Genomic DNA, 56,432 nt, shown 5'->3' on the forward strand with positions numbered 1-56,432 from the left:
CTTTCGAAGATTTCTTCAACAACTTCAACCACTTGCGCTTCCGATCTCTCGTTAGCGGGAGGCGAATTCTACAGCGTTACACGCTGCTGTCAACACCTCTTTTTCTCCGCTTTCGACCGAGAAGATCGAAACGTTAATAGAGCCAAACAACTCTGCTCTACCAACTCCTTCTGGGCTTCGATGAACTGAAGCAAGTCGCTGTCGAATCTAGCGTAACTCTTTGTTTACCAAGGAGTTTTCCGTTTCGACTGCGCCGGAAGTGGGGCGAATTATAGACTTCCAGAATCTGCCGTCAACCCTTAATTTTGCTTTTCTATCAATTAGTTATGATTGGTTAAAAAACCATCAATAAAGCAACACTCGGCCTCTATTATAGAAGGCAAGACCCTAGATAACGCCTGCCTCCTTCAACGCCGCGATATTCACCACCCCCAATCCCAATACATCCCTCAACACCTGCGCCGTATGCTCTCCTAATAGAGGGGGCGCGCTTCGGTACTCGACAGGCGTCTTGGATAACCGGATTGGGCTGGCAACCTGAGGCACCATCCCCGCCAAGGCATGGGGCAGGGCAATCGCCAATCCACGCGCCTGGACCTGAGGGTCGGCAAACACCTGGGCCAAATCATTGATAGGCCCACAAGGCACACCTACCTGTTCTAACAATGACACCCACTCGGCCGTGGTCTTGAAGACCGTAACCTGGCGAATCAACGGAATCAGCTCTGCGCGATTGGCCACTCGCATCGTGTTAGTCGCGAAACGCGGATCGTCCGCCCACTGCGGCTGCCCTGCCACGTCCGCAAACTTACGAAACTGGCCGTCATTACCTACCGTCAGGATGAAGTCCCCATCAGCCGTAGGAAAATCCTGGTAAGGCACGATATTCGGATGAGCATTGCCAAGGCGCTTGGGCGACACACCCGTCGCCAGGTAATTCATGGCCTGGTTAGCCAGGCAAGCCACCTGCACATCCAGCAACGCCATATCGATATGCTGGCCGCCGCCGTCATGATCCCGGTGAGCCAGCGCTGCGAGGATCGCCACCGTGGAGTAGAGCCCCGTGAGAATGTCGGTCAACGCCACACCCACCTTCACCGGCCCAGCGCCTTCATCACCTTCAGGCCGACCCGTCAGGCTCATCAGCCCACCCAGGCCCTGGATCATGAAGTCATAACCGGCGCGAGACGCATAGGGGCCCGTCTGGCCAAAGCCCGTAATCGAGCAATAGATCAGCTCCGGATTGATCTCCTTGAGCGACGCATAGTCCAGCCCGTACGCCGCCAGCCCGCCGACCTTGAAATTCTCGATCAGGATGTCGGACTTGGCAGCCAGGTCACGCACCAGCTTCTGCCCGTCCGGCTGCGTGAAGTCGATGGTCACCGACTCCTTGTTGCGATTGGCAGCCAGGTAGTACGCCGCCTCACTGGTGTTTTCACCATAGGCATCCTTAAGGAAGGGCGGCCCCCACGCGCGCGTGTCGTCCCCATTACCCGGCCGCTCGACCTTGATCACCTCGGCCCCAAGGTCCGCAAGAATCTGACCGGCCCAGGGGCCTGCCAGTACTCGTGATAAATCCAGTACCCGCAAATGCGAAAGCGCGCCCATGCCCATGCTCCTATTAATAGAAAGCCTGGAGACCGGTTTGCGCGCGCCCCAGAATCAAGGCGTGCACATCATGGGTACCTTCGTAGGTGTTCACCACCTCCAGGTTGACCAGGTGCCGCGCCACACCAAATTCATCGGAGATGCCGTTACCGCCCAACATGTCCCGCGCCATGCGGGCGATGTCCAGGGACTTGCCGCACGAATTGCGCTTCATGATCGAAGTGATCTCGACCGCCGCAGTGCCTTCATCCTTCATCCGCCCCAGCCGCAGGCACCCTTGCAGGGCCAGCGTGATTTCGGTCTGCATGTCGGCCAGCTTCTTCTGGATCAATTGCGTGGCCGCCAACGGACGGCCGAACTGCTGACGATCCAGGGTGTATTGGCGCGCGGTGTGCCAGCAGAACTCGGCAGCCCCCAGCGCGCCCCACGAGATGCCATAGCGTGCAGAGTTCAGGCACGTGAAAGGCCCCTTCAATCCGCGCACATCCGGGAAGATGTTCTCTTCCGGCACAAACACGTTGTCCATGACGATCTCGCCGGTGATGGATGCCCGCAGCCCGACCTTGCCGTGAATCGCAGGAGCGCTGAGACCTTTCCAGCCCTTCTCCAGGACGAACCCACGAATATCGCCGGCGTCGTCCTTGCCCCACACCACAAACACATCGGCGATCGGGCTATTGGTGATCCACATCTTGGCGCCGGTCACGCTGTAGCCGCCGTCCACTTTGCGTGCACGGGTAATCATCGCGCCCGGGTCAGAACCGTGGTTAGGCTCTGTCAGACCAAAGCAGCCGATCCATTCGCCGGAGGCCAGCTTCGGCAGATACTTCTGTTTTTGTGCCTCGGTACCGAACTCATTGATCGGCACCATGACCAGGGAGGATTGCACACTCATCATCGAGCGATACCCGGAGTCGACCCGCTCGACTTCGCGAGCAATCAACCCGTAGCTGACGTAGTTCAAGCCACTGCCACCGTACTGCTCGGGAATCATCGCGCCCAACAGGCCGGTTTCGCCCATCTCGCGGAAGATCGCAGGGTCGGTCTTTTCATGGCGGAAGGCTTCGAGTACGCGGGGCGCCAACTTGTCCTGGGCGAATTGTTCAGCACTGTCACGCACCATGCGCTCTTCTTCGGTGAGCTGTTGATCCAGCAGCAGTGGATCGATCCAGTTGAAGCTTGCCTTACCAGCCATGAATGAGTCCTCGCAGGGAAAAACAGAAGTCGTGCATGGAGCCTAGGCCGAGCGAACGCTTAGGGCAAACGAGGTTTCCGCATAGGGTTGTGCTAATTTCTCACTCCGAAGCAGCCGAGAAGGGCGCAGACGCGCTTTATAAGTGAGGACTAGGTACATGCGCAGAAAAATACCCAGCACTACCGCACTGGTCAGCTTTGAGGCCGCAGCCCGCCACGAGAGCTTCACCAAGGCAGCGCACGAACTTTCCATCACCCAAGGCGCCATCTGCCGACAGATCGCCAGCCTTGAGGAGTTTTTAAGTGTCGAGCTGTTTCGACGCTCTCGACGCGGGGTCAAACTGACGGAGGCAGGGCTTTCGTACAGCCGCCGCGTCGCCACGCAGCTGGATGCCGTGGAGCGCGACACCTTGTCCGTGATGGGCCAGCAGGGCGCCAATGTCATCGAGCTGGCCGTGGTGCCCACCTTTGGCACTCAGTGGCTGATACCGCGCCTCAAGGATTTCCAACGCCAACACCCGGAAGTCACGGTTAACCTGACCAACCGCACGCGCCCCTTTCTGTTTGCCGACACCGAATTCGACGCTGCGATCTACTTTGGAGATGCTGACTGGTCGGGTACCGAATCCCACAGACTGATGGGAGAAAACCCTGTCCCCGTGTGCAGCCCGCGCCTGATGGGCCATCGCACACATTTCAGCCCCCAGGAGATCGCAGAACTGCCATTGCTGCAGCAGACCACTAGACCCTATGCCTGGCGGCAGTGGTTCAACGCGCAACAACTGAACATACCCCGCGACATGACAGGACCGCGTTACGAGCTATTCTCGATGTTGTCGCAGGCAGCCATGCATGACATGGGTATCGCGCTGATCCCGCCTTTCCTTATCCAGCGCGAGCTGAAAGAGCAGCATCTAGTGATTGCGAGTCCTGAGGCCCTGAGTAGCTCGAAGGCTTATTACTTGATGATTCCGGAGAGAAAAGTCGAATCCGCATCGTTGCATGCATTCAGGGACTGGTTAGTCGATCAGTCACAACGCTACAGCCCAAGCCTTTAAAGGCCTAAAGCCCATAGCTGACTTTGTAGTCAATTAATTTAAAGACCTACAGATATACGTATATGTCGCTTTTAAGCAGACTGTACGGTTCTGCCAAAAACAAGGCTCAAAGCCATGATTTTCATGGCTTGTGGCGACTATCGCGGGCTCATACCTGACTATTCACACCGGCCATCGAAAAAGTCCCAACAAATGCCTGCACCCCTTTAAACACCTGTATTTAAAGAGGTTATTCAGGCGCATTGCGACAATCAGTCACAGGGTGACTTGTAGTTAATTTTTCGTCACCCGTCATAATCCCTTGAAGGCCGTAAAGTTCGCCTGCAAAATGCCGCGCCCCGCTGTCATTTCAGCGGGATCGTGCTGATCGGCCGCCCCAGTTGCGCCACTCACGGTGCACTGGCCTTTTTACAAAAAGATCAAAAGCAAAAAGATCATGCAGGAGATTTGACGTGCACATTGGTGTTCCTCTCGAAACCCAGACCGGTGAAACGCGGGTGGCTGCCACCCCGGAAACCATCAAGAAGCTGATCGGCCAGGGCCATAAGGTCACTGTTCAAAGCGGTGCAGGCCTCAACGCCAGCATCGTCGACAGTGCCTATGAAACGGCAGGCGCAACCATTGGCAGCGTCGGCGATGCGTTTGGCGCCGAGCTGATTCTCAAGGTGGTGGCTCCCAGCGATAGCGAACTGGCGCTGATCAAAAGCGGCACCGTGTTGGTGGGCATGCTCAATCCGTTCAGCAACGAAACCATCGCCAAGCTGGCCGGGCAGGGCATCACTGCCTTTGCACTGGAAGCCGCGCCGCGTACCTCACGGGCTCAGAGCCTCGACGTGCTGTCGTCCCAGGCCAACATTGCCGGTTACAAGGCCGTCTTGCTCGCCGCCCATCACTACCCGCGCTTCATGCCAATGCTGATGACGGCCGCCGGTACGGTAAAAGCCGCACGCGTGTTGATCCTCGGCGCTGGTGTCGCAGGCCTGCAGGCCATTGCCACGGCGAAACGCCTGGGTGCGGTGATCGAAGCATCCGACGTACGCCCGGCGGTGAAAGAGCAGATCGAATCCCTCGGCGCCAAGTTCGTCGACGTGCCTTACGAAACCGATGAAGAACGCGAATGCGCCGTCGGCGTCGGCGGTTACGCCCGCCCCATGCCCACCAGCTGGATGCAGCGCCAAGCCTTGGCCGTGCATGAGCGCGCCAAGCAGGCCGACATCGTCATTACCACCGCGCTGATCCCCGGCCGCAAGGCACCGACCTTGCTCAGCGCCGAAACCGTCGCGCAGATGAAACCCGGCTCAGTGGTCATCGACCTCGCGGCGGCACAGGGCGGCAACTGCCCGCTGACGGTCGCCGATCAGGTCGTGGTCGAAAACGGCGTGATCATCTGTGGCCCGACCAACCTCGCCGGTGCCGTCGCCGCCGACGCGTCTGCCTTGTACGCACGCAACCTGCTGGACTTCCTGAAGCTGGTCTTCACTAAGGAAGGGCAGTTTGAAATCAACCTCGAAGACGACATCGTCGCCGCGTGCCTGATGTGCCGCGACGGCCAAGTCATCCGCAAAAACGCCTAACAGGGATTCAGACGATGGAAGAGCTTATCTCCCCCGGTATCTACAACCTGATCATCTTTGTGCTGGCGATTTATGTCGGTTACCACGTGGTCTGGAACGTCACGCCCGCGCTGCACACGCCGTTGATGGCGGTGACCAACGCGATTTCGGCGATCGTGATCGTCGGCGCCATGCTTGCTGCCGCGCTGACCGTAACCCCGCTGGGCAAGACCATGGGCACATTGGCCGTGGCCTTGGCAGCCGTTAACGTGTTCGGCGGTTTCCTGGTGACGCGCAGGATGCTGGAGATGTTCAAGAAGAAAGCCCCGAAAGTAAAAGAAGAGGCGCCGAAGTAATGAGCATGAATCTGGTCACGACGCTCTACCTGATCGCGTCGATCTGCTTTATCCAGGCCCTCAAGGGCTTGTCACACCCAACCACCTCTCGGCGGGGCAACCTGTTCGGCATGCTTGGCATGGCGCTGGCGGTACTCACCACCGTGGGCCTCATCTATAAGCTCGGTGCCGAGCTGGCCACTGCCGGTATCGGCTACGTGATCGTTGGCCTGCTGGTCGGCGGCACCGCTGGCTCGATCATGGCCAAGCGCGTGGAAATGACCAAGATGCCGGAGCTGGTGGCGTTCATGCACAGCATGATCGGCCTGGCCGCGGTGTTTATCGCGATTGCTGCCGTGGTCGAACCGCAATCCCTGGGCATCGTCAAACACCTGGGCGACTCGATCCCGGCGGGTAACCGTCTGGAGCTGTTCCTCGGCGCAGCCATCGGTGCGATTACCTTCTCCGGTTCGGTGATTGCGTTCGGCAAGCTCTCCGGCAAGTACAAGTTCCGCCTGTTCCAGGGCGCACCGGTACAGTTTGGTGGCCAGCACAAGCTGAACCTGGTGCTCGGCCTGATGACCCTCGGCCTGGGCCTGGCGTTCATGTTCACCGGCAACCTCACGGCCTTCGCGTTGATGCTGGCCCTGGCCTTTGTGCTCGGCGTGCTGATCATCATCCCGATCGGCGGCGCGGACATGCCGGTCGTGGTGTCGATGCTCAACAGCTATTCCGGCTGGGCAGCAGCGGGGATCGGCTTCTCGCTGAACAACTCGATGCTGATCATCGCCGGCTCGCTGGTAGGTTCGTCCGGCGCGATCCTGTCGTACATCATGTGCAAGGCGATGAACCGCTCCTTCTTTAATGTACTGCTCGGAGGTTTCGGCAATGCGCCGGATGCCGGTGCTGCAGCCGGTACTAAAGAAGCGCGCCCAGTTAAGTCCGGCTCGGCTGATGACGCGACTTTCCTGCTGACCAACGCCGACACGGTGATCATCGTTCCAGGCTACGGCCTGGCGGTGGCCCGGGCACAACACGCGCTCAAGGAGCTGACCGAGAAGCTCACCCACCATGGCGTGACCGTGAAGTACGCGATCCACCCGGTGGCAGGCCGCATGCCTGGCCACATGAACGTACTGCTCGCCGAGGCCGAAGTGCCTTACGACCAGGTGTTCGAAATGGAAGACATCAACTCCGAGTTCGGCCAGGCCGACGTGGTGCTGGTGCTCGGCGCGAACGACGTGGTCAACCCGGCCGCCAAGAACGATCCGAACTCGCCGATTGCTGGCATGCCGATCCTGGAAGCGTTCAAGGCCAAGACCATCATCGTCAACAAGCGCTCGATGGCCAGTGGTTACGCCGGCCTGGACAACGAGTTGTTCTATCTGGACAAGACCATGATGGTCTTTGGTGATGCCAAGAAGGTCATCGAAGACATGGTCAAAGCCGTCGAATAACACTGCGCCAGCGCAATACCCGAAACCCTGGCCTCCCGTAGGCTGGGGTTTTTTCGTTCCAATGCCCTGCGTGGGAATGCAGCCAGGGATGCTCTGCGTCCCGCTTTGCGCACTCACATGAAACCCGACCAAAGGCTCTAAATCGCCGCCTGGCATTCGACCATGGTAGCGGGCCGAAATTTTTTGAAATCACTACACTGCCCACCTTGCTTCCGTAGCCTGAGATAACAATTCATGTACCGTGATCGTATCCGCTTGCCTTCGTTGTTGAACAAGGTCATGAGCGCGGCAGACGCCGCCGCACTGATCGAGGACGGCATGACCGTCGGCATGAGCGGCTTCACCCGCGCCGGTGAAGCCAAGGCCGTCCCCCACGCCCTGGCCGAACGCGCCAAGACTTCGCCGCTGAAAATCACCCTGATGACCGGCGCCAGCCTGGGCAATGACCTGGACAAGCAACTGACCGAGGCCGGTGTGCTGTCGCGACGCATGCCGTTCCAGGTCGACAGCACCCTGCGCAAGGCGATCAACGCCGGCCAGGTGATGTTTATCGACCAGCATCTGTCAGAAACCGTCGAGCAACTGCGCAACAACCAGCTCAAGCTGCCGGACATCGCCGTGATCGAAGCCGTCGCGATCACCGAACAAGGGCATATCGTGCCCACCACGTCGGTCGGCAACTCGGCCAGCTTCGCGATTTTCGCCAAGCAAGTGATCGTCGAGATCAACCTGGCACACAACCCGAACCTGGAAGGGTTGCACGACATTTATATCCCGACGTACCGGCCTACCCGCACCCCGATTCCATTGGTCAAGGTCGACGACCGTATCGGCAGCACGGCGATCCCGATCCCGCCGGAAAAGATCGTCGCGATTGTGATCACCAACCAGGCCGACTCCGCCTCAACGGTAACGCCGCCTGATGCCGACACCCAGGGTATCGCCAATCACCTGATCAACTTCCTGAAGCAGGAAGTGGACGCCGGTCGCATGACCAACAAGCTTGGCCCGCTGCAGGCCGGGATCGGCAACATCGCCAACGCGGTGATGTGCGGCCTGATCGAGTCGCCATTCGAAGACCTGACCATGTATTCGGAAGTGTTGCAGGACTCGACGTTCGACCTGATCGACGCCGGCAAGCTGAGTTTCGCCTCGGGCAGTTCGATCACGCTGTCGGAGCGGCGCAATGCCGATGTGTTCGGCAACCTGGAACACTACAAGGACAAACTGGTGCTGCGCCCGCAGGAAATCTCCAACCACCCGGAAGTGGTACGGCGCCTGGGCATCATCGGCATCAACACGGCGCTGGAGTTCGATATCTACGGCAACGTCAACTCCACCCACGTCTGCGGCACGCGGATGATGAACGGCATTGGCGGCTCCGGGGATTTCGCGCGCAACGCGCACCTGGCGATTTTCGTCACCAAGTCGATTGCCAAGGGCGGCGCGATTTCCAGCGTGGTGCCGATGGTCAGTCACGTGGACCACACCGAGCACGACGTCGATATCCTGGTAACCGAGGTCGGGCTCGCCGACCTGCGTGGCCTCGCGCCCCGCGAGCGCGCGCGGGTGATCATCGACAATTGCGTGCACCCGGCCTATCGCGATGCGCTGAACAGTTACTTCGAATCCGCGTGCGCCATCGGTGGCCACACTCCGCACATCCTGCGCGAAGCACTGAGTTGGCACATCAACCTCGAAGAAACCGGACATATGCTCAAGGCTTGATTGATACAGATTCGAGCTGATGCAAACACAGTTTCATCAGCTCGATGAACCGACCGACCTTTTTTGAAAAAACTGTACTGCTGTACCGGTCATTTCCTACCGAAATCTCCTACGATTATCGACAAAACTGCCAATTTCGCACCATTTCAGTGCGGACAGGTACAGTTGCCCCATTTCCGTACAGTACAGCACCCTTAAACAGTTAACTGGCCCCTCACAATACAGGTGAACTGTATCTAGAGAGTCTTGCGCCGGAGGAGGATCATTGGCATCAGTTAAACCACTACCTAATCCCGCCACAAGCGGAAGGATGTCATCATGGAACGTACACTCAGTTCCGAACTGTTCTTCGAAGAAAAAGCTGTAAACACCCAGGCCTCCCTGCCTTTGCGCGTTCTCGCCAACCTGATGTTGTGGCAGCGCCGCATCTCCAGCCGCCACCAACTGGCTCGTCTGGATTCGCGTCTGCTGGCTGACGCCGGTATCAGCGAAGCTCAACGCTACGAAGAGCTGAGCAAGCCGTTCTGGCGCTGATTGGCGCCCGCTGGCCCTGACCCCACGGGTCCACTGTCAGCACTCTGATTTGTCAAAACAAAGCCCGCCCCGGGTAACCGGAGGCGGGCTTTGTTGTTTCCGGGATTCCCGTTTTGAGGCGCTAAAACAGAAGGCCTTTGCAGGGACAGGTACAGTTTAATAATTATAACAATTAAGCAGTACAATTTAGTCTGGGTGTATCTGTATCGGTCACAGCCTCTCGCCCAACATGGTGTTCCAGGACCTCATCAAAGGCACCCACCATGGCTACGCGCACCTCTCTTTGTAAGCATCTATTACGCCGTACCGCCTGTGTACTGACCAAGTGGGCGCGTCACGCATACGAAAGACGCCAACTGGCCCAACTCGATCCTCGTGAACTGTCCGACTCCGGCATCAGCCATGGAGACCGAATGGCCGAGCTCTCCAAGCCGTTCTGGCGTGACTAGGCAGTCAAGACGCTACCCGAACGGATAAACGGCGGCTTAATATCCGCTCACCACGTGGCGAACACTTTAGGACGGGCGTCTGATCCCAACAGCTGTCCTGCGCCACTTTATTCGTTCATCTACAGGAGTCACCCCATGTCCCGTCTTCGCCTGCTGAGTGCTGCTGCCGTGTTGGCCCTGGCTGCCAACGCCCACGCGACCAGCTTCATCGTGACCACCGACTCCATCGTCGGTGCACTGAAGGCCACCTCGGATGCCAGCTCCGATGCCACTTCGTCCCTGCGCGACAACAAGGTCGTGCGCGCCGCCCGCGACGACGCCGCCAGCTTTGTTGCCAGTGAAGGCGCCATCCGTGGCGTGAAGCTGGAGAGCGCCCTGGCCCAGATCCGCCAACAGGCCCCGCAATTGAATTCCGCGACTGACGCACAACTGGCCCAGGCCATCCTGGCTATCTGATTAAGCTGACACAGGGAGCGCCCGCCGCTCCTTGGTGCCGCCGTACTGGCTCTCGCCCGGGCATTGCGCTAGCCTTGGCGCTCGTTTTCAGTTGTCGAGTCCCATGGCTTTTTCATACCGCCTGTTAATAGTCCCTGTGTTGTTTTCCATCGGTTGGTCGCCAATGGTCTCGGCCTTTGACCTGACCACCCAGAGCACCGTCGCGAGCGCCTACGCCACCAGCAAGGTGACCTCTGCGCCCTTCGACAGAAAAGTAGTCATGGCCGCCCAGGATGATGCAGCCGCTTTCATCGCCACTGACGGCCAATGGCGGGGGGCACGCCTGGAATCAGCGCTGAATTATCTGCGCCGCGCCCAACCAAAACTTAACGCCAGCGACCTTGAACTGGCGCAAGCAATTCTCGTCCAATAATCATCTTTGTATTTCGGAGTCATTCCATGCGTAGCCCGCTGATCGCCGCCACCCTTGGCCTGCTGTTGTTGGCCGACGTTGCCCAGGCGCATACCCTGGTGGCCACCAGTAACATCATTGTTCGCGCCTCTGGCCGCACCATTGATTTCACGTCGGACACCACCACTTCCATCCGCGACTCCAAAGTCGTGCGTGAAGCCCACGATGACGCGGCAAGTTTCGTCGCCACCAACGGCGAGATTCGCGGCGCGCAGCTGGAAGCGGCGTTCGACACCCTGCGAACCCGCGTGCCGGAAGCCCGCGATGCCAGTGACCAGACCCTCGCCGAAGCTATCCTCGCACTGTGAGGCGACTCGTCGCCTGGCTCCTGGCCGGGGCTGTGCTGCTGTGTGCCAGCGCAGCCCAGGCCAGCCTGCAACTGCAGCTCAAGACCGATGGCTTGAGCCCAGCCGAACAGCAGGCCAGCCAGGCATTGCTCGATGAAGCGATGCGCTCCTTGCCGCCACGTTTTATCGAGCAGCTGGACCGGCGCATCGATGTCGGCTGGACCGACAAGATGCCCGAAAACGCCTACGGCCAGGCCTCCCTGGTGTCCGAGCTGGACCTCAACCGCAACCTGCTCGCCAGCCTGACCGACGGCAGCGCCGCCACCCAGAAAACCAACCGCCCCCACGGCACTGTGCGCCGGGAAATGCTCGCCACCGTGCTGCATGAACTCACCCACATCTATGACCGTGCGCGCCTGTGGTCCAAGGACGAGCGCGCGCTGATCCAGCGTTGCAGCCGCCAGAACAACATCACCGGCCTGATCGGCCTGCCGGATCAATGCCGGGGCCAGAATGACCGGCGCTTCACCCTCAGCGATGACCCGCGCCTGCTGGATCTCGCCGGCTGGCCGCAATACGTCGGCCGTCGCGGCGAACGCGAACAGCACAACCGCCAGGTCGCGCGCAGCCCGGACATCTACGAAACCACCAGCCCGCTGGAATTCGTCGCGGTCAACATGGAGTACTTCCTCCTCGACCCAAGCTACGCCTGCCGGCGCCCCGCGCTGTTCCGCTATTACAAGGAACACTTCGGCTGGGCGCCACCCGAACAGGACACCTGCGCCAAGACCTACGCATTCCTCAACGCCGGCAACGATTTTGCCAAGACCCCACTGGGCCAGGTTGATCCGGAACGGGTCTACGAAATCGACTACCTGCTGGCCGAAGCCAACCAGAACCTGGTGAGCCGCTGGGGGCACAGCATGCTGCGCCTGGTGATCTGCGCGCCCGGCCGCCCGCGTGGCCCGGATTGCCGGCTCGACCTGGATCAGCATTTGGTGTTGTCCTACCGGGCCTTCGTGGGTGACGTACAGCTGTCGAGCTGGGACGGCCTGGTGGGCAAGTATCCGTCTCGCCTGTTTGTGTTGCCGCTGGCCCAGGTGATTGACGAATACACCAAGACCGAGCTGCGTGGCCTGGCCTCCGTGCCGTTGAAACTCAGCCGCCAAGAGATCAACGACACCGTCGAGCATGCCGCTGAAATGCACTGGAGTTATGACGGCAACTACTATTTCCTGTCCAACAACTGCGCGGTCGAAAGCCTGAAACTGTTGCGCAGTGGCAGTGCCAACCCGCAGCTGACCGGCCTGGACAACATCACTCCCAACGGCCTGCTGGAAGTGCTGCAGGCGCGTGGCCTGGCCGATACCAGCGTGTTGAATGACAAACGCGAGGCCATGCGCCTTGGGTATCACTTCGACTCCTTCCGCGAACGCTACCAGGCGATGTTCGACGTGTTGCGCAAGCACCTGCCGATCAAGCAGACCCAGGTCGAAGACTGGCTGTCCCTGAGTGCCGAGGAGCGCCGCCAGTGGTTTGCCCAGGCTGACCTGCGTACCAGCGCCGCCCTGTTGCTGCTGGAGCAAGCGAGCTTTCGCAAACAGTTGATGCTGGCCCAGGACGAAGTCAAACAACGTTATCTCGGCGCCCGCGAACTCAAGAATGGCGGCATGGAGAAAGCCAACGCCACGCTGCAACAGATTCTCGCCAACAGTGGCTTCCTCAGCCGCCCGGCAGAACTGCTCGGCACTGGCGGCTACGGCCTGCCGCAACCGTCGGAGTCCAAGCGCCTGGAGTCGGAAAGCGCCGAGCGCCAGAAACAGCTGCAATCACTCACCGGCGAGCTGGATAAAGAGGTGAGGGCGCTGCTGGAGCCTTCCCGCGCAGCTGAAATTGCCGCCTGTGAAGCCAACCTCAAGCAGGTCGGCGAACATTTGCGAGCGCTGCATAAAGCAGCGGGCGGCCTGGAACTGCCCTGACAGCTTCACGGCAAACACCCTTCAAATGTGGGATCTGGCTTGCCAGCTCCCACATTGGCGCTGTGTAAATCTGACGACCGTGTATCTACCCTCCATCAACTGTTTGCCCAGCGAAAGCTGGCTGAAAGCTTCCCCGTCTAGGATCGCCCCCACTGCCGGCAACAGACCGGCTGTTAACAACAACAATGGTGATTCCCGATGTCCGCTCGTACCCGCCTGTTCGCCCCGACTCCACCCGTAAGCCACGTGCCTTTCGTTCTGCGCTGACCCACCCGGTTCGCCATTCCCTAGCCGCGCTACGCCTGGAGTATTCCTATGCTGACTTTCCTTGGCTTTGCCATGGTCATCACGTTCATGTTCCTGATCATGACCAAGCGCCTGTCCGCGCTGATCGCCTTGATCATCGTGCCTATCCTGTTCGCGCTGTTCGGCGGCTTTGCGCCGGAGATCGGCCCGATGATGCTCGCGGGCATCACCAAACTCGCGCCGACCGGCGTGATGCTGATGTTCGCCATCCTCTACTTTGCCCTGATGATCGACTCCGGCCTGTTCGACCCGGCCGTGCGCAAGATCCTCCAGATGGTCAAGGGCGACCCGCTGAAAGTCTCCGTGGGCACCGCCGTGCTGGCCCTGGTCGTGTCGCTGGACGGTGACGGCGCCACCACTTACATGATCTGCGTGGCCGCCATGCTGCCGCTGTACCAGCGCATCGGCATGAGCCCGCGGATCATGGCAGGCCTGATCATCCTCGCCGGTGGCGTGATGAACATGACGCCCTGGGGTGGCCCGACCGCCCGCGCCGCCAGTGCGCTGCATGTGGACCCTTCGGATATTTTCGTTCCGATGATCCCGGCCATGGCCGCCGGTGTGATCGCGATCCTGGTGATCGCCTACATGTACGGCAAGCGCGAGCGTGCACGCCTGGGCGAACTGCACCTGCAAGGGGACGAGATCGACCACAGCGAAATCAGCGTGTCGCAATACCCTGACGCCCGCCGTCCGAAGCTGATCTGGTTCAACGGCGCGCTGACTTTTGCCCTGATGTGCACCCTGATCGCCGGCCTGCTGCCATTGCCGGTCCTGTTCATGGTGGCGTTCAGTATCGCGATGATCGTCAACTATCCGTGCCTGCAAATGCAGAAAGACCGCGTCGCCGCCCACGCCGGCAGCGTATTGGCAGTGGTCGGGCTGATCTTCGCCGCGGGTATCTTCACCGGCATCCTCTCCGGCACCGGCATGGTCGATGCGATGTCCAAGAGCCTGCTGGCCGTCATCCCCGATGCCATGGGCCCTTACCTGGCGGTGATCACCGCACTGGTGAGCATGCCGTTTACCTTCTTCATGTCCAACGATGCGTTCTACTACGGCGTACTGCCGGTGCTGGCCGAAGCCGCCAGTCATTACGGCATCACCGCCGTGGAGATGGCGCGTGCCTCTATCGTTGGCCAACCCGTGCACTTGCTCAGTCCGCTCGTACCGTCGACCTACCTGTTGGTGGCGTTGGCCGGTATCGAATTTGGCGATCACCAGCGCTTCACCCTCAAGTGGGCAGTACTGGTATGCCTGTGCATAATGTTCGCCGCGTTGCTGATGGGGATTTTTCCGCTGTTCAGCACTCTATAATCGTACCGACTCACCGCGCGGCGCTGCAGCTTGCGCGGTTTAACACTTGCTCAAAGGAATACACATGGAATGGCTGACCAATCCGGAAATCTGGATTGCCTTCTTCACCCTGACGGCCCTCGAGATCGTCCTGGGCATCGATAACATCATCATGATTTCGATCCTGGTCAGCCGCATGCCCAAGCATATGCAAGCGCGCACCCGGATCTTCGGCCTGGCCCTGGCCATGGTCACGCGCATCCTGCTGTTGCTGTCGATCACCTGGGTCATGCAACTTACCGCCGACCTGTTCGTGGTATTCGGCCAGGGCATTTCCGGGCGCGACCTGATCCTGTTCTTCGGTGGCCTGTTCCTGCTGTGGAAAAGCTCCCAGGAGATGTACCACGCCCTGGAAGGTGAAGATGAAACCCACGACGAGCCGAAGGGCGCCGGTGGTAAGTTCATCTACACCATCATCCAGATCGCCATCATCGACATCGTGTTCTCCCTGGACTCGGTGATCACCGCCGTCGGCATGGTCTCGCACGTGCCGGTGATGGTGGCGGCGATCGTGGTCGCGGTGCTGGTGATGATGCTGGCGGCCGGCACCATCAGCGAATTCATCGACAAGCACCCGTCGCTGAAAATGCTCGCGCTGTCGTTCCTGCTGGTAGTGGGTACCGTGCTGATCGCCGAATCCTTCGACGTGCACGTGCCAAAAGGCTACGTCTACTTCGCCATGGCGTTCTCGCTGGCGGTGGAAGCGGTGAACATCAAGATGCGCACTGCCATCGCGAAAAAGAAGAAACAGCAGGATCCTGTGAAACTGCGCAAGGACATTCCGGGTCAATAAACCTGACCCGCTGCTGAAAAGGGGCTTTCGAGCCCCTTTTTTCCCTCTGCAAAAAGCTGATTTCATGACAGTTTTATTTCAATCACGACTTTAGCTATGCGATGCTGGCGCACAGCCCATTCGCCAACTACAGCTTAAGTACAAGACGTAGAGCGGCACGCGGCAATTCTCATTTGCTCTTTTTGAGCTAACCCACACGGGGGGCCGAGCATGCTGACCTTGCTCAATCTGCTTTCCGCCGTGACCCTGCTTATCTGGGGCACGCATATCGTCCGTACCGGCATCCTGCGGGTCTACGGCTCTAACTTGCGCCAAGTCATCGGGCAGAACATGTCCAAGCGCTGGCTGGCGTTTGTCGCTGGCATCCTGGTGACCGCCATGGTGCAGAGCAGCAACGCCACCGCGATGCTGGTGACTTCTTTCGTGGGCCAGGGCCTGATGGGCTTGATGCCCGCGCTCGCGACCATGCTCGGCGCCGATGTCGGTACCGCGCTGATGGCGCGGGTGCTGACGTTTGACCTGTCATGGCTGTCGCCGCTGCTGATCTTTCTCGGGGTGATCTTCTTCCTGTCACGCAAACAGACGCGGGCAGGGCAGTTGGGCCGTGTAGGCATTGGCCTCGGGCTGATCATTCTCGCGCTGCAGCTGATCGTTGAGGCCGCCGGGCCGATTACGCATGCCCAGGGTGTGAAAGTGCTGTTCGCCTCGCTGACCGGCGACATCCTGCTCGATGCCCTGGTCGGCGCTTTGTTCGCGATGATTTCCTACTCCAGCCTGGCGGCCGTGTTGCTGACCGCGACTCTCGCCGGCGCCGGCGTGATCGGCCTGCACGTGGCCATCGGCCTGGTGATCGGCGCCAACATCGGCAGTGGTGTGCTGGCCTTCCTCAGTACCAGCATGCAGAACGCCGCCGGTCGCCAGGTAGCGCTGGGCAGCCTGTTGTACAAATTGATCGGCCTGCTGCTGATCATCCCGGTACTCGACCCGCTCGTACTGTGGATGGACGGCCTGGACTACAGCGCCCAGGGCATGGTCATCACCTTCCACCTGCTCTACAACGTCAGCCGCTGCCTGATCCTGCTGCCGAGCATCGGCCCGATGTCGCGCTTGTGCGCCTGGCTGCTGCCGGAGCGCGAGGAGGTCAATGGCACGGCCAAGCCGCGTCACCTCGACCTCGCCGCGCTCACCACCCCCAGCCTGGCACTGGCCAACGCCGCACGCGAAACCCTGCGCCTGGGCGACCTGATCGACAACATGCTCACCGCCATGCAGGAAGTGCTGCGCGGCAAGCAGACCGCCATTACCCAGGAGATGCGCAGCCTCAGCGACGACGTCGAGTCGCTCTACAGCGCGATCAAGCTCTACCTGGCGCAAATGCCGCGCGAGGATCTCAGTGAGCAGGACAGCCGCCGCTGGGCCGAGATCATCGAGCTGTCGATCAACCTGAAACTGGCCGGCGACCTGATCGAACGCATGCTGCGCAAAGTCCAGCAGCAGAAAACCTCGCAACGCCGGCAGTTTTCGGAGGTCGGCCTGGAAGAACTCAGCGGCCTGCACAGCCAGTTGATCGCCAACCTGCGCCTGGGCCTGTCGGTGTTCCTCAGCGCCGACCCGGAAAGCGCTCGCCAACTGCTGCGCGAAAAGCGCCGTTTCCGCGCCCAGGAACGACGCCTGGCCCACGCCCATGTCAGCCGCCTGCAACGCAAAGTCGTACAAAGCCTGGAGACCAGTTCCCTGCACCTGGAGCTGATTGCTGACATGAAGCGTCTGAACTCGTTGTTTTGCAGCAGTGCTTATGTAGTGTTGGAAACGTCCGACACCGGCGCGCTCTCCGCCGAAGATATTGCCGACATCACGCATTCACCCTGAACGGATGATGGCGCGTGAAGTCAGTTAAAACTGACCTCACACGCCAGGAAGCTTGTTATGCGTCGCCTGTTATTCGCTTGCCTGCTCATGGGTTCCGCCCATGCCTTTGCCTTTGACCGCCTGCAAGTCGAGGGCTACACCTTGCCCAATGGCCTGCAATTGCTGCTCAAGCCGGGCACCGAGCGCGGGCACGTGGCGATCCGACTGGTGGTCGGTGTAGGCCTGGATGACTTCAGTTGCGAAGACAAGGAACTGCCGCACCTGCTCGAACACTTGCTGTTCAGCGGCCTCGACGGCGGCGGTGAAGGCGAACTGGAAGACCGCATGCAGGCCCTGGGCGGCGAGTGGAACGCCTACACCAGCAATGCCGACACCACCTTCGTGATCGAAGCCCCCGCGCAAAACCAGCGCAAGGTGCTCGACCTGCTGCTGGCGATCATCACCCGCACCGAACTGACCGACGCCAACATCCAGGCAGCCAAGCAGGTGGTGGAGCGCGAGGACGGTGGTCATTACTCACACCTGCAACGCCTGCTCGACCGCCAGGACCTGGGCCACACCGCCAGCAATCAACTGGCCGTCGAACTGGGGCTCAAATGTGCCGAACGCGCCGAGGTCAATCAGCTGACTCGCGACCAGTTGGAGAACCTGCGCAAAAACTGGTACGCGCCCAACAACATGACGCTGATCATCGTCGGCGACCTCGACAAACTGCTGCCCGCCTACCTGGAGCGCACTTACGGCCAACTTGAGCCGGTGGAGCCCAGCGAGCATCTGGCGCTGCCGGACATCCAGCACGCCGCCGCCAGCCATCGCGAGCTGATCCACGGTTGGGTCGGCGACAGCGCCAAGCTGCACTGGCTGTTCCCCGAGCCGGTGCTGGATGACCAGCATGATGAAACCTATGACCTGCTCAAGGACTACCTCGACTGGGCGCTGTACCGCCAACTACGGCTCAAGCACGCCTTGTCCTACGGCCCATGGAGCGAGCGCGAAGTGCTCGGCGGCGTCGGTTTCCTCAGCCTGAATGCCGACCTCGAGCGAGAAAATCTCCCCGAAGCTGAACACGTGCTGCAAGCGCTCAAGGCGCAACTGCTCAAGGACGGCCTCGACCCCGCCGTGTTCAGTCGCCTCCAGCAGGCCGCCGTCGCCCGCCAGGCCTGGGCCGTGCAGGGCAACAGCGCCTTGGCCGATTATTACTGGAGCGCCTCGGGCGATTACCACAATGGGCACTTCAGCGACCCGGTCAAACGGATCAAGGCCGTGAGCCTGGACCAGACCAACCAGGCGATGCGCGAGGTCTTCAAGCAACCGGGCTACTGGCGCATCGAGAAGCCGCTGCTGAGCTACGACATGCTCAGCTGGATCGGTGCCGGCCTGCTCGGGCTGATCGCCATTGTGTTGATCGGCGTGCGGGTTTATCGCAAACGAGTCGCGTAATGAGGCACCGAACCCAGGGCTAAGACGTTATTCTGTCTGGGATTTTTTCCTACAAAGACTGCGAACTGCCGAATGCCAAACCTGACCCGTCTTATCCAGCGCGTCCTCGAACTGATGAAGCGCTACCCAGGGGTGATTGCACTCGGCGGGTTTATCTCGGGTGTGTGCAGCTTCATCCTGGTGGATCGCCAGCAGGGCATGGCCAGCTGGATCGCAGTGATCATGCTGGTGAGCTGGCTGTGGTTGATGCTCGAAAACAGCTTTACCCAGCTGTTCACCAAAGTCTTCAAGCGCGAAATCCCCGAACCCCTGCTGCGCTACGCGACCCAGATGATCCACCAGGAAAGTCTGTTTTTTGTGCTGCCGTTCTTTTTCGTCACCACCGCCTGGAACAGCGGACAGTCGGTGTTCACTGGCCTGCTCGGCGCTGCAGCGCTGGTGTCGATCACCGACCCGCTCTACTACAAGTGGCTGGCGCCCAAGCGCTCGCTGTTCCTGGCATTGCACACCCTGACCTTGTTCGCCGCGCTGCTCACCGCGCTGCCGATCATCCTGCACCTGACCACCGCCGAAAGTTACAAGCTCGCCCTCGGCGTGGCCATGGCGTTGTCGATTCCAAGCCTGGCGGTAAGCCTGCCGCTGCGTAGCCTCAAGGGCTGGGCGATGCTGCTGGGGGTCACCGCCGCTATCGGCTGCGCCGGTTGGTTCCTGCGCAGTTGGGTGCCGCCGGCCACCCTGTGGATGACCGAAGTCGCCATCAGCACACAGTTGCAAGACCGCACGCCGGGTGACGATCTCAAACAAGTCACCGCCGCCCAGCTGCGCAGCGGCGGGCTGTACGCCTACACGGCGATCAATGCGCCGCGCGGGCTGGATGAGCGCATCTACCATGTGTGGAAATTCAATGGCAAAGAAGTCGACCGCATCGCCCTGGATATCCACGGCGGGCGCAAGGAAGGCTATCGCGCCTGGACCCATAAGCAGAATTTCCCGGCTGACGCGGTAGGCCGCTGGCAAGTGCAGGTGCTGACCGAGGACGGGCAAGTGATCGGCGTCCTGCGCTTCAAAGTGGCGGACGCAGCACAAACGGACAACCCAAAGTAGGCCGGATCGTGCTATTACGTAGCAATTGTGGATAGCCAGACAAGCTCGGAGCTTATGACCAGCAGCACAACGGCCGGCGCCGCCCATCTCGATACGTCTACCGCCCCTCCGTTACTCAGGATTACGGGGGACTGGACGCTTGCCCACTACGCCAGCCTGAAAAAGCTTTCCGACAAACTCGACGGCCAATACGACGCCGGCGCGCGCATTGACCTCAACGGCCTCGGCGCCCTGGATACTGCCGGTGCCTCGCTTCTGGTGGAGCTGCTGGGGCCCGACCGCATCGAGCAATCCGCCGAACAGACCGACTGCAGCCTCAGCGCTGCCGACCGCGCGCTGCTCAAGACCGTCTACCGCTCCCTCAATGACTTTTGTGTGCCAGACAAAGCCCCGGAAGAAACCGCCGGCATCCAGGTGCTGGCGCGTATCGGGCGCGCGGTGGACACGGTCTGGCAGGACAGCAAGAAACTACTGGGCTTCATCGGCCTGATCCTCGAAACCTTCGCCCGCGGCATCTTCCGGCCCAAGCGCTGGCGCCTGACGCCGATGGTTGCGCACCTCGAACAGGTCGGCCTCGACGCCGCCCCCATCGTCGCCTTGCTCACCTTTCTGGTCGGCGCCGTGGTGGCGTTCCTTGGGGCCACGGTCCTCAAGAGTTTTGGCGCGACGATTTTCACCGTAGACTTGGTGGCGTTCTCGTTCCTGCGCGAATTCGGCGTGCTGCTCACCGCGATCCTGATTGCCGGCCGCACCGCCAGTGCCTTTACCGCACAAATCGGCTCGATGAAGGCCAACGAGGAAATCGATGCGATCCGCACCCTCGGCCTCGACCCAATGGAGCTGCTGGTGTTGCCACGGGTACTGGCGCTGCTGGTGGCACTGCCGATGCTGACGTTCCTGGCAATGCTCTCGGGCATCGTCGGCGGCGGCGTGGTGTGCGCGGTGGCCCTGGATATTTCGCCGGCGATGTTCCTCTCGCTGCTGCAATCGGACATTGGCGTGCAGCACTTCCTGGTGGGTATGGTCAAGGCGCCGATCTTCGCCTTCCTGATTGCCGCCATCGGTTGCCTGGAAGGCTTCAAGGTCAGCGGCAGCGCCGAATCGGTCGGCGCCCACACCACCTCCAGCGTGGTGCAATCGATCTTCGTGGTGATCGTGCTGGATGCGGTCGCCGCGCTGTTCTTCATGGAGATGGGCTGGTGAGTCGTCTACACCGTGCGCCCGCCGAGGCGGTGATTGAGGTGCGTGGCCTGTGCAATCGCTTTGGCAAACAGAGCGTGCACGAGAACCTCGACCTGGACTTGTACAAGGGCGAGATCCTCGCGGTGGTCGGCGGCTCCGGCAGCGGCAAGTCGGTGCTCTTGCGCAGCATCGTCGGCCTGCGGCGCCCCAGCGCGGGCGAGGTGCGGGTATTCGGCAAGAACCTGCCGAGCTTGTCGGAACACGAGCGCTCGCAGGTGGAACGGCGCTTCGGTGTGCTGTTCCAGAAAGGCGCGCTGTTTTCCTCGCTGACCGTGACCGAGAACGTCGCGCTGCCGTTGATCGAACACGCCGGCCTCAGCCGCGCCGATGCCGAGCACCTGGCTGCCGTCAAGCTGGCCCTGGCCGGGCTGCCGCTGTCGGCGGCCGACAAATACCCGGCGTCGCTGTCCGGCGGCATGATCAAGCGCGCCGCCCTGGCCCGCGCGCTGGCGCTGGACCCGGACATCCTGTTTCTCGACGAACCCACCGCCGGCCTCGATCCGATCGGCGCGGCGCAATTCGACCAACTGATCCTGACCCTGCGCGATGCGCTGGGCCTGAGCGTGTTCCTGGTCACCCATGACCTCGACACGCTGTACACCATCACCGACCGCGTGGCGGTGCTGGCGCAGAAGAAAGTGCTGGTGGCCGATGCCATCGATGTCGTCTCGGAAACGGACGACGCCTGGATTCACGAATACTTCCACGGCCCCCGGGGCCGCGCGGCATTGGATGCCGCTCAACCGCTCAACGAGGTATGACATGGAAACCCGAGCCCATCATGTGATGATCGGTCTGTTCAGCGTGATCGTGGTGGTCGGCGCGATGCTGTTTGGCCTGTGGCTGGCCAAGTCCAGCGTCGATACGGCCTTCCAGGATTACGAAGTGATCTTCAACGAGGCGGTCAGCGGCCTGTCCCAGGGCAGTTCGGTGCAATACAGCGGGATCAAGGTCGGCGATGTGATCAGCCTGCGCCTGGACCCCAACGACCCGCGCCGGGTGCTGGCGCGCATCCGCCTGGCCGGCCAGACGCCGATCAAGGAAGACACGCAGGCGAAGCTCGCCCTGACCGGCATCACCGGCACCTCGATCATCCAGCTCAGCGGGGGCACGCCACAAAGCCCGGAACTCAAGGGCAAGGACGGCAACCTGCCGGAGATTATCGCTTCGCCATCGCCGATTGCCCGCCTGCTGAATAACAGCAACGACCTGATGACCAGCATCAATCTCCTGCTGCACAACGCCAATCACATGTTCTCGCGGGAGAACGTCGAACGCCTGAGCAACACCCTGGACAATCTGCAGCAAACCACCGGCGCCATCGCCGACCAGCGCGGCGATATCAAGGTGGTGATGCAGCAACTGATGCAGGTGAGCAAGCAGGCCAGCGCCGCGCTCGAGCAAACCACCACGCTGATGCGCAACGCCAACGGCCTGCTCAACGACCAAGGCAAACAGGCCTTCGGCAGCGCCGAGCAGGCGATGAAATCCCTGGAGCAAAGCACCGCGACCATCAACACCTTGCTGACCAACAACAAGGACTCGGTGAACAGCGGCATGCAGGGCCTCAACGAACTGGCGCCGGCCGTGCGCGAACTGCGTGAGACCCTCGGCTCGCTGCGTGCCATCTCTCGCCGCCTGGAAGCCAACCCCAGCGGCTACCTGCTGGGCAGCGACAAGAACAAGGAGTTCACGCCATGAAGCGTGCTTACCAACTGATCATTCCCGTGGCCCTGGCGCTGGTCAGCGCATGCTCGATATTGCCCAAGGCCGACCCTTCGGACGTGTACCGCCTGGCCTCGAGCCAGACCGCGAGCCAGGGCACCCCGGTGAGCTGGTCGCTGCGCGTGAACAAGCCGCAGACCAGCGAATTCCTCGACAGCCCGCGCATTGCCGTGGTGCCCAATGGCGACCTGATCAGCAGCTACGCCAACTCACGCTGGAGCGATCCGTCGCCGGTGCTGCTGCGCAATCGCTTCATGGATGGTTTCCAGCGGGATGGCCGAGTGACGCTGCTGAGTACCGACGACACCAACTTGCAGTCCGACTATGAGTTGGGCGGGCAATTGCTGGCGTTCCAGAGTGAATATCGCGGCAATGCGGTGGAGGTGGTGATACGCCTCGACGCACGCCTGGTACGCGGCAGTGACCAGCGCATTATTGCCAGCCGCCGCTTTGAGATTCACCAGCCGGTAAGCGACACCAAGGTGTCGGCGGTGGTGGCCGGGTTTGGGCAGGCGGGGGATCAGTTGAACAAGCAGGTGGTGGATTGGGTGGTGCAGCAGGGCAATGCAGCTCCTAAACGCTGAGAGCCTCTTCGCGGGCAAGCCCGCTCCCACCATTTGAACGGTGAATACATTCTGAGTGGGAGCCGGCCTGCGATAGCGGTATCAGCCAAAGAACCAGTAGCACACCGCAATCGCCGCCACCACGCCGGCCAACTCCGCCAGCAACGCACACCCCACCGCATGCCGCGCGCGCTGGATGCCGACCGAGCCGAAGTACACCGCCAGCACATAGAAGGTGGTCTCGGTACTGCCCTGAATCGTCGCCGCCACCAACGCCGGGAAGCTGTCCACGCCCTGTGTCTGCATGGTCTCGATCAGCATCGCCCGTGCGGCGCTGCCTGAGAACGGCTTGACCATCGCCGTCGGCAACGCGTCGACAAAGCGTGTGTCCATACCGGTCCAGGCGACCAGATGACGAATGCCTTCCAGGCCGAAATCCAACGCCCCGGAAGCGCGCAGCACGCCCACGGCGCACAGCATCGCCACCAGATACGGCAGCAGGTTCTTGGCGACGTCGAAGCCTTCTTTGGCGCCTTCGACAAACGCCTCGTACACCTTGACCTTGCGCAACGCGCCGATCACCAGGAACAGCATGATCAGGCCGAACAGCGTGAGGTTACCGAGGATCGACGACAACCCCGCCAACGCGGTGGCAGACAATGTCGCCAGCAATGCCATGAAACCGCCCAGCACCAGCGCGCCCGGAATCAGGTACGCCAGCACCACCGGGTCCCACAGCCGCAGCCGCTGCATCACCGCCACCGACAGCAGGCCCACCAGGGTCGACGCGCTGGTCGCCAGCAGGATCGGCAGGAACACCAGCGTCGGGTCCGCGGCGCCTTGCTGGGCGCGGTACATGAAGATCGTCACCGGCAACAGCGTCAGCGAGGACGCGTTGAGCACCAGGAACAGGATCTGCGCGTTGCTCGCGGTGTTGGGGATGGGGTTGAGTTCCTGCAGCGCCTTCATGGCCTTGAGGCCGATGGGCGTCGCAGCGTTGTCCAGGCCCAGGCCATTGGCGGCGAAGTTGAGCGTGATCAGGCCGATGGCAGGGTGACCGGCGGGCACCTCCGGCATCAGGCGACGAAACAGTGGGCCGAGGGCCTTGGCCAGCCAGTCGACGATCCCGGCTTTTTCGGCGATGCGCAGAAAGCCCAGCCACAACGTGAGCGTGCCGAACAGCAGCACCATCACTTCCACCGACAATTTGGCCATGGCGAAAATACTTTCCACCATCGCGGCAAAAATCCCGGCGTTACCGCCGACCAGCCATTGCGCCAGTGCTGACACCATTGCCACGACAAAGAAGCCAAGCCACAGGCCATTGAGCATCAGTTGAATCCCCCGAAAGATGGGGCGAATGATAGCGGGGCTGGCAGAAACGACAAACCCCGGATTTCCCGGGGTTTGTTCAGATCACGCCAGCATCAGCCGCGGCTGGTCTCGCCGGCCGGCAGCGCCTGCTTGCTGCGCCAGTGCGGCAGGGAGTTCCAGTAGCGCTCGCCCTTGGCGTCGTCGTACATGCCTTCCCAACGCGAGATCACCAGCACGGCCAGCGCGTTGCCGATCACGTTGAGCGCGGTGCGCGCCATGTCCATGATGCGGTCGACACCGGCGATGAACGCCAAGCCTTCCAGCGGAATACCCACGCTGCCCAGAGTGGCCAGCAGCACCACGAAGGACACGCCCGGCACGCCGGCGATGCCTTTGGAAGTGACCATCAGGGTCAGCACCAGCATCAGTTGCTGGCCGATCGACAGGTCGATGCCATACAGCTGGGCGATAAAGATCGCCGCGATGCTCTGGTACAGGGTCGAGCCATCCAGGTTGAACGAGTAGCCGGTCGGCACCACGAAGCTGCAGATAGCCTTCGGCGCGCCGTAGGCTTCCATCTTCTCGATCACCCGTGGCAGCACGGTTTCGGAACTGGCGGTGGAGTAGGCCAGCACCAGCTCATCCTTGAAGATGCGCATCAGCTTGAGGATCGAGAAGCCGAACAGGCGTGCGATCAAGCCCAGCACCGCGAAGGCGAAGAACAGGATGGCCACGTAAACCAGGATCACCAGCTTGGCCAGCGGCAGCAGCGAGGCGAAGCCGAAGTTGGCGACAGTCACCGCGATCAGCGCGAATACACCGATAGGGGCGTATTTCATGATCATGTGGGTGACTTTGAACATGCTCTCGGACACGCCCTGGAACATGGTCACCAGCGGCTCGCGCAGCTCCGGCTTGAGGCTCGACAAACCGAGGCCGAACAGCACGGAGAAGAAGATGATCGGCAGCATTTCGCCACGGGCGACGGCGGCGAAGATGTTCGACGGGATCAGGTTGAGGATGGTCTGGATAAACGCATGCTCATGCTGCACTTCGGCAGCGGTGGCGGTGTACTTGGAGATATCGACGGTGCCCAGGGTACTCATGTCGATACCGGCACCGGGGTGGAACAGGTTGGCCAGCAACAGGCCGACCACGATGGCGATGGTGGTGACCACTTCAAAGTAAAGGATGGTTTTGACACCGATACGCCCGAGCTTTTTCGCGTCACCGACCCCGGCAATGCCGACGATCAGCGAAGAAATCACAATCGGGATCACGATCATCTTGATCAGGCGGATAAAGATATCGCCCGCTGGCTGCAACACATTGCTGATCCACCAGGCCTTTTCAGCACTGAAATGGTTGAGCACTGCACCGATTGCAATCCCCAGCACCAAACCGATGAGGATCTGCCAGGCGAGGCTTAGCTTTGCCTTCTTCATGTCATTACCCTTACTTCAAGTGGACTTAAGGCAAATGCGCCAGCTGGAACGCTCGAGAGCGAAAAAGTGTGTGCATCTGCCTCCATGGAAGGTCACCGCAGCGTGGCCGAAATGGCTTACTGGCAGGCGAAAAAAGGCGCAACTATTCCGATGCAAGGGGGCGACGTCTAATGCCGTAAACGCCTACCCTATGCCGAATCGGCATGGCTTTTTTTCATAATAACTGTCTGATCGGTCAGTTCAAATGCGACATTTTGGCAGGTGAACATGCCGTGAACCGGCCAATTCAGGCTCGCTCAGAGATTCAGGACGACTTTAGGTCATTGGCAAAAATGCCTGGAAATTCATAGGCGTCGTGTCAGAAATGTCCTATAGCGAGGGCAAAACTTTCTCGATAGATGGTCGCTCGTACACACCAAGTAATGGTTAAGTGCAGGCAGAAAGGAAATTCTCGGCTATGAGCGGTATGAGGAGGGAAGTCAGCAGCGTAAGCCCGCCGCAAGTTCAGCAAGCTTGAGGACTTGTGAACCTGCGTCGCAGCTTTTCGCCTGACCCGGCCCTTGCGCAGGCACTCCCTGTACCCGTAGGTCACGCCGATCTCGATTGATCAGAGCAACCCGGCCCCCTGGTCATGCCTCACCCGTGGCGAGTGGGGCAGACAGAAAGAAGCGAGGGGCTTCTTTCTATGGACGCTGATCCCGCAGACGACAAGCGCGTCAGACGGAACCTAGTACCAATTCGGATCTTTCTTCAGCTGTTCCATCAGCAGCTTCTGCATGCCTTCATCCGGCTTACCGATAAACCGGTAATCGGCGTGCCGAGTCGGCGACTTGTCCGCCGGCAAGCCGGCAGGGACTTCGACCAACATGGCGTAGGCATCATCCTTGTCGAAGCTGAAGGCAACGATCAGGCGCTTGTTCAGGCATGTGTCTGCGGTTTCACAGAGCGGCCCGACCAAGTACTTGTCGCCATCTTCTTCCACGGCATTCATTTGTTCGGCCGTGCCTGACAGGTTCATCACCCATTCAGGCAGGCGCTCTTCTTTCTTCACCACGCTTTGCCAGGTCTCACGGTATTGCGGGTCCGCGCTGAGCAGTTCGTTGGCCCGGGATTGACCGTCATTGGCGGCCATCGCCAGGCCGCTGCCGCCCAGGAGCAGGGCGGCAGCCATGGCTTTAAAGGAAGTGGTCATGTTCAGCCTCGGCCGCGACGACCAAAGAAGAACGAAGCGATGAACATCACCAGGAAGACGACAAAGAGAATCTTGGCGATACCCGTGGCGGTGCCCGCGATACCACCGAAGCCCAGGACTGCAGCCACAATGGCGATGATCAGAAATGTGATTGCCCAACTCAACATGGTGATTCTCCTTAAGCTTCTTTTAGAGGTAACAACGGTAGTGCGGTACGGACGCTCAAAACGAGCCCCCGACGTTCTTGCCTAGAACACCCAACGCTCTTGGGTTGGCAGCTCGCCCAGGGTTGAATCCTGGTCGGCTACGCGCAATTGCGGGGCTGTCACATCGGCAGTCACGCTACCGACGGATCGAAAATGCGTCTGGGTCATCACCGGACGTTCGAATTGCGGGGTCTGCTGCTGACTCTGCTGCCAATGCTGAAACTGCTGGCCTGCAATCAGCGTGACCATCAAGGCCAGGCTGGCAAACAGACCTTGTTGCAAGCGCAGTGGCGATACACGCAGTTGGTTGAGGCTTTGGCGAGTCATGCTGCATTTCTCCCGCATTCTGATTATTCGTTGGGATAGCTATTGCAGAGCGCATGCCAGCTTTTTTGCAAAATAAAACTCAATAAAATCAACAGGTTAAATATATGCGTTAGGGCAATCGCCTAGCATCCTGCACGATGCCCCCCTGTACGCCGTGCGAAATGCACGATGGTCAGTGGTCGGGTCGAGGGATAGAAAGCAGAGGGAATGTTGCCGAAGGGGCAAGACGGCATGAAAACGCCATCAGGCAGGGCTTTGTAGGACACCGCGCAGATAGCTGCACGATGCTGCCTATTATCGATCAGAATAGACCATGCAACTTGCCCGATTATTCCGGGACTAAACACCATCATTCATAGTTAAGGAGCGCGGGACAGATGGAATCAGCCAAGGAACTTCAAGGCCGCATTCTTTTAGTGGATGACGAATCCGCGATCCTCCGCACCTTCCGTTATTGCCTGGAAGATGAAGGCTACACCGTGGCCACCGCCAACAGCGCCGCCCAAGCCGACACCTTGATGCAGCGCCAGGTATTTGACCTGTGCTTCCTCGACCTGCGCCTGGGCGAAGACAACGGCCTGGATGTCTTGGCCCAAATGCGCATACAAGCACCGTGGATGCGCGTGGTCATCGTGACCGCCCATTCGGCAGTGGATACCGCCGTGGACGCGATCCAGGCGGGTGCGGCCGATTACCTGGTCAAGCCCTGCAGCCCCGACCAATTGCGCCTGGCCACCGCCAAGCAACTGGAAGTGCGCCAACTCTCTGCACGCCTGGAAGCATTGGAAGGCGCAGTGCGCCAGCCCAAAGACGGCCTCGATTCCCACAGCCCCTCGATGATGGTGGTACTGGAAACCGCGCGCCAAGTGGCCGGCACAGATGCCAACATCCTGATTCTCGGCGAGTCGGGTACCGGTAAAGGCGAGCTGGCCCGGGCCATTCACGGCTGGAGCAAGCGGTCGAAGAAGTCCTGCGTGACCATCAACTGCCCTTCGCTGACGGCAGAGTTGATGGAGAGCGAGCTGTTCGGCCATAGCCGGGGTGCGTTTACCGGTGCCAGTGAAAGCACCTTGGGCCGCGTCAACCAGGCAGACGGCGGCACGCTGTTTCTCGACGAGATCGGCGATTTCCCCCTCACCTTGCAACCCAAGTTGCTGCGTTTTATCCAGGACAAGGAATACGAGCGCGTGGGCGACCCGGTCACCCGCCGTGCTGACGTGCGGATCCTGGCGGCTACCAACCTGAACCTGGAAGACATGGTGCGCGACGGCCGCTTCCGTGAAGACTTGCTCTACCGCCTCAATGTGATCACCTTGCACCTGCCGCCGCTGCGCGAGCGCAGCGAGGACATCCTGACCCTGGCCGACCGTTTCCTGGCACGCTTCGTCAAGGAATACGCACGGCCGGCGCGCGGTTTCAGCGATGAAGCGCGTGAGGCGCTGTTGAACTATCGCTGGCCAGGCAATATCCGTGAGCTGCGCAACGTGGTCGAGCGCGCCAGCATTATCTGCCCACAGGAAAAAGTCGAAATCAGCCACCTCGGCATGGCCGAGCAGCCGACCAACAATGCGCCGCGTATCGGCGCGGCACTGAGCCTGGACGAGCTGGAGAAGGCCCACATCGGCGCCGTCCTCGCCACCAGCGACACCCTGGACCAGGCCGCGCGCACCCTGGGTATCGACGCCTCGACCCTGTACCGCAAACGCAAACAGTACAACCTGTGAGCACTCTATGAAGCTAGCGATGAAACTGCGCACTCGTTTGTTCCTGAGTATTTCTGCGCTGATTACCGTCGCCCTGCTGGGTTTGATCCTGGGTCTGGTGAGCGTCATGCAAATGGCCAAGACCCAGGAGTCGTTGATTCGCAGCAATTTCATCACCCTGGACCTGGGCCTCAAGCTGCGCCAGAGCCTGGGCGACCAGTTGATCATGATGCTCGAAGAGCCGCCGGACCCGGAGGCCCTGCAAGCCTCCAAACAGCGCTATTTCGACTTGCTGGACCAAGGTATCGCCCATGAACAGCGCGACGGCCACGGGACCGGATTCAGCCAGGCGCGAGGCCAGTACCAGGCATTGCTGGAGGCATTTGACCAATCCCAGCAAGCAGAACCACCGCCGGGTACCAAGGAAAAGCTCACCGAAACCTTCAATGTGCTGCGCAACGGGCTGATCAACGAGCACAAGCAAGCGCTGGAAAACATCAGCAACAGCGAGCACAAGTCCCGCGAGCGGGCGCTATTGATCGCAGGTCTACTGGGGCTGGTGGGGCTTGCGGTATTGATCATCGGATTTGTGACCGCGCATGGCATTGCCCGGCGATTTGGCGGGCCGATCGAAGCGCTGGCCAAGGCGGCGGACAAGATCGGGCAGGGCGATTTCGAAGTGACGCTGCCGATCTCATCGGCGGCAGAGATGAACCAGCTGACCCGTCGCTTCGGCATCATGGCCGAAGCCCTGCGCCAGCATCAGGCAACCAACGTCGATGAACTGCTGGCCGGCCAGCAACGCCTGCAAGCCGTGCTCGACAGCATCGACGATGGCCTGCTGATGATCGATCGCCAGGGCCGCCTGGAGCACCTCAACCCCGTCGCCCAGCGCCAATTGGGCTGGGATGAAGAACGCCTCGGCCAAGGCCTGGGTGAAGCACTGGTGCGCCCGGAACTGGATGAACAACTGCAATTGGTGCTGCGCGGCGGCAACCTGGAGCGCGCTCCGGACGACCTGGAAGTGGAAGTCGAAGGCGAGCTGCGCCTGCTGACCTATAGCCTGACGCCCGTCAGCCATACTCAGGGGCATATCCTCGGTGCCGTGATGGTGTTGCATGACGTCACCGAACAACGCGCCTTCGAACGCGTGCGCAGCGAGTTCGTGCTGCGCGCCTCCCATGAGCTGCGCACGCCGGTGACCGGCATGCACATGGCGTTCGGCCTGTTCCGCGAGCGCGCGAAATTTCCGGCGGATTCGCGCGAAGCGGACCTGCTGGATACGGTCAATGAAGAAATGCAGCGCCTGATGCAGCTGATCAACGACTTGCTCAACTTTTCGCGCTACCAGAACGGCCTGCAAAAACTCACACTGGGCGCGTGCGATGTCACCGACTTGCTTGAACATGCGCGTGCGCGCTTCGTCGAACCGGCCAACGCGCAACGCATCGAACTGCTGGTAGAAGCCCAGTCCGACCTGCCGCGCTTGTATGCCGACCAGGCACAACTGGAGCGCGTACTCGACAACCTGCTCGGCAACGCCCTGCGCCACACCGCCGAAGGCGGGCAGATCCGCCTGCAGGCACGTCGCCACGGTGAGCGGATAATAATCAGTGTCGAGGACAACGGCGAAGGCATCGCCTACGGGCAGCAAGGGCGGATCTTCGAACCGTTCGTACAGGTGGGCCGCAAGAAAGGCGGCGCCGGCCTGGGGTTGGCGCTGTGCAAAGAAATCGTGCAACTGCACGGTGGCCGCATGGGCGTGTACTCGCGGCCAGGGCAGGGCACACAGTTCTACATGGCGTTGCCGCTGTAACCTGTCCGGTCACGGCAAAAAAGTGGGAGCGGGCTTGCCCGCGAAGGCGGTGGATCAGTCCATGCATTTAATGACTGACACACTGCCTTCGCGAACAAGCCCGCTCCCACATTTTTGAATCGGTTAACACCTTAACTGCGGTTCAAGGCCCGCAGGATCGCAGCACTTTCGGCGTCCGGTGTGCCATCAAACAGCGATGGCCTGAAGTGCATCTGGAATGCCGCGATCACATGCCGCGTGGCGACATCCAGCTCGCCGGTCTGCGGTGTCTGGTAGCCCAGGCGCGCCAGCTCTTCCTGGAACCACGTGATACTCGGTAGATCCGCGGCGTACTGCACCTGGAATCGGGCAACAGCCTGCGCGTCCGGCCAGACCCCCAACCCTTCAGCGGCGAGTCGCTTCCACGGGAACAGCGGACCCGGATCCAGCTTGCGCAGCGGCGCGATGTCGCTGTGGCCAATGATGTTCTTGGGATCGATGCCATTGCGCTTGCTGATGTCCTTGAGCAACACCACCAGCGATTTCACCTGGGCTTCGGAGTAGGGGTACCACAGGCGACCGGTCGGTGTGTCCTTGTAGCCGGGGTTCACTATTTCAATACCGATTGAACTGGAATTGAGCCAGGTCCGGCCCATCCACTCGCTTTCCCCGGCATGCCAGGCGCGCTGGCTCTCGTCGACCAGCTTGTAGATGGTGGCAGAGGCGTCATCGCCGATCAGGTAATGGCTGCTGACCTGGCCGTGGGTGAGCAGTGCCAGGGAGCGTTCAAGGTTGGTCGAGGTGTAGTGGACAACCACGAACTGCACGCGGTTATCGTGGTTCACCGAGGGGTGAGTGGTGTCCAGGCGCGGGCCACTGGCGCAGCCCGCGAGTAAAAGGAACAAAAAGGCGAAGTACAGGGATTTCATGGCAGAAGGCATTACGCTGAAGACGATAATGCAACAGTGTAACGTACCGTTTGTGGCTCGGCGGTCAAATTACAAAATGGAACATCTTTTACGCCGCCTGCACCTGGTTGCGTCCCGCAGCCTTGGCCCGGTACAACGCCGCATCCGCACGCTTGAGGGCCAGGTCACTGCGCTCGCCCGCCTGGAACTGCGCGACGCCCATGGACACGGTGATCGTTACCGGCTCGCCCTTGAAGTGAAACGGGCACGCCTCAATCGCTGCGCGCAACGCATCACCTGCCGCCACGGCCTCTGCCAATGAGGAGTCCGGCATCAGCAACACAAACTCTTCTCCGCCAAAGCGTGCGATAAAATCGTTCGGCCGCAGGCGCTTGCGCAGCACGTTGGCGATGATCTTCAGCACCTTGTCGCCGGCCAGATGGCCGTAGCCATCGTTGATGCGCTTGAAGTGATCCAGGTCGAGCATCGCCAACGACAGGTTGTTGCCGCGCTGGTGCCAGAGGTTGACCTCCAGATCGAGGCGCTCGCTCCAGGCTGCGCGATTAGGCAGGCCGGTGAGTGGATCGATCAAGGCCTTCTGGCGTTGCACCTCCAGGTGTTCGCGATAGCCCTGGGCCTCCTGCTCCATATTGGCGACCCGCTCGGCCAGCCCTTTCAAGCGCGCGGCCACTTCCTGCTCGCGCTGGTCGCGTTGCTGCTGGTGCTCGTCCATGGTGCCGAGCAAGCCTTCGAGGTGGCTTTCCAGCACGTGCTTGAGGCTGTCGAGGTCGGCGGCGTCCTGCACACTGCTTTGCAAGCCGTCGACCTGTTCGCGAATCTGCGTGTCCAGCTCGCGGGCAGCGGATCGGCTGTCCGCATGCCCGTCGCTGGCGACCTGCAAATGCCCCTGGAAGGCTTCGAGACGCTCGTTGAGCTGCTTGAGGTACGCCTCGAACTCATGCTGGCCGCTGTCGGTGATCGCCAGCATCAGCACGGCCAGATCATCGAGAATCGGTAGCAGTTCGTACCAGTTCAGGCCGTGGGCCAGGCGCTCACGCATGGCTTCGGCCTGGGGCCTGTGGCGCTCGGGCAAGGACAGGTCTTCGAGCAGGCCGAGCAGCGTGTCTTCAATATGTTTGGCGACAGAGCTGTAGGACGGCTCCGGCGAGTCCGGCAGGGAATAGGTGGCATCCGCTCGCAACTCGTCGGGATCGGGCTCGTCGGGCTCCAGCACAGGCGGCAGCGACAGACTGCCGATAGTGGTTTCGTCCGGCGCCTCGACCTCATCCGATGGCACGTCGATAAAAGCCGCGAGGGCGCTTTCGGGAGCGGGTTCTTCGCTCTGCGACTCGGGCACCCTGGATACTGCGGGCACGTCAACGGGCGCCACCGCAGGCGGGGCCTCGAAGGCCAACGTCTCACTGGGCGCCTCGACAACGCTGGCCGGCGCGACGGGTTCAGGGGGCGGGGCAACCGCCTCTTGCGGCTGTGGCGCAAAGGCCCGCAAGGCCTGGGTGAGTTCCTCGGATTGCTCGGGCTCCTGAGCCACGGCAACCGGCTTGGCTGCGACAGGCGGCGGGGCCGGCTCGCTGGCCACCGCTTCGTTCGCCGTCTCCTTGGCGCCGAACAGGCGCTGCAACAACCCGGGACCTGGGCGCGTGGTCTCGCCGTCCGGTTCCAGATTATCCAGCGCCTGCCCTTGCAAGTTGCTCAGCTCGCTGAGCAGCAAGGGGATCTCACGGGCCTGGCTGACACGCCCGTCCAACTGCTTGGCGAAGGTCTTCAGCGGGCGTGCGACCTCACGCGGCAGTGGCAGCTTTTGCAACTGCGCGACCAGGGAGGTCAGCGCAGTGCTCATCTGGTCCACCCGGGTTTCGCGGCGCTGCTCGGAATCCAGCACGGCTTTTTCCAGGCGCGGCAGCAAGGCCGCGAGGGCCGCGTCCATATCATCGCTACGGACAACGTCGCGCATTTCCTTCATGCATTGATCGACCGCACGGTCGGTACCTTCAGCGGCCAGCGTGCTGCGCACCAATCCACGGCGCAACAGGTCGAGGCGCGCAGCCCAGCGGCGTTCGAGCTTTTCTTGTTGCTCGATACTCTTCAGGTATTTTTCTTTCCAGCGCTGGGCGTCGTCGCTCATGCAAGGGGTCCGCGAGGGCCGGGGCTCAACGCGGGCAATGCATCAGCCGTGAGCGAACCCGGCAGACGAATCTCTACCGCGACCGGCAGGTGATCGGAGATGGGCTGCGCCAGCACCTTCACGCTTTCCAGCGTGAGGGTCGGGCTGAGCAGGATATGGTCAAGACAGCGTTGCGGGCGCCAGCTGGGGAACGTGGCTTCGGCTTGCGGTGCCAGTAGCCCAAGGTCGCGCAACGGAGAATTCTGCAGCAGGTCGTTGGCATGGGTGTTCATGTCACCCATCAACACCTGGTGTTTGTAATTGCCAATCAACTCGCGGATGTAGGCCAGCTGCATCGTGCGGGTGCGTGCACCCAACGCCAGGTGCATCATCACCACCACCAAGGCCTCAGGTCCTTCGCCAAAACGCACGAGAATCGCCCCGCGCCCCTTGGGGCCCGGCAGCGGATGATCTTCGATGGCGGATGGTTTCAAGCGACTGAGCACGCCATTGCTGTGCTGCGCCAGGCGCCCCAGGTTGCGGTTGAGTTGCTGATACCAGTAGGGGAAGGCACCGAGCTGGGCCAGGTGCTCGACCTGGTTGATGTAGCCGGAGCGCATGCTGCCACCGTCGGCTTCCTGCAGGGCAACCAGGTCGAAGTCATGCAACAGGTTGCCGATCTTCTGCAGGTTGCCGGCACGCCCATTGTGCGGCAGCAGGTGCTGCCAGCCACGGGTCAGGTAGTGCCGGTATTTCTCGGTACTGATCCCCACCTGGATATTGAAGCTGAGCAGGCGCAAGCGGCTGTCTGCCGGCAGGCCTGTGGATTCCAGGTGATGTTCGTTGACCTGCGGGTCATGCAGGCCAACAACGCGTTCGGTACCCCAGCGGCGCATGGCGGGCCCCTTACTTGGCTGCGCGCTCTTTGGCGATCAGCTGGTCGGCAACGTTGAGGGTCTGTTCAGGACCACCGGTAGTGCCCAGGTCGAAGCGGTATTTGCCGTTGACGATCATGGTCGGTACGCCTTGCACACCATACTTCTGCGCGAGTTCCTTGGCCTGCTTGATCTGGCCCTGGATGGCGAAGGAGTTGAAGGTGGCGAGGAACTTGTCCTTGTCGACACCCTGGGTGGCAACGAAGTCAGCCATTTCGTCCGGCTTGGTCAGGCGCTTGCCTTGTTTCTGGATCGCGTCGAATACCGCGTTATGCACCTTGTGCTCGACACCCATGGCTTCCAGGGTCAGGAACAGTTGGCCGTGGGCATCCCATGGGCCGCCGAACATGGCGGGGATACGCTTGAAGTTCACGTCCTTAGGCAGCTTCTCAACCCATGGATTGATGGTCGGTTCAAACGCGTAGCAATGCGGGCAGCCGTACCAGAACAGCTCCACCACTTCGATCTTGCCGGGTACCGATACGGGTACAGGGTTGGCCAATTCAACGTAGGTTTTACCGGCTTCAAGCGGCACGTCGGCAGCTTGTGCGGTCATGCCGAAGAGGCTGGCAGTGACGAGAGCGGCGCTGAGGATCAGATTACGCATGCTTTACTCCTGGACAAATAAAGTCGCCTCACGCGACCTTTGTTGTGACAGGTCTACGCGGGCATGAGTTCGTTAGTGTAACGGCACCGGCCACAAAAAAGGGCGGCCTGGGCCACCCTTTTTATGCTTGCATCACGGGATTAATCGAGTGTTAACGTTGCCAGGCTGATCAGTGCAGACCCTGAATGTAGCTGGACAGCGCTTCGATATCTTTGTCCGAGAGCTTGGCCGCGATGTCGGTCATCATTTTGTTGCCGGCATCGCCGTCGATGTAGCGCACTTTTTCGCGGAAATCCTTCAGCTGCTTGGCCGTGTATTGAGCATGCTGGCCACTCAGGTGAGGAAAGCCTGCAGCGGCGAGGCCGCCGCCGTCCGGAATGTGGCACGCCTTGCAGGCGGGCATGCCGCCGATAGGCTGGTCTTCAGCGAGCTTGCCGCCGCGAAACAATGCTTGGCCTTTTTCGACCAGTTTCGGATCGGCAGCTCCCACACTGCCTTTCTGGCTGGCAAAATACGCCGCGATGTCTGCCAGGTCCTGGTCGCTGAGGTTGGTCAGCAAGCCGGTCATTTCCAGTACCGTGCGCTTGCCATCCTTGATGTCGTGCATCTGCTTGGTCAGGTAACGTTCGCCCTGGCCGGCCAGTTTGGGGAAGTTCGGAGCCGGGCTGTTACCGTCCGGTCCATGGCAGGCACCACACACGGCAGCTTTCGCTTGGCCGGCAGTGGCATCACCTTTAAGGGGGCCCTCTGCAGCAAAGGCAACACCGGTGACGCCCAAGGTCAACAGCAGACTCACGATCAGTTTGTTCATCAGCTAATCCAACTACGGCTAAGGGTTTAAGAGTTATCTACCGGGTTTACTCACCATCAACTCAATGACGGCCTGGTAATCCTCAGTACTGCAGTCCATGCACAAACCACGCGGCGGCATTGCCTTGAAACCCTGGTCTACGTGCTGCACCAGCGTGTCCATGCCCTGCGCCAGTCTTGGCGCCCAGGCTGCCTGGTCACCCCGCTTGGGGGCGTTCGGCAGCTGGCCGGCATGGCAAGCCACGCAAACTCGGTTGTACACCGCTTCCGGATCCTGTGTAGCCTGAGCGCCGAAAAGCGGAATCAGGACACCGAAAGCGAGCAACCATCTGGTCATACATCGACCTTTTCAGGGTTTGAGAGCGTTTTGCGTTCTAATGCGCAATGAAGGTCTTTCGCTCCCGTGAACTTCATCCTTCGCTGGGACAAAGCACACACAAAATCTGCGGCATTATATACTGGCGCTACTGAAACGGAAACGACACCGCTTGCCGCACCCTTTCTCGGCACCGCCCACATCGGAAATCTCATGCAACTCAAGAACCCCATCCTCGGCCTGTGCCAACAGTCCACCTTCATGCTCAGCGCCGCCAAAGTTGACCAATGCCCCGATGACGAAGGTTTTGAAGTCGCCTTTGCCGGTCGTTCCAACGCCGGCAAATCCAGCGCCCTGAACACCCTGACCCATGCCAGCCTGGCGCGCACCTCGAAAACCCCGGGCCGCACGCAGCTGCTCAATTTCTTCAAGCTAGACGATGATCGGCGTCTGGTCGACCTGCCGGGTTACGGTTACGCAAAAGTACCTATCCCGCTGAAGCTGCACTGGCAGCGTCACCTGGAGGCTTACCTGGGTGGCCGGGAGAGTTTGAAAGGCCTGATCCTGATGATGGACATCCGTCATCCAATGACCGACTTCGACTTGCTGATGCTCGATTGGGCCGTCGCCAGCGGCATGCCGATGCATATCCTGCTGACCAAGGCCGACAAGCTCACCTATGGCGCAGCCAAGAACACGCTGCTCAAGGTGCAGTCCGAAATCCGTAAGGGTTGGGGCGATGCGATCACCATCCAGCTGTTCTCGGCGCCCAAGCGCATGGGCCTCGAAGAGGCTTACACCGTGCTGGCGGGCTGGATGGAATTGGCTGACAAGGGCGCAGAACTCGCGGAATAACTTTTCTGCGGGCAAAAAAAACCCCGGACTTCGTATGGGGAGGGGAAGTTCGGGGTTCAAGTTCCGGACCGCTAGGGCGGGGTCCAGATATCTGCCAACACTTAACACAACATAGGAGCATTGAAGGGCTTCACCACCCATTCAGTAACTCTGAGTTGCATTTCATGGGTTAAGTTCCGGCACGTTCAAAAAACTATTGGTAATAACCCACGGCGTTTTCTGGACTAAAGCACTCTGCCACCACCTAGGGTGGCGGCAAAGGCCCGGAATCAGTGGGCCTCGTCCCAGTTGTCGCCCACGCCTACGTCCACGACCAACGGCACATCCAATTGCGCCGCCGCGCTCATGTACTCGCGGATCTTCTCGCTGACGGCTGCTACCAGGTCCTCACGCACCTCCAGAACCAATTCATCGTGCACCTGCAGGATGACCTTGGCATCCAGGCCCGATTCGGTCAGCCAGTTATCCACCAGTACCATGGCCTTCTTGATGATGTCTGCCGCCGTGCCCTGCATCGGCGCGTTGATCGCCGTGCGTTCGGCGGCCGCGCGCTCCTGGGGCTTGTTGGAATTGATATCCGGCAGGTACAGCCGGCGACCGAAGAAGGTTTCCACGTAGCCCTGGTCGGCAGCCTGGGCACGCGTGCGCTCCATGTACTCGCGCACGCCCGGATAGCGGGCAAAGTACACATCGATATAGGCCTTGGCGGTCTTGGTGTCGACACCGATGTCCTTGCCGAGCTTCTGCGCGCCCATGCCGTAGATCAGGCCGAAGTTGATCGCCTTGGCACTGCGACGCTGGTTGGACGTGACCTGTGCCAATTCAACCTTGAACACTTCAGCCGCCGTCGCAGTGTGCACGTCCAGGTCGTTGCGGAACGCATTCATCAGCCCCTCGTCCTTGGACAGGTGCGCCATGATCCGCAGCTCGATCTGCGAATAGTCCGCCGCCAGCAGTTTGTAGCCCTTGGGCGCGACAAACGCCTGGCGGATCCGCCGTCCTTCGGCGGTGCGCACGGGGATGTTCTGCAGGTTCGGGTCGCTGGACGACAAGCGCCCGGTTGCGGCCACGGCCTGATGATAAGACGTGTGAATGCGCCCGGTACGCGGGTTGATCTGCTCTGGCAGACGATCGGTGTAGGTGCTTTTCAGCTTGCTCATGCTGCGGTACTGCATCAGGACCTTGGGCAACAGGAAGTCATCTTCGGCCAACTTGGCCAACACTTCTTCAGCCGTGGACGCCTGGCCCTTGCCGGTCTTCTTCAGCACCGGCAGGCCGAGTTTCTCGTAGAGAATCGCGCCGAGCTGCTTGGGCGACCCCAGGTTGAACGCCTCACCGGCAATCTCGAACGCCTGGCGTTCCAGCTCGACCATCTTGTCGCCCAGCTCAATGCTCTGGATGCCCAGCAGATCCTTGTCCACCAGCGCGCCCTGGCGCTCGATACGCGCCAGCACCGGCACCAACGGGATTTCGATATCCGTCAGCACACTGGCCAGGCTCGGGATGGCCGCCAATTGCGCGTGCAGGGCCTGATGCAAGCGCAGCGTCACGTCGGCGTCTTCGGCGGCATAAGGGCCCGCCTGCTCCAGCGGGATCTGGTCGAAGGTCAACTGCTTGGCGCCCTTGCCGGCGATGTCCTGGAAGCTGACGGTGTCGTAGTCCAGGTACTTCTTCGCCAGGCTGTCCATGTCGTGCCGGGTCGCGGTGGAGTTCAGCACGTAGGACTCAAGCATGGTGTCGAAGGCAATACCCCGCACGGTAATGCCCTGGGCGGGGTCGCCGCTGATGGCGCAGTTGGCCAGGATGTTCATGTCGAACTTGGCGTGCTGGCCGACCTTGAGCTTGGTCGGGTCCTCCAAGAGTGGCTTCAACGCCAGCAACACGGTGTCGCGGTCCAGTTGCTGTGGCGCACCGATGTAGGAATGCGTCAGCGGGATGTAGGCAGCTTCGTGAGGCTCTACAGCGAAGGACACCCCGACCAGCTGCGCTTGCTGGGCATCGATCCCGGTGGTCTCGGTGTCGAACGCGAACAATTTTGCAGCATTGAGCTTCTTCAACCAGGTGTCGAAGGTCGCCTGGTCGAGGATCGTGGTGTAGTTCGTTTCTACGGGCGCCGCAGGCATCGCTTCGAGAAGATCAACGGCGGCAGGCACCACGTCGGCGGAAGCCTTGAGTTCGACGCGCTTGGCATCGCGCTGAATCTCGTCGATCCAGCTCTTGAACTCCAGCAGGGTGTACAGCTCCAGCAGTTTTTCGCGATCCGGCTCGATCAGGTGCAAATCATCCAGGCCCACGTCCAGCGGCACATCGACCTTGATCGTTGCCAGTTGATAGGACAGGAACGCCATCTCGCGGTGCTCCTCGAGCTTGGCCGGCAACGTCTTGGCGCCACGGATCGGCAGGGTCGGCACGATATCCAGCTGCTCATACAGCTCTTTGAGGCCGCCATTCACGCCGACCAACAGGCCGGAAGCGGTCTTCGGACCAATGCCCGGGACGCCCGGAATGTTGTCGGACGAATCGCCCATCAACGCCAGATAGTCGATGATCTGCTCCGGAGCGACGCCGAATTTCTCCTTTACGCCCTCGATGTCCATCGAACTACCGGTCATGGTGTTGACCAAGGTAATGTGCCCGTCCACCAGCTGGGCCATGTCCTTGTCACCGGTAGAAATCACCACCGGGCGGCTGGCGGCCGCGCTGCTGCGGGCCAACGTGCCGATCACGTCATCGGCCTCGACGCCTTCGACGCACAGCAACGGGAAGCCCAGCGCGATCACGCTCTGGTGCAGAGGCTCGATTTGCAGGCGCATGTCATCGGGCATGCTCGGGCGGTTGGCCTTGTATTCGGCGTACATCTCATCGCGAAAGGTCCCACCCTTGGCGTCGAACACCACCGCGAACGGGCTGTCCGGGTACTGCTTGCGCAGGCTTTTGAGCATGTTCAACACGCCCTTGACCGCACCGGTCGGCAGGCCTTTGGAGGTGGTCAGCGGTGGCAGGGCGTGGAAGGCGCGGTACAGATAAGAAGAACCGTCCACCAGGACGAGGGGGGCTTGGCTCATGAGCAGGATCAACCTTTTCGGCGGGTCAGGCGCTAGAATAGCCGGACCAATGACGACAAAGGGACAAGGTTATCATGCGTACATTCAATCGCCTGCTGTTGACTGGCTTGATTGCACTCGCTCCGATGGCTGCCATGGCGGCAGACAGCGCCCCTTCCGGGGATCCGGACGTTACCATTCGCACGGAAGGCGACCGGACTATCCAGGAGTACCGCCAAAACGGTTTCCTGTACGCAATCAAGGTGACCGTAAAGGGTGCGCCACCGTACTTCCTGGTACGCGCGGACGGAACCGACGCGAACTTCATCCGCTCTGACCAGCCGGATATGCTGATCCCGTCATGGAAGATCTTCGAATGGAAATGATTTCTTAACTTAAATTGGCGCCGCGCACTGCGGCGCCCGTACTGGCAGTTTTAACCATGTCTGTGTTCACCCCCCTGGCTCGGCCCGAGCTGGAAACCTTTCTCGCCCCTTACGGGCTCGGCCGCCTGCTTGACTTCCAGGGGATTGCCGCTGGTAGCGAAAACACCAATTTCTTTATCAGCCTGGAACAGGGCGAATTCGTCCTGACCCTGGTTGAGCGCGGCCCCGTCGCAGAAATGCCATTCTTCATCGAGCTGCTCGATGTGCTTCACGACGCCGACCTGCCGGTGCCTTACGCCTTGCGCACCACCGACGGCGTCGCGTTGCGCGAGCTGAAAGGCAAACCGGCGCTGTTACAACCGCGCCTGGCCGGCAAGCACATCAAGGACGCCAATGCGCAGCACTGCGCCCAGGTCGGTGACCTGCTGGGCCACCTGCACCTGGCGACGCAGGGCGAGAAGGTGCTGGAGCGCAAGACCGATCGCGGGCTGGACTGGATGCTCAGCGAAGGTGCGCAGCTGATCTCGCACTTGAACGACGCACAACAGCAGCTGCTGCAAGCGGCATTGACCGAGATCGAAGCCCACAAGGCCGACATCCTTGCCCTGCCGCGCGCCAACGTTCACGCCGACCTGTTCCGCGACAATGCGATGTTCGAAGGCACGCACCTGACCGGCCTGATCGACTTCTACAACGCCTGCTCGGGCCCGATGCTGTACGACGTGGCGATCGCGCTGAATGACTGGTGTTCGGACGCGGACGGCGTGATCGATGGGCAACGCGCGCGCGCACTGCTGGGCGCCTATGCGGGCCTGCGACCGTTTACGGCCAAGGAAGCTGAGCTGTGGCCGACCATGCTGCGGGTAGCGTGTGTACGCTTCTGGCTGTCCCGCCTGATCGCCGCTGAGTCGTTCGCAGGCCAGGATGTGCTGATCCATGACCCTGCGGAGTTCGAGCACCGGCTGGCACAGCGTCAGCAGGTCACCGTTCACCTGCCGTTCGCGCTTTAAAGATCGACTCGGTCAATGTGGGAGCAAGCCAGCTCCCACAGGAGATCGGTGCAGCGGTCAGAGCGACTCCAGGCACCCCGCCAAGTCATTCCCCAGCTTCTCCAGCACCTGCTCGTAACCCTGGGCGGTAGCCGGCGTGTAACCACCCAGCGCATCCAACTCCGCCAGCTTCACTGGCAGGCCGGCCACCAGCGTTTCAGCCAGCCGCGGACGCAACGGCGGCTCACTGAACACGCACGTCTTGCCCACTTCCTGCAGGCGCGTGCGCATCGCCGCCACATGCTGGGCACCCGGCTGAACCTCGGCGGCCACGCTGAACACGCCGGCATGCTTGAGACCGTAGGCCTCTTCGAAATAATCAAAGGCTTCGTGGAACACGAAGTAAGGCTTGTTGCCGATTAGCGCCAGGCGGGCTTTCAAGCGCGCGTCCAGGGCGTCCAGGCGCTCGTCGAAGGCCTTCACGTTGCTCTGGTAACGCGCGGCATTTTCCGGATCGGCGGCGCTGAGGTCAGTCGCCATGCGCGCGGCGATCACCCGTGCGTTGACCGTCGACAGCCACAGGTGGGCATCCAGGCTGCCTGGACGGTGATCGTGATCATGTTCGTCGGCATCGTCGGCGTGCGAATGGCTATCTTCGGCGAAACGGCGCAGTTTCATGCCCGGCAGGTCTTGTACCGCGACCGTCGGCGCCGTACGACCTTTGAGCACGCGGGGCAGGAAACTCTCCATATCCGGACCAATCCAGTAGAGCAGGTCCACCGACTGCACGCGCCGTACGTCGGATGGGCGCAAGGCATAGTTATGCGGCGAGGCACCCGGCGGCAGCAGCACCTCCGGAATCGCCACGCCGTCCTGCACAGCCGCGGCAATCAACTGCAACGGCTTGATGCTGGTCAGCACCTTGACCTCGGCCTGAGCGGTAGCGGTAATGAACAAACTGGTGACAAATACGACAAAAACGGGAAAAAGTCGGGACACGATGACCACTCAATGGCGTAGGAACGGGTAACATAATAACGTCTCTATCAAATATCTGTCGCCGCTCATGCCTAAAACACCGCTTGCCAGCCGTCCCCACGACCACTCTCACTGCGTGCACACCGCGCTGTCGGAGGCCGATACCCTGTGCACACAGAAGGGCCTGCGCCTGACTGCCTTGCGTCGCCGGGTGCTGGAGCTGGTGTGGCAAAGCCACAAGCCGCTGGGCGCCTACGACATCCTTGGCGTGCTCAGCGAGCAGGACGGTCGCCGCGCGGCGCCGCCTACCGTGTACCGCGCGCTGGATTTCCTGCTGGAAAACGGCCTGGTGCACCGCATCGCCTCGCTCAATGCCTTTGTTGGCTGCAATCACCCGGAACACGCGCATCAGGGCCAATTCCTGATCTGCCGCGAGTGCCACGCCGCCATCGAACTTGAACAAAAAAGCATCAGCGACGCCATCATCAAGAGCTCCGCCGACGTCGGCTTCCAGGTCGAAGGGCAGACGGTCGAAGTGGTCGGTCTCTGCTCGGGCTGCCAGGGGGCTTGATGAGCAACGCGTTAATCCGCCTGGAGCAGGTTGGGGTCACGTTCGCCGGGCAAAACGTGCTGGATAACATCGCGCTGAGTGTGGAACCAGGACAGATCGTCACGCTGATCGGCCCGAATGGCGCCGGCAAGACCACCCTGGTGCGCGCCGTGCTCGGCCTGCTCAAGCCCGACACCGGCAGCGTGTGGCGCAAGCCCAAGCTGCGCGTCGGCTACATGCCGCAAAAACTGCACGTGGACCCGACCTTGCCGCTGTCGGTCCTGCGTTTTCTGCGCCTGGTCCCCGGCGTGGATCGCACTCGCGCCCAGGCAGCGCTCAAGGAAGTCGGCGCCGAACAAGTCATCGACAGCCCGGTGCAGAGCATCTCCGGTGGCGAGATGCAGCGCGTGCTGCTGGCCCGCGCCCTGCTGCGCGAGCCGGAACTGCTGGTACTCGATGAGCCCGTGCAAGGCGTCGATGTGGCCGGCCAGGCCGAACTGTACAGCCTGATCACCCGCCTGCGCGACCGCCATGGCTGCGGCGTGCTGATGGTCTCCCACGACCTGCACCTGGTAATGAGCACCACCGACCAGGTGGTGTGCCTGAATCGCCACGTCTGCTGCTCAGGTCACCCGGAACAGGTCAGCGGCGACCCGGCGTTCGTCGAGTTGTTCGGCAAGAATGCCCAGAGCCTGGCGATCTACCACCACCATCACGACCACGCCCATGACCTGCATGGCGCCGTGGTCGACGACCCCACCGCACCTCACACCCACGTTCACGGAGATAGCTGCAAGCATGGCTGATTTTCTGCTCTACGCCCTGCTGGCAGGCTTGGCTTTGGCGCTGGTGGCGGGCCCGCTGGGCTCGTTCGTGGTCTGGCGACGCATGGCCTATTTCGGCGACACCCTGTCCCACGCCGCGCTGCTGGGCGTGGCCATGGGCTTTTTGCTGGATGTAAGCCCGACCATCGCCGTGACCGTAGGCTGCCTGCTGCTGGCGGTGCTGCTGGTGACCCTGCAGCAGCGCCAGCCGCTGGCCTCCGACACGCTGCTGGGCATCCTGGCGCCCAGCACTCTGTCGCTGGGGCTGGTGGTGCTCAGCTTCATGCACGAAGTGCGCATCGACCTGATGGCCTACCTGTTCGGTGATCTGCTGGCGATCAGCCCGACCGACCTTGCCTGGATCCTCGGCGGCAGCGCCGCCGTGCTGGTGTTGCTGGTCGCCCTGTGGCGTCCGCTGCTGGCGATCACCGTGCATGAAGAGCTGGCCACGGTGGAAGGGCTGCCCGTGCCGACCCTGCGCATGGCGCTGATGTTGTTGATCGCCGTGGTGATTGCTGTCGCGATGAAGATTGTCGGCGTATTGTTGATCACATCGCTGCTGATCATCCCAGCCGCCGCCGCACAGCGCCACGCCCGCTCACCCGAGCAGATGGCCATCGGCGCCAGCCTGCTGGGGATGCTCGCCGTGTGTGGGGGCCTGGCGTTGTCCTGGTTCAAGGACACGCCGGCCGGGCCGTCAATTGTGGTCACGGCCGCCGCCCTGTTTCTGCTGAGTTTTGTCCTGCCCCGTCGAGGGGTGTAGACTTGCTCGCTTTTTGCGCAAATAGAGAGTCGCAGGAATGAAGCTGTTCACCTCCCGTTATCTGCTCCTTGCCGCATTTTCCCTGCTGCTGGGCGCCTGTCAAAGCACACCGCCCGCCGCCCCCGAGGCCCCGGACGCGCGCGCTGCGGCCATCGCACAGCTGGAGCAAAACCTGGCCAGCAGTGAGCTGGCCACCGCCGAAGACCAATTGGCCGCGTTGCAGGCCCAGTCGCCCAACGACCCGGCCCTGGAGACTTACCAACGTCAGCTGGCCGAGGCCTACCTGCAGCGTAGCCAGATCGTGCTGCAAAAAGGTGACGTCAACGCCGCCGCCACTGCCTTGAGCCGTGCCCGTGCGCTGATGCCCAAGGCGCCGGCCCTGACCGGCGGCGTCAACAGCGCCATCACCCATGCGCGCAAAGCCGAGCTGGACAAGGCCGAGGCCGCCCTCAAGGCCGCCGAAGCCAAGCCTGCCGCCAAGGTCATCGACCCGGCCGCGCAAAGCACCACCGTGGCGCTGAACCTCACCGACATTGAAGCGCTGCGCCATCAACTCGATGCCATCGCTACCGACGTGGTGAATTACCAGTGTGACGTGAGCATCCAGGCGCCGCGCACGCAGGATTACCCGTGGTTGGCCACGTTGCTGACCAAACGGGTGAAGCGAATTGATTCGGGGTATGACCTGAAGATCCACCGGCAGATTCTGAAGAATATTCCGGCGCAGGTTGTGCTGATTCCGCGCAAGGCGCAATAAAAGCATCGCAGGCCAGCCAGCCCCCACATTTGAATCTATTCACAATTCAAAATGTGGGGGCTGGCTTGCCTGCGATAGCGGTTTAACGGTCAACCAAGCGTTTAAGCCGGAATCGCCTTGGCCTTCGGCTCGCGATCCCAAACCCGGTGCTGCGCAATCGCCGCAAAGAAGGCCTTGAACGCTTTCGCATCCGACCCCACGATCAAGCCCGCATCCGCCTCCAGCTTCAGCAGATCCAGCAATGGCTTGGCGTCATTGGCGACCGTGATCGCCTTCAGGTGCTTATACGCCTCCAACAGGAAGTGCAACGCCACACCGTCGCCGCTCAAGGCCTGCACCGACTTGGCACCCCCTGGCACAAATACCGCGTCAAACGCGATGGACGGCATGCCTTCCATCGACGCATCGACCTTCAAGCTCTTGCCATCGGCGGTTGTCACCGGTGCCGAGGTCGGCCCCAGCAACTTGGCGTGGGCACCCTCGGCTTCCAACGCCTTCTTCAACGCGGCAATCGCCACGCCATCCACGCCGTTGGCGGCCAGAATCGCGACTTTGCGTGTCTTGATATCGCCCGACAGCAGGTTCACCTGGCTCAACGCCGGCGACTCCTTCAACGACGACTTGCGTGGCGGCACGGTGCCTTTGGTCGGCGCCGGCAAGCCCAGGTTCTGCGCAACGCGCTTGGCCAGTTCCAGATCGATGTTGGCCAGGATCTCGTTCACCTGACGGGCACGAATAAACTCGCGCTCAACCTTGCCCAATTCGAAGCTGTAGGCCGCAATGATGTGCTCTTTCTCGTGGTGGCTCATGCTGTGGAAAAACAGCGTGGCCTGGGAGAAGTGATCGCCGAACGACTCACTGCGCTCACGCACTTTGTTGGCATCGACGCGCTCGTAATAGGTCTCGAACCCACCATCCTGTGCGGCAGGAGGGGTTTCCTTCGGCCAACCGCCGTCAATGGAGTTGGGCTCGTAGGCCGCGCGGCCCTTGTCGATCACCGTGCGGTGCTGGGCGTCGCGCTGACCGTTGTGGAAAGGCACCACCGGCCGATTGATCGGCAACTCATGAAAGTTCGGGCCACCGAGACGGCTGATCTGCGTATCCGTGTAGGAAAACAGACGACCTTGCAGCAACGGGTCGTTGGTGAAGTCGATACCCGGCACGATATGGCCCGGGCAGAACGCAACCTGCTCGACTTCGGCGAAGAAGTTGTCCGGGTTGCGGTTAAGCACCATCTTGCCCAACGGCGTAATCGGCACCAGCTCTTCGGGGATGATCTTGGTCGGATCGAGCAGGTCGAAGTCGAACTTGTGCTCATCCTCCTCGGCGACGATCTGCACGCCCAATTCCCACTCAGGGTAGTCGCCGCTTTCAATCGCTTCCCACAGGTCGCGACGGTGGTAATCGGTATCTTTACCGGCAAGCTTTTGCGCTTCGTCCCACACCAGGGAGCAGGTGCCGACTTTTGGATGCCAGTGGAATTTCACGAAACTCGACTTACCTTCGGTGTTGATCAACCGGAAGGTGTGAATGCCGAACCCCTGCATCGCGCGCAGGCTTTTTGGAATGGCGCGGTCGGACATTGCCCACAGCACCATATGCGCCGATTCCGGCTGCAGCGAGACAAAGTCCCAGAACGTATCGTGGGCCGAGCCGCCGGTTGGAATTTCATTGTGCGGCTCAGGTTTTACCGCGTGGACGAAGTCGGGAAACTTGATCGCGTCCTGAATGAAAAAGACCGGCATGTTGTTGCCCACCAGGTCGAAGTTGCCTTCGTCGGTGAAGAACTTCACTGCAAAACCGCGCACGTCGCGCACCGTATCGCCGGAACCACGCGGGCCCTGCACGGTGGAGAAGCGCACAAACACCGGGGTTTTATGCTCGGGGTTACGCAGGAAGCCGGCCTTGCTCAGCGCCGAATGGTTTTCATAGGTCTGGAAATAACCATGCGCGCCAGTACCGCGGGCATGCACGATGCGCTCCGGGATGCGTTCATGGTCAAAGTGCGTGATTTTTTCACGCATGATGAAGTCTTCCAGCAGCGACGGGCCACGGGAGCCGACTTTCAGGGTGTTCTGGTTGTCGGAAATCTTCACGCCTTGGTTGGTACGCAGGGCCTGGCCGGTCGCATCGGAGCGGAATTCCTCCAGGGCCTGCAGCTTGGCGTTGGTGTTGCCACGGTCCAGGGTATCGGTGCCGGCAAGTTCACTCTTCGGCGGGGTGGCTGGCTTCTTGGTACTCATCAGACAAAACTCCTTATTCAAAGTGGCCAGAGCGGTCCCCGGCTCGTTTGAGCAAAACCCCAGGCACGGCACCTGGGAAATCGAGTTGCTTAAGTAGTGACTGACACGGTTTTGTACCGTTCCTTTTTTATGACCTTTGATCGCGTTATTGCCAAATCACTGGTTGAATGCGAAATAAATGCTAAGAAACGCTATACGGACAGGCTAAAATGCGCGCCCGGCTAACCGCTGATCCCTTTTCCATGCGCCCCACAAGGTTCGCTACGTGATCGAGTTTCATAACGTCCATAAAACCTACCGCGTCGCCGGTAAGGAAATCCCCGCCCTGCACCCCACCAGCCTGCGCGTCGAAAACGGTCAGGTGTTTGGCCTGATTGGTCACTCGGGTGCGGGAAAAAGTACTTTGCTGCGTCTGATCAATCGCCTGGAACAGCCCAGCGGCGGTCAGATCAATGTCGACGGTGAAGAAGTCACTGCACTGGACGCCAACGGCCTGCGCCGTTTCCGTCAGCAGGTCGGGATGATTTTCCAGCACTTCAACCTGCTGGCGTCCAAGACCGTTGCCGACAACGTGGCGCTGCCGCTGACCCTGGCCGGCGAATTGTCGCGCAAGGAAATCGACCAGCGCGTGGCCGAACTCCTCGCCCGCGTCGGCCTGTCGGATCACGCCAAGAAGTACCCGGCGCAGTTGTCCGGCGGCCAGAAGCAACGCGTCGGCATCGCCCGCGCCCTGGCGACCAAACCCAAGATCCTGCTGTGCGACGAAGCCACCAGCGCCCTCGACCCGCAAACCACCGCCTCGGTGCTGCAATTGCTGGCCGAGATCAACCGCGAACTGAAGCTGACCATCGTGCTAATCACCCACGAAATGGATGTGATCCGCCGCGTGTGCGACCAGGTCGCCGTGATGGACGCCGGCGTGATCGTCGAGCAGGGCTCGGTCGCCGATGTGTTCCTGCACCCCAAGCACCCGACCACCAAGCGTTTCGTGCAGGAGTCCGAGCAGGTTGACGAAAGCGAGCAGCGTGATGACTTCGCTCACGTGCCAGGGCGCATCGTGCGCCTGACCTTCCAGGGCGAAGCGACCTACGCGCCGCTGCTGGGTACCGTCGCCCGCGAAACGGGTGTGGACTACAGCATCCTCGCCGGGCGTATCGACCGCATCAAAGACATCCCCTACGGGCAACTGACCCTCGCCGTCACGGGTGGCGATATGGAAGCCGCGTTTGCGCGCTTCACCGCCGCTGACGTCCACATGGAGGTGCTGCGCTAATGGAAGTCCTGTTGAGTTTCTTCGCCAATATCGACTGGTCCGAAATCTGGCTGGCCACCGGCGACACCATGACCATGCTGTTCGGTTCGCTGTTCTTTACCGTCGTGCTGGGCCTGCCGCTGGGCGTGCTGTTGTTCCTGACCAGCCCGCGCCAACTGTTCGAGCAGAAAGGACTGTACGCACTGCTGTCGCTGATCGTGAACATTCTGCGTTCGCTGCCGTTCATCATCCTGCTGATCGTGATGATCCCGTTCACCGTGCTGATCACCGGGACTTCGCTGGGCGTGGCAGGCGCCATTCCGCCATTGGTGGTGGGCGCCACGCCGTTCTTTGCGCGCCTGGTGGAAACGGCCTTGCGTGAAGTGGACCGCGGCATCATCGAAGCCACTCAGTCCATGGGGGCCAGCACCCGCCAGATCATCACCAACGCCCTGCTGCCTGAAGCCCGCCCGGGCATTTTCGCGGCGATCACGGTGACGGCGATTACACTGGTTTCCTACACGGCGATGGCCGGCGTGGTCGGTGCCGGTGGCCTGGGCGACCTGGCGATCCGCTTCGGTTACCAGCGTTTCCAGACCGATGTGATGGTGGTCACCGTGGTGATGCTGTTAGTGCTGGTGCAAATTCTGCAAACCGTCGGCGACAAGCTGGTGGTGCACTTTTCTCGAAAATAACGGCCATTGCCGGCCAACTGCCGGCAGATGTCCGAACAAGGAGCTTGTTGGATGAAAAAACTACTGGTTGCTTTCGCCGCCGTTGCCGCGTTTTCCGCCCACGCCGCCGAGACCATCACGGTCGCCGCGTCGCCGGTGCCGCACGCGGAAATCCTCGAATTCGTGAAGCCTGCCCTCGCCAAAGAAGGCGTGGACCTGCAGGTCAAAGTCTTCACCGACTACGTGCAGCCCAACGTACAGGTGGCCGAGAAGCGCCTGGATGCCAACTTCTTCCAACACCAGCCGTACCTGGATGAGTTCAACAAGGCCAAGGGCACTCACCTGGTGAGCGTCGGCGCGGTGCACCTGGAGCCCCTGGGCGCCTACTCGAGCAAGTACAAGAAGCTGGAAGAGCTGCCAAGTGGCGCCAACGTCGTGATCCCGAACGACGCCACCAATGGTGGCCGTGCGCTGTTGCTGCTGGCCAAGCACAACCTGATCACCCTGAAGGACCCGACCAACATCCTGTCGACCATCAAGGACATCACCGCCAACCCGAAAAACCTGAAATTCCGCGAACTGGAAGCCGCCACCCTGCCGCGCGTGCTGACCCAGGTCGACCTGGCGCTGATCAACACCAACTACGCGCTGGAAGCCAAGCTGGATCCGTCCAAGGATGCGCTGGTGATCGAAGGCAATGACTCGCCTTACGTGAACATCCTGGTGACCCGCGAAGACAACAAAGACTCGGACGCCGTGAAGAAGCTGGTTGCAGCCCTGCACACGCCTGAGGTGAAAGCCTTCATCCTCGAGAAGTACAAAGGCGCGATCCTGCCGGCGTTCTGATTCGAAACACCGAAGAGCAAAAAATGTGGGAGCGGGCTTGCTCGCGAAAGTGCAGTGTCAGTCGACTTATCAGTGACTGAACCGATGCTTTCGCGGGCAAGCCCGCTCCCACATTTGTTTTTGGGTTGCCCGCAGATCAGGGTTTCTAAAAGGCCGCGGGTAGAAGCGCCGGGCTTATGGACGCTTCAACAATCCTGGCAATTGCGCCACCAGCTTCTGGTTGTTCAACGGTGCGCGGATAAATCCACGCTGTGTGCCGTCAGGACCGATCAGCGCGAGGTTGCCGCTGTGGTCGACGGTGTAGTTGGGCTTGCTGGTATCGGCCGGGATAAACGGGATGCTCACGGCATTCGAGACCTTCTGCACATCGTCCACATTCGCGCCGGTCAGGCCTTCGAACTGCGGATCGAAGTAGCCCAGGTACTGCTTGAGCTGGGCCGGGGTATCGCGGTTCGGGTCGACGCTGACCAGGATCACCTGCAGCTTATCCACCGCCTCCTTGGGCAGCTCGCTCTTGATCTGGCGCAGCTGGGCGAGGGTGGTAGGGCAGATGTCCGGACAGAAGGTGTAGCCGAAGAACAGCAGGCTCCACTTGCCCTTCAACTCATTGACCACCACCGGCTGGCCGTCCTGGTTGGTCATGCTCACCGGCGGCAGCTGACGGCTCTGCGGCAGCAGGATGATACCGGCGTCGATCAGCGCGGTCGGGTCGCCCTGGCCTTTGCCCGAGAGCACTTTGTTGACGGTCAGGCCCATGATCAACGCGACGATGGCCACCAGGATAAAGACGGTTTTTTGAGTTCGAGTCATAGGTTCAACAGTAAGTAGTGGTCTACGAGCAGGGCGATAAACAGGAGGAACAAGTACGCGATAGAGTACTTGAACGTGTTGATCGCCGCGTGCGGCTGAGCGCCACGGTACAGCACCCAGGCCCATTGCAGAAAGCGTCCGCCCAAAACCAATGCACAGGCCAGGTACAGCAGCCCGCTCATGTGGATGACGTAGGGCATCAGGCTCACCGCCAGCAGGACGAAGGTGTAGAGCAGGATATGCACCTTGGTGTAGTGCTCGCCGTGGGTGACCGGCAGCATCGGAATATCGGCCTTGGCATATTCCTCCTTGCGGTGGATGGCCAGGGCCCAGAAATGCGGCGGGGTCCAGGCGAAGATGATCAACACCAGCAGGAGGGGTTCGGCGCTGATATGGCCGGTGACGGCGACCCAACCCAGCAACGGCGGCGCGGCCCCCGCCAAACCGCCGATGACGATATTCTGCGGCGTCGCGCGCTTGAGAAAACCGGTGTAGATCACCGCATAGCCGAGCAGGGAAGCCAGCGTCAGCCAGGCGGCCAGCGGGTTGGTGAACGCCAGCAGCAAGGCCAGGCCTGCAACCGCCAGAAAGCCTGCAAAAGCCAGCGCCGCCACCGGCGATACCCGCCCTTCGGCCATCGGCCGTTTGTGCGTGCGCGCCATCACCGCATCAATGCGCCGATCCACTACATGATTGACCGCCGCCGCGCCGCCGGCACACAGGGCAATGCCCAGATTGCCGAAAATCAGCACCGCCCATGGCACGCCGGCGCGGGTAGCGAGGAACATCCCCACCAGCGAGGTGATAAGCATCAACACCACCACTTTCGGCTTGGTCAGCTCCAGGTAGTCACGCCAGATCGCCTGGCCGTGACGCGCGCCAATCAAGGTCGCCATGGCATCTCTCCTTTAAGGGTGATCAGGCCTGACACCTGTTTGCGCGGAATAAACCGCCAGCCGAACGGCAGCTGGTTGCGCACCCGTACCAGGCTGGTACGCGCGTGGTAATTGACCAGCACCAGGGTCAGCAGCAACGCCGCGCCCCCGGCGTTATGGCCGACGGCTACCGGCAGCGGCAGATGGAAATACACATTGCTCAGGCCCAGGCCGATCTGCGCCGCCAGGGCAATCAACAACAGGCCCGCGAGCCGCGTCATGCCCACCGCGCGCAGCTGCCAGGCCAGCCCCAGCAACACCAGGGTGACCAACACCGCGCCGATGCGATGGGTGAGATGGATGGCGGTTCGCGCATCGCTGTCGAGCTGGCCGCCGAGATAATTGGGGCCGATGTGCTGGGTCAGGTGGAAACCATTGGCGAAGTCCGCCGCCGGCCACCACTGGCCGTGACAGGTAGGCAAATCGATACAGGCCACCGCCGCATAGTTGGAACTGACCCAGCCGCCCAGGGCGATCTGGCCGATCACCAGCACCAGGCCAGCCGTCGCCCAATATTGCAGGCGCTTGGGCACGATCAACGCGGGCAGCACTCCAGACAGGCGCAGGGTCAGCAGGAACAACAGGCTCAAGGTCGCGAAACCGCCCAGCAAATGCCCCGTGACCACCTGGGGCCACAGCTTCAACGTCACCGTCCACATGCCAAAGGCCGCCTGCGCGAACACCACCGCCAATACAAATAACGGCAGCTTCACCGGCTGGCCCGGATCACGTCGATGACTCCACGAACGCGCCGCCAGCAGCACGATCAGCAGGCCCAAGGTGCCGGCGAAGTAGCGATGGGTCATCTCGGCCCAGCCCTTGTCCGCCTCCACCGGCGTGTCCGGGAAATGCAGCTCGGCATGCGCCAGTTGGGCCTCGGTCTTGGGCACGCTGATAAAGCCGTAGCAACCCGGCCAGTCCGGGCAACCGAGACCGGCGTGGGTCAGGCGCGTATACGCGCCGAGCAGCACCACAATCAGCGCCAGCAGGGTGGCAAACAACGCGAGGCGAAATCCAGGCTTGGCCATGACGATGCCCTTATCCGATGTTCGACAGTTTCAGCAGATGGCGCAGGTCGTTGAGCAAGTCCTTGCCCTTGACCTTGGCGTCGTAGCGCAGCACCAGGTTGCCGTGCGGGTCGACGATCCACAGTTGCGCATCGCCCGGCGCGGCGGCGTCCTTGGTGAAGGTCGACAGGTCCAGGGAGTAGCGCTGCAGTTGTGGATATTCAGCCTTGAGCTTGGCCTCGTAGTCGGTGCTCACCGGCTGCGCGCTGGCCAAGGCGTGGCTGGCGCGCGATGCATCCCGGCCGAGGCTGATTTGCAGCTGGCGCGCCAGGTACACCAGTTGCTGGCAATCGGCGGCGCAGGCCGTGGGCGCCGTGACCAGCAGTTGCCAGCGCTCTTCATCCGCCTGCACGCCGATATCGGCGCGGGTCTGGCCGTTGCCGATCAGTTCGCCGTGGTAACTGCGGTTGTCCGGCACCCAGAACTGCAGCTTGTACATGAAGGTGGCCAGCGCCATCGGGCCGATCACCATCATCAGGATCAGGATCAGCTGCCAGCGGCCTTTACGCCGATTGAGCGGTTCAGACATGTTGAGTGGATTCATGGCCGCTCCCATGGTGCTTCTCCTTTGTGTTGTGCCATCCGAGGTAGAGGTAAAGGGCCAGCAGCGCCAATGCCATGGCGAACCACTGCACCGCGTAGGCCAGGTGCTTTTCCGGGCCCATGGCTACGATGGGCCAGGTGATTTCGTACGTACCAGGGCCAGCTTCGGCGCGCAGCTCGTAGGCAAAACCGCTACGCCCAAGCTCGGCCCACAGCGCGCCGGGGTGCAGGGCGGTCAGCAAGCGCGGCCATTGCGCGCTCGTCGGGTCGGCGTGCAATTGGAAGGTTTCACCCGGTGCGACGTACACCCAGGCGTCGAGATTCACCGGCTGTTGAGGTGTGGTGAACACCGGCGGGGTGCGCCGATCGGGCCAGGGCAGCCAGCCACGATTGAGCAATAACCACAGGCCGCTGGCCTGGTCGTGAAAGGGTTGCAGCAGCTCTACGCCGGCCTTGCCATCGCGCATGCGGTTGTCCAGCAACACGCTGTGCTCGGCGTCGAATTGCCCGCGCAGACGGACCCGGCGGAAAGCCGGATCAGCCATCTCGCTCAGTTGTGTGCTGCTGACGGGATCGGCCACCCGCCGCTCGGCATAACTGTCCACCAGCAGCTGTTTTTCATGCCCCCGAGACAGCTGCCAGAACCCCAGGCCCACCATCAACGGCAGCAACACGAGCACCACCAATGTCGGTGCGAGCCCTGGGCGAAAGCGTTTCATGGCGCTGGCTATACTTGTTTTCATTGCCCGCCCATCCCATTGGAGCCAGACCATGCTCAAAGCCGTCATTGCCCTGATGCTGATCGCGACTGTCGTGAGCCTGTTCAGTGGCTTGTTCTTTCTGGTCAAGGACGAGGGCAACTCCAACCGCCTCGTCACTGCCTTGACTGTGCGTGTGGTGCTGGCCGCGATCACCGTGGGGCTGATCGCCTGGGGCTTTTTCAGCGGCCAGCTGGTATCGCATGCACCGTGGTAAGGCGCGCTACAGCACGTAGACGAAGAAAAACAGCCCGATCCACACCACATCCACAAAGTGCCAGTACCAACTGGCGGCCTCGAAACCAAACTGGTGCTCCGCATTGAAATGCCCGCGCAGGATGCGCATGAGCATCACAAACAGAATGATTGTGCCGATGGTCACGTGGGCACCGTGAAAGCCGGTGAGCATGAAGAACGTCGCGCCGTACACACCCGAACCCAGTGTCAAGCCGAGCTCTTTGTAGGCATGCATGTACTCCTCGGCCTGGAAGCCCAGGAACGCCCAACCCAGAAGCACCGTGAGCGCCAGCCAGATTTTCAGCGCGCCGCGATGGCCTTTGCGCAAGGCATGGTGGGCCAGGGTGATGGTCACGCTGGAGCTGACCAGCAAGATCGTGTTGACCAGCGGCAGGCCCCACGGGCTGATGGTGCCCTCCGGAGCGGGGTACATTTTCGGGTCAGGGTTGTTGAGCAGCGGCCAGGTGAACTCGAAGTTCGGCCACAGCATGTGCGCGATGCCCTTGTGCCCTTCGCCGCCCAACCAGGGGCCGGACATGTGCCGCACGTAAAACAGCGCACCGAAGAACGCGACAAAGAACATCACCTCGGAAAAGATGAACCAGGTCATGCCCCATCGAAACGAGCGGTCCATCTGCGGGCTGTACAAACCGGCGCGGCTTTCCTTGATCACCGCGCCGAACCAGCCGAACAACATGTAGGCCAGCAGCAGGCCACCGACGAAGAAGATCCACGGGCCGTGGGATTCCGGGCG

General features: G+C 61.1%; 55 protein-coding genes (1 of these 55 running past the window's edge). 33 read left to right on the plus strand and 22 right to left on the minus strand.

The features are described from left to right. Positions 1–387 precede the first annotated feature (387 nt). Positions 388–1,608 carry a CaiB/BaiF CoA transferase family protein gene (locus AC07SI_RS10305; RefSeq protein WP_495005683.1) on the minus strand — a complete coding sequence of 407 codons (1,221 nt, stop codon included), beginning with the start codon at positions 1,606–1,608 and terminating at the stop codon, positions 388–390. Positions 1,609–1,621: 13 nt separating this feature from the next. Next, positions 1,622–2,803 (minus strand): acyl-CoA dehydrogenase, encoded by a 1,182-nt coding sequence (locus AC07SI_RS10310; protein ID WP_495005684.1) that lies wholly within the window; start codon positions 2,801–2,803, stop codon positions 1,622–1,624. 157 nt (positions 2,804–2,960) lie between these two features. Between AC07SI_RS10310 and AC07SI_RS10315 the strand changes: the two genes are divergently transcribed. The 20 genes from AC07SI_RS10315 to AC07SI_RS10410 all read left to right on the plus strand — a co-directional run bounded on the left by AC07SI_RS10315 (position 2,961) and on the right by AC07SI_RS10410 (position 23,508). Further along, positions 2,961–3,860, plus strand: a complete 900-nt coding sequence (locus AC07SI_RS10315) for a LysR family transcriptional regulator (protein WP_065902881.1) — start codon at positions 2,961–2,963, stop codon at positions 3,858–3,860. Positions 3,861–4,312: 452 nt separating this feature from the next. Continuing rightward, positions 4,313–5,434: a Re/Si-specific NAD(P)(+) transhydrogenase subunit alpha gene (locus AC07SI_RS10320; protein WP_201146276.1), complete on the plus strand. Its 1,122-nt coding sequence runs from the start codon at positions 4,313–4,315 to the stop codon at positions 5,432–5,434. A gap of 14 nt (positions 5,435–5,448) precedes the next feature. Continuing rightward, on the plus strand, positions 5,449–5,769 hold the full coding sequence (locus AC07SI_RS10325; protein ID WP_003187417.1) for an NAD(P) transhydrogenase subunit alpha part 2: 321 nt from the start codon (positions 5,449–5,451) through the stop codon (positions 5,767–5,769). Beyond that, positions 5,769–7,205, plus strand: a complete 1,437-nt coding sequence (locus tag AC07SI_RS10330; RefSeq protein ID WP_495005685.1) for an NAD(P)(+) transhydrogenase (Re/Si-specific) subunit beta — start codon at positions 5,769–5,771, stop codon at positions 7,203–7,205. The genes AC07SI_RS10325 and AC07SI_RS10330 overlap by 1 nt, the downstream gene beginning before the upstream one ends. Positions 7,206–7,439: 234 nt before the next feature. Beyond that, a complete protein-coding gene (gene scpC / locus AC07SI_RS10335; RefSeq protein ID WP_065902871.1) occupies positions 7,440–8,933 on the plus strand; it encodes a succinyl-CoA:acetate CoA-transferase ScpC in 1,494 nt (497 codons plus the stop codon). Positions 8,934–9,251: 318 nt separating this feature from the next. After that, positions 9,252–9,467 (plus strand): DUF1127 domain-containing protein, encoded by a 216-nt coding sequence (locus AC07SI_RS10340; RefSeq protein ID WP_003187413.1) that lies wholly within the window; start codon positions 9,252–9,254, stop codon positions 9,465–9,467. A 263-nt stretch (positions 9,468–9,730) separates the two neighbouring features. Then, positions 9,731–9,916: a DUF1127 domain-containing protein gene (locus AC07SI_RS10345; protein ID WP_106805523.1), complete on the plus strand. Its 186-nt coding sequence runs from the start codon at positions 9,731–9,733 to the stop codon at positions 9,914–9,916. A 135-nt stretch (positions 9,917–10,051) separates the two neighbouring features. Continuing rightward, complete coding sequence (locus tag AC07SI_RS10350; protein WP_495005686.1) at positions 10,052–10,372, plus strand: DUF2388 domain-containing protein; 321 nt, start codon at positions 10,052–10,054, stop codon at positions 10,370–10,372. Between the two features lie 103 nt (positions 10,373–10,475). Further along, the gene (locus AC07SI_RS10355; protein WP_495005687.1) at positions 10,476–10,784 is read left to right on the plus strand and encodes a DUF2388 domain-containing protein; all 309 of its coding nucleotides are present in this window, start codon (positions 10,476–10,478) and stop codon (positions 10,782–10,784) included. A 26-nt stretch (positions 10,785–10,810) separates the two neighbouring features. Further along, complete coding sequence (locus AC07SI_RS10360; RefSeq protein ID WP_065902866.1) at positions 10,811–11,131, plus strand: DUF2388 domain-containing protein; 321 nt, start codon at positions 10,811–10,813, stop codon at positions 11,129–11,131. Continuing rightward, complete coding sequence (locus tag AC07SI_RS10365; RefSeq protein WP_495005688.1) at positions 11,128–13,089, plus strand: DUF7844 domain-containing protein; 1,962 nt, start codon at positions 11,128–11,130, stop codon at positions 13,087–13,089. The genes AC07SI_RS10360 and AC07SI_RS10365 overlap by 4 nt, the downstream gene beginning before the upstream one ends. 315 nt (positions 13,090–13,404) lie before the next feature. Further along, complete coding sequence (locus AC07SI_RS10370) at positions 13,405–14,712, plus strand: CitMHS family transporter (protein WP_065902853.1); 1,308 nt, start codon at positions 13,405–13,407, stop codon at positions 14,710–14,712. A 64-nt stretch (positions 14,713–14,776) separates the two neighbouring features. Beyond that, positions 14,777–15,544, plus strand: a complete 768-nt coding sequence (locus AC07SI_RS10375) for a TerC family protein (RefSeq protein ID WP_014716354.1) — start codon at positions 14,777–14,779, stop codon at positions 15,542–15,544. Positions 15,545–15,754: 210 nt separating this feature from the next. After that, positions 15,755–17,413, plus strand: coding sequence for a Na/Pi cotransporter family protein (locus AC07SI_RS10380; RefSeq protein ID WP_065902852.1), 1,659 nt, complete (start codon positions 15,755–15,757; stop codon positions 17,411–17,413). Between the two features lie 57 nt (positions 17,414–17,470). Then, entirely contained in the window at positions 17,471–18,853 is a 1,383-nt protein-coding gene (locus AC07SI_RS10385; RefSeq protein ID WP_120447340.1) for a M16 family metallopeptidase, read from the plus strand. Positions 18,854–18,925: 72 nt separating this feature from the next. Further along, on the plus strand, positions 18,926–19,957 hold the full coding sequence (locus AC07SI_RS10390) for a DUF5924 family protein (protein WP_120447339.1): 1,032 nt from the start codon (positions 18,926–18,928) through the stop codon (positions 19,955–19,957). A 54-nt stretch (positions 19,958–20,011) separates the two neighbouring features. After that, a complete protein-coding gene (locus AC07SI_RS10395; RefSeq protein ID WP_065902846.1) occupies positions 20,012–21,160 on the plus strand; it encodes an ABC transporter permease in 1,149 nt (382 codons plus the stop codon). Beyond that, complete coding sequence (locus AC07SI_RS10400) at positions 21,157–21,960, plus strand: ABC transporter ATP-binding protein (protein WP_065902844.1); 804 nt, start codon at positions 21,157–21,159, stop codon at positions 21,958–21,960. Before AC07SI_RS10395 ends, AC07SI_RS10400 begins: the two co-directional genes overlap by 4 nt. Before the next feature lies 1 nt (position 21,961). Continuing rightward, the gene (locus AC07SI_RS10405) at positions 21,962–22,900 is read left to right on the plus strand and encodes an MlaD family protein (RefSeq protein ID WP_065902843.1); all 939 of its coding nucleotides are present in this window, start codon (positions 21,962–21,964) and stop codon (positions 22,898–22,900) included. Then, on the plus strand, positions 22,897–23,508 hold the full coding sequence (locus AC07SI_RS10410; protein ID WP_495005689.1) for an ABC-type transport auxiliary lipoprotein family protein: 612 nt from the start codon (positions 22,897–22,899) through the stop codon (positions 23,506–23,508). Before AC07SI_RS10405 ends, AC07SI_RS10410 begins: the two co-directional genes overlap by 4 nt. 81 nt (positions 23,509–23,589) lie before the next feature. Here the strand turns inward: AC07SI_RS10410 and AC07SI_RS10415 are convergent, their stop codons facing one another. The 5 genes from AC07SI_RS10415 to AC07SI_RS10435 all read right to left on the minus strand — a co-directional run bounded on the left by AC07SI_RS10415 (position 23,590) and on the right by AC07SI_RS10435 (position 27,971). After that, complete coding sequence (locus tag AC07SI_RS10415) at positions 23,590–24,819, minus strand: nucleoside recognition domain-containing protein (RefSeq protein WP_120447338.1); 1,230 nt, start codon at positions 24,817–24,819, stop codon at positions 23,590–23,592. A gap of 95 nt (positions 24,820–24,914) precedes the next feature. Then, positions 24,915–26,246: a glutamate/aspartate:proton symporter GltP gene (gene gltP, locus AC07SI_RS10420; RefSeq protein WP_065902840.1), complete on the minus strand. Its 1,332-nt coding sequence runs from the start codon at positions 26,244–26,246 to the stop codon at positions 24,915–24,917. Positions 26,247–26,973: 727 nt separating this feature from the next. Next, on the minus strand, positions 26,974–27,438 hold the full coding sequence (locus AC07SI_RS10425; protein ID WP_282395631.1) for an inhibitor of vertebrate lysozyme family protein: 465 nt from the start codon (positions 27,436–27,438) through the stop codon (positions 26,974–26,976). Between the two features lie 2 nt (positions 27,439–27,440). Then, complete coding sequence (locus AC07SI_RS10430; protein WP_003170804.1) at positions 27,441–27,605, minus strand: DUF1328 domain-containing protein; 165 nt, start codon at positions 27,603–27,605, stop codon at positions 27,441–27,443. An 81-nt stretch (positions 27,606–27,686) separates the two neighbouring features. Further along, positions 27,687–27,971: a hypothetical protein gene (locus AC07SI_RS10435; protein ID WP_065902836.1), complete on the minus strand. Its 285-nt coding sequence runs from the start codon at positions 27,969–27,971 to the stop codon at positions 27,687–27,689. A 377-nt stretch (positions 27,972–28,348) separates the two neighbouring features. Here AC07SI_RS10435 and algB point away from each other — a divergent pair, with 377 nt between their 5' ends. Continuing rightward, on the plus strand, positions 28,349–29,695 hold the full coding sequence (gene algB / locus AC07SI_RS10440; protein WP_064053131.1) for a sigma-54-dependent response regulator transcription factor AlgB: 1,347 nt from the start codon (positions 28,349–28,351) through the stop codon (positions 29,693–29,695). Between the two features lie 7 nt (positions 29,696–29,702). Beyond that, positions 29,703–31,490: a KinB sensor domain-containing domain gene (locus AC07SI_RS10445; RefSeq protein ID WP_495005690.1), complete on the plus strand. Its 1,788-nt coding sequence runs from the start codon at positions 29,703–29,705 to the stop codon at positions 31,488–31,490. 131 nt (positions 31,491–31,621) lie between these two features. Here AC07SI_RS10445 and AC07SI_RS10450 read toward each other — a convergent pair whose 3' ends face one another. The 6 genes from AC07SI_RS10450 to AC07SI_RS10475 all read right to left on the minus strand — a co-directional run bounded on the left by AC07SI_RS10450 (position 31,622) and on the right by AC07SI_RS10475 (position 37,188). Next, positions 31,622–32,398 carry an N-acetylmuramoyl-L-alanine amidase gene (locus tag AC07SI_RS10450; protein ID WP_120447335.1) on the minus strand — a complete coding sequence of 259 codons (777 nt, stop codon included), beginning with the start codon at positions 32,396–32,398 and terminating at the stop codon, positions 31,622–31,624. Positions 32,399–32,486: 88 nt separating this feature from the next. Next, positions 32,487–34,520 carry a GGDEF domain-containing protein gene (locus AC07SI_RS10455; RefSeq protein ID WP_495005691.1) on the minus strand — a complete coding sequence of 678 codons (2,034 nt, stop codon included), beginning with the start codon at positions 34,518–34,520 and terminating at the stop codon, positions 32,487–32,489. Further along, a complete protein-coding gene (locus AC07SI_RS10460; protein WP_065902826.1) occupies positions 34,517–35,395 on the minus strand; it encodes an endonuclease/exonuclease/phosphatase family protein in 879 nt (292 codons plus the stop codon). The genes AC07SI_RS10455 and AC07SI_RS10460 overlap by 4 nt, the downstream gene beginning before the upstream one ends. A 10-nt stretch (positions 35,396–35,405) precedes the next feature. Further along, positions 35,406–36,041 carry a thiol:disulfide interchange protein DsbA gene (gene dsbA / locus AC07SI_RS10465; RefSeq protein WP_078826720.1) on the minus strand — a complete coding sequence of 212 codons (636 nt, stop codon included), beginning with the start codon at positions 36,039–36,041 and terminating at the stop codon, positions 35,406–35,408. Positions 36,042–36,210: 169 nt separating this feature from the next. After that, positions 36,211–36,852, minus strand: a complete 642-nt coding sequence (locus tag AC07SI_RS10470; RefSeq protein WP_065902821.1) for a c-type cytochrome — start codon at positions 36,850–36,852, stop codon at positions 36,211–36,213. A 33-nt stretch (positions 36,853–36,885) separates the two neighbouring features. Beyond that, positions 36,886–37,188, minus strand: coding sequence for a c-type cytochrome (locus AC07SI_RS10475; RefSeq protein WP_065902820.1), 303 nt, complete (start codon positions 37,186–37,188; stop codon positions 36,886–36,888). 192 nt (positions 37,189–37,380) lie between these two features. Between AC07SI_RS10475 and yihA the strand changes: the two genes are divergently transcribed. Next, positions 37,381–38,022: a ribosome biogenesis GTP-binding protein YihA/YsxC gene (gene yihA, locus AC07SI_RS10480; RefSeq protein ID WP_010207832.1), complete on the plus strand. Its 642-nt coding sequence runs from the start codon at positions 37,381–37,383 to the stop codon at positions 38,020–38,022. Between the two features lie 269 nt (positions 38,023–38,291). On the opposite strand, the gene polA is transcribed toward yihA, so the two are convergent. Continuing rightward, positions 38,292–41,087 carry a DNA polymerase I gene (polA, locus tag AC07SI_RS10485; RefSeq protein WP_495005692.1) on the minus strand — a complete coding sequence of 932 codons (2,796 nt, stop codon included), beginning with the start codon at positions 41,085–41,087 and terminating at the stop codon, positions 38,292–38,294. 74 nt (positions 41,088–41,161) lie between these two features. On the opposite strand from polA, the gene AC07SI_RS10490 reads away from it, so the two are divergent. Beyond that, the gene (locus AC07SI_RS10490; RefSeq protein ID WP_065902818.1) at positions 41,162–41,452 is read left to right on the plus strand and encodes a DUF2782 domain-containing protein; all 291 of its coding nucleotides are present in this window, start codon (positions 41,162–41,164) and stop codon (positions 41,450–41,452) included. Between the two features lie 56 nt (positions 41,453–41,508). Beyond that, the gene (locus AC07SI_RS10495; RefSeq protein WP_201146268.1) at positions 41,509–42,462 is read left to right on the plus strand and encodes a homoserine kinase; all 954 of its coding nucleotides are present in this window, start codon (positions 41,509–41,511) and stop codon (positions 42,460–42,462) included. 57 nt (positions 42,463–42,519) lie between these two features. On the opposite strand, the gene AC07SI_RS10500 is transcribed toward AC07SI_RS10495, so the two are convergent. Then, a complete protein-coding gene (locus tag AC07SI_RS10500) occupies positions 42,520–43,449 on the minus strand; it encodes a zinc ABC transporter substrate-binding protein (protein WP_495005693.1) in 930 nt (309 codons plus the stop codon). 58 nt (positions 43,450–43,507) lie between these two features. Between AC07SI_RS10500 and AC07SI_RS10505 the strand changes: the two genes are divergently transcribed. Genes AC07SI_RS10505 through AC07SI_RS10520 form a run of 4 tightly spaced genes read left to right on the plus strand, consistent with a single transcriptional unit; the run spans position 43,508 to position 46,313 of the window. Beyond that, positions 43,508–43,990: a Fur family transcriptional regulator gene (locus tag AC07SI_RS10505; protein WP_065902812.1), complete on the plus strand. Its 483-nt coding sequence runs from the start codon at positions 43,508–43,510 to the stop codon at positions 43,988–43,990. Further along, on the plus strand, positions 43,990–44,775 hold the full coding sequence (gene znuC, locus AC07SI_RS10510; protein ID WP_065902810.1) for a zinc ABC transporter ATP-binding protein ZnuC: 786 nt from the start codon (positions 43,990–43,992) through the stop codon (positions 44,773–44,775). The genes AC07SI_RS10505 and znuC overlap by 1 nt, the downstream gene beginning before the upstream one ends. Then, the gene (gene znuB / locus AC07SI_RS10515; RefSeq protein WP_495005694.1) at positions 44,768–45,556 is read left to right on the plus strand and encodes a zinc ABC transporter permease subunit ZnuB; all 789 of its coding nucleotides are present in this window, start codon (positions 44,768–44,770) and stop codon (positions 45,554–45,556) included. Before znuC ends, znuB begins: the two co-directional genes overlap by 8 nt. Before the next feature lie 37 nt (positions 45,557–45,593). Continuing rightward, positions 45,594–46,313 (plus strand): PA5502 family lipoprotein, encoded by a 720-nt coding sequence (locus tag AC07SI_RS10520; protein ID WP_065902805.1) that lies wholly within the window; start codon positions 45,594–45,596, stop codon positions 46,311–46,313. Between the two features lie 101 nt (positions 46,314–46,414). Here the strand turns inward: AC07SI_RS10520 and katE are convergent, their stop codons facing one another. Continuing rightward, a complete protein-coding gene (gene katE / locus AC07SI_RS10525) occupies positions 46,415–48,577 on the minus strand; it encodes a catalase HPII (protein WP_264319393.1) in 2,163 nt (720 codons plus the stop codon). Between the two features lie 244 nt (positions 48,578–48,821). On the opposite strand from katE, the gene AC07SI_RS10530 reads away from it, so the two are divergent. From AC07SI_RS10530 to AC07SI_RS10540, 3 genes are read left to right on the plus strand one after another with little or no spacing between them, the layout of a single operon-like run. Further along, the gene (locus AC07SI_RS10530) at positions 48,822–49,829 is read left to right on the plus strand and encodes a methionine ABC transporter ATP-binding protein (protein WP_065902801.1); all 1,008 of its coding nucleotides are present in this window, start codon (positions 48,822–48,824) and stop codon (positions 49,827–49,829) included. Next, positions 49,829–50,503, plus strand: a complete 675-nt coding sequence (locus tag AC07SI_RS10535) for a methionine ABC transporter permease (RefSeq protein WP_065902799.1) — start codon at positions 49,829–49,831, stop codon at positions 50,501–50,503. Before AC07SI_RS10530 ends, AC07SI_RS10535 begins: the two co-directional genes overlap by 1 nt. Before the next feature lie 51 nt (positions 50,504–50,554). Continuing rightward, positions 50,555–51,328: a MetQ/NlpA family ABC transporter substrate-binding protein gene (locus AC07SI_RS10540; protein ID WP_495005695.1), complete on the plus strand. Its 774-nt coding sequence runs from the start codon at positions 50,555–50,557 to the stop codon at positions 51,326–51,328. Positions 51,329–51,502: 174 nt separating this feature from the next. Here AC07SI_RS10540 and AC07SI_RS10545 read toward each other — a convergent pair whose 3' ends face one another. The 5 genes from AC07SI_RS10545 to AC07SI_RS10565 are packed head-to-tail and all read right to left on the minus strand — an operon-like array spanning position 51,503 to position 55,426. Then, positions 51,503–52,138 (minus strand): SCO family protein, encoded by a 636-nt coding sequence (locus tag AC07SI_RS10545; RefSeq protein WP_065902795.1) that lies wholly within the window; start codon positions 52,136–52,138, stop codon positions 51,503–51,505. Then, positions 52,135–53,034 (minus strand): heme o synthase, encoded by a 900-nt coding sequence (cyoE, locus tag AC07SI_RS10550; RefSeq protein WP_262135432.1) that lies wholly within the window; start codon positions 53,032–53,034, stop codon positions 52,135–52,137. Before cyoE ends, AC07SI_RS10545 begins: the two co-directional genes overlap by 4 nt. Beyond that, the gene (locus tag AC07SI_RS10555) at positions 53,022–54,101 is read right to left on the minus strand and encodes a COX15/CtaA family protein (protein ID WP_065902791.1); all 1,080 of its coding nucleotides are present in this window, start codon (positions 54,099–54,101) and stop codon (positions 53,022–53,024) included. The genes cyoE and AC07SI_RS10555 overlap by 13 nt, the downstream gene beginning before the upstream one ends. 10 nt (positions 54,102–54,111) lie before the next feature. Next, positions 54,112–54,696 carry a PA_0111/PP_0108 family redox-active disulfide protein gene (locus AC07SI_RS10560; protein ID WP_065902789.1) on the minus strand — a complete coding sequence of 195 codons (585 nt, stop codon included), beginning with the start codon at positions 54,694–54,696 and terminating at the stop codon, positions 54,112–54,114. Further along, a complete protein-coding gene (locus AC07SI_RS10565; protein WP_282395618.1) occupies positions 54,662–55,426 on the minus strand; it encodes an SURF1 family protein in 765 nt (254 codons plus the stop codon). Before AC07SI_RS10565 ends, AC07SI_RS10560 begins: the two co-directional genes overlap by 35 nt. A 28-nt stretch (positions 55,427–55,454) precedes the next feature. Here AC07SI_RS10565 and AC07SI_RS10570 point away from each other — a divergent pair, with 28 nt between their 5' ends. Then, the gene (locus tag AC07SI_RS10570) at positions 55,455–55,658 is read left to right on the plus strand and encodes a twin transmembrane helix small protein (RefSeq protein WP_065902787.1); all 204 of its coding nucleotides are present in this window, start codon (positions 55,455–55,457) and stop codon (positions 55,656–55,658) included. 6 nt (positions 55,659–55,664) lie between these two features. Here AC07SI_RS10570 and AC07SI_RS10575 read toward each other — a convergent pair whose 3' ends face one another. Continuing rightward, positions 55,665–56,432: the 3' portion of a cytochrome c oxidase subunit 3 gene (locus tag AC07SI_RS10575; RefSeq protein ID WP_065902785.1), read on the minus strand. The gene runs 120 nt beyond the window's last position; 768 of the gene's 888 nt are visible here — the last part of the coding sequence; the start codon falls outside the window, past its right edge; its stop codon occupies positions 55,665–55,667.

The organism is Pseudomonas sp. GW821-FHT05D12 (assembly GCF_059419825.1).

Excerpts from the sequence above, each read along its gene's own strand:
- AC07SI_RS10315 (WP_065902881.1), top strand. The coding sequence starts at position 2,961 with ATGCGCAGAAAAATACCCAGCACTACCGCACTGGTCAGCTTTGAGGCC.
- AC07SI_RS10415 (WP_120447338.1), bottom strand. The coding sequence starts at position 24,819 with ATGCTCAATGGCCTGTGGCTTGGCTTCTTTGTCGTGGCAATGGTGTCA.
- AC07SI_RS10565 (WP_282395618.1), bottom strand. The coding sequence starts at position 55,426 with ATGAAAACAAGTATAGCCAGCGCCATGAAACGCTTTCGCCCAGGGCTC.
- AC07SI_RS10380 (WP_065902852.1), top strand. The coding sequence starts at position 15,755 with ATGCTGACCTTGCTCAATCTGCTTTCCGCCGTGACCCTGCTTATCTGG.
- AC07SI_RS10555 (WP_065902791.1), bottom strand. The coding sequence starts at position 54,101 with ATGGCCAAGCCTGGATTTCGCCTCGCGTTGTTTGCCACCCTGCTGGCG.
- AC07SI_RS10370 (WP_065902853.1), top strand. The coding sequence starts at position 13,405 with ATGCTGACTTTCCTTGGCTTTGCCATGGTCATCACGTTCATGTTCCTG.
- polA (WP_495005692.1), bottom strand. The coding sequence starts at position 41,087 with ATGAGCCAAGCCCCCCTCGTCCTGGTGGACGGTTCTTCTTATCTGTAC.
- AC07SI_RS10350 (WP_495005686.1), top strand. The coding sequence starts at position 10,052 with ATGTCCCGTCTTCGCCTGCTGAGTGCTGCTGCCGTGTTGGCCCTGGCT.
- AC07SI_RS10520 (WP_065902805.1), top strand. The coding sequence starts at position 45,594 with ATGAAGCTGTTCACCTCCCGTTATCTGCTCCTTGCCGCATTTTCCCTG.
- AC07SI_RS10445 (WP_495005690.1), top strand. The coding sequence starts at position 29,703 with ATGAAGCTAGCGATGAAACTGCGCACTCGTTTGTTCCTGAGTATTTCT.
- dsbA (WP_078826720.1), bottom strand. The coding sequence starts at position 36,041 with ATGCGTAATCTGATCCTCAGCGCCGCTCTCGTCACTGCCAGCCTCTTC.
- AC07SI_RS10540 (WP_495005695.1), top strand. The coding sequence starts at position 50,555 with ATGAAAAAACTACTGGTTGCTTTCGCCGCCGTTGCCGCGTTTTCCGCC.
- algB (WP_064053131.1), top strand. The coding sequence starts at position 28,349 with ATGGAATCAGCCAAGGAACTTCAAGGCCGCATTCTTTTAGTGGATGAC.
- gltP (WP_065902840.1), bottom strand. The coding sequence starts at position 26,246 with ATGAAGAAGGCAAAGCTAAGCCTCGCCTGGCAGATCCTCATCGGTTTG.
- AC07SI_RS10435 (WP_065902836.1), bottom strand. The coding sequence starts at position 27,971 with ATGACTCGCCAAAGCCTCAACCAACTGCGTGTATCGCCACTGCGCTTG.
- AC07SI_RS10505 (WP_065902812.1), top strand. The coding sequence starts at position 43,508 with ATGCCTAAAACACCGCTTGCCAGCCGTCCCCACGACCACTCTCACTGC.
- AC07SI_RS10460 (WP_065902826.1), bottom strand. The coding sequence starts at position 35,395 with ATGCGCCGCTGGGGTACCGAACGCGTTGTTGGCCTGCATGACCCGCAG.
- AC07SI_RS10470 (WP_065902821.1), bottom strand. The coding sequence starts at position 36,852 with ATGAACAAACTGATCGTGAGTCTGCTGTTGACCTTGGGCGTCACCGGT.
- AC07SI_RS10385 (WP_120447340.1), top strand. The coding sequence starts at position 17,471 with ATGCGTCGCCTGTTATTCGCTTGCCTGCTCATGGGTTCCGCCCATGCC.
- AC07SI_RS10345 (WP_106805523.1), top strand. The coding sequence starts at position 9,731 with ATGGCTACGCGCACCTCTCTTTGTAAGCATCTATTACGCCGTACCGCC.
- AC07SI_RS10410 (WP_495005689.1), top strand. The coding sequence starts at position 22,897 with ATGAAGCGTGCTTACCAACTGATCATTCCCGTGGCCCTGGCGCTGGTC.
- AC07SI_RS10360 (WP_065902866.1), top strand. The coding sequence starts at position 10,811 with ATGCGTAGCCCGCTGATCGCCGCCACCCTTGGCCTGCTGTTGTTGGCC.
- AC07SI_RS10475 (WP_065902820.1), bottom strand. The coding sequence starts at position 37,188 with ATGACCAGATGGTTGCTCGCTTTCGGTGTCCTGATTCCGCTTTTCGGC.
- znuB (WP_495005694.1), top strand. The coding sequence starts at position 44,768 with ATGGCTGATTTTCTGCTCTACGCCCTGCTGGCAGGCTTGGCTTTGGCG.
- AC07SI_RS10535 (WP_065902799.1), top strand. The coding sequence starts at position 49,829 with ATGGAAGTCCTGTTGAGTTTCTTCGCCAATATCGACTGGTCCGAAATC.
- AC07SI_RS10545 (WP_065902795.1), bottom strand. The coding sequence starts at position 52,138 with ATGACTCGAACTCAAAAAACCGTCTTTATCCTGGTGGCCATCGTCGCG.
- scpC (WP_065902871.1), top strand. The coding sequence starts at position 7,440 with ATGTACCGTGATCGTATCCGCTTGCCTTCGTTGTTGAACAAGGTCATG.
- AC07SI_RS10375 (WP_014716354.1), top strand. The coding sequence starts at position 14,777 with ATGGAATGGCTGACCAATCCGGAAATCTGGATTGCCTTCTTCACCCTG.
- AC07SI_RS10405 (WP_065902843.1), top strand. The coding sequence starts at position 21,962 with ATGGAAACCCGAGCCCATCATGTGATGATCGGTCTGTTCAGCGTGATC.
- AC07SI_RS10330 (WP_495005685.1), top strand. The coding sequence starts at position 5,769 with ATGAGCATGAATCTGGTCACGACGCTCTACCTGATCGCGTCGATCTGC.
- AC07SI_RS10560 (WP_065902789.1), bottom strand. The coding sequence starts at position 54,696 with ATGGGAGCGGCCATGAATCCACTCAACATGTCTGAACCGCTCAATCGG.
- AC07SI_RS10430 (WP_003170804.1), bottom strand. The coding sequence starts at position 27,605 with ATGTTGAGTTGGGCAATCACATTTCTGATCATCGCCATTGTGGCTGCA.
- AC07SI_RS10395 (WP_065902846.1), top strand. The coding sequence starts at position 20,012 with ATGACCAGCAGCACAACGGCCGGCGCCGCCCATCTCGATACGTCTACC.
- yihA (WP_010207832.1), top strand. The coding sequence starts at position 37,381 with ATGCAACTCAAGAACCCCATCCTCGGCCTGTGCCAACAGTCCACCTTC.
- AC07SI_RS10340 (WP_003187413.1), top strand. The coding sequence starts at position 9,252 with ATGGAACGTACACTCAGTTCCGAACTGTTCTTCGAAGAAAAAGCTGTA.
- AC07SI_RS10425 (WP_282395631.1), bottom strand. The coding sequence starts at position 27,438 with ATGACCACTTCCTTTAAAGCCATGGCTGCCGCCCTGCTCCTGGGCGGC.
- AC07SI_RS10570 (WP_065902787.1), top strand. The coding sequence starts at position 55,455 with ATGCTCAAAGCCGTCATTGCCCTGATGCTGATCGCGACTGTCGTGAGC.
- AC07SI_RS10495 (WP_201146268.1), top strand. The coding sequence starts at position 41,509 with ATGTCTGTGTTCACCCCCCTGGCTCGGCCCGAGCTGGAAACCTTTCTC.
- AC07SI_RS10455 (WP_495005691.1), bottom strand. The coding sequence starts at position 34,520 with ATGAGCGACGACGCCCAGCGCTGGAAAGAAAAATACCTGAAGAGTATC.
- AC07SI_RS10490 (WP_065902818.1), top strand. The coding sequence starts at position 41,162 with ATGCGTACATTCAATCGCCTGCTGTTGACTGGCTTGATTGCACTCGCT.
- AC07SI_RS10450 (WP_120447335.1), bottom strand. The coding sequence starts at position 32,398 with ATGAAATCCCTGTACTTCGCCTTTTTGTTCCTTTTACTCGCGGGCTGC.
- AC07SI_RS10310 (WP_495005684.1), bottom strand. The coding sequence starts at position 2,803 with ATGGCTGGTAAGGCAAGCTTCAACTGGATCGATCCACTGCTGCTGGAT.
- AC07SI_RS10305 (WP_495005683.1), bottom strand. The coding sequence starts at position 1,608 with ATGGGCGCGCTTTCGCATTTGCGGGTACTGGATTTATCACGAGTACTG.
- znuC (WP_065902810.1), top strand. The coding sequence starts at position 43,990 with ATGAGCAACGCGTTAATCCGCCTGGAGCAGGTTGGGGTCACGTTCGCC.
- AC07SI_RS10355 (WP_495005687.1), top strand. The coding sequence starts at position 10,476 with ATGGCTTTTTCATACCGCCTGTTAATAGTCCCTGTGTTGTTTTCCATC.
- AC07SI_RS10325 (WP_003187417.1), top strand. The coding sequence starts at position 5,449 with ATGGAAGAGCTTATCTCCCCCGGTATCTACAACCTGATCATCTTTGTG.
- AC07SI_RS10390 (WP_120447339.1), top strand. The coding sequence starts at position 18,926 with ATGCCAAACCTGACCCGTCTTATCCAGCGCGTCCTCGAACTGATGAAG.
- cyoE (WP_262135432.1), bottom strand. The coding sequence starts at position 53,034 with ATGGCGACCTTGATTGGCGCGCGTCACGGCCAGGCGATCTGGCGTGAC.